This window comes from Burkholderia latens (assembly GCF_902499045.1).
Taxonomy (GTDB): domain Bacteria; phylum Pseudomonadota; class Gammaproteobacteria; order Burkholderiales; family Burkholderiaceae; genus Burkholderia; species Burkholderia latens.
Window position 1 is genome coordinate 1 of record NZ_CABVPL010000026.1, and the last position, 55,850, is coordinate 55,850.

At 67.4% G+C, this 55,850-nt stretch carries 52 protein-coding genes and 1 pseudogene (1 of these 53 running past the window's edge); 18 read left to right on the forward strand and 35 right to left on the reverse strand.

From position 1 onward, the window contains the following. The 3 genes from BSE24067_RS18255 to BSE24067_RS18265 all read left to right on the forward strand — a co-directional run. On the forward strand, positions 1-525 hold a 525-nt coding region (locus BSE24067_RS18255; protein WP_174904817.1), incomplete at its 5' end, for a hypothetical protein. Next, positions 497-763 (forward strand): PAAR domain-containing protein, encoded by a 267-nt coding sequence (locus BSE24067_RS18260; RefSeq protein ID WP_151064520.1) that lies wholly within the window; start codon positions 497-499, stop codon positions 761-763. The genes BSE24067_RS18255 and BSE24067_RS18260, both read left to right, overlap by 29 nt. A 20-nt stretch (positions 764-783) precedes the next feature. Continuing rightward, positions 784-4,233 (forward strand): DUF6531 domain-containing protein, encoded by a 3,450-nt coding sequence (locus BSE24067_RS18265; protein ID WP_151064519.1) that lies wholly within the window; start codon positions 784-786, stop codon positions 4,231-4,233. Positions 4,234-4,347: 114 nt separating this feature from the next. Here BSE24067_RS18265 and BSE24067_RS18270 read toward each other — a convergent pair whose 3' ends face one another. From BSE24067_RS18270 to BSE24067_RS18305, 8 genes are read right to left on the reverse strand one after another with little or no spacing between them, the layout of a single operon-like run. Further along, entirely contained in the window at positions 4,348-5,703 is a 1,356-nt protein-coding gene (locus BSE24067_RS18270) for a GlcNAc-transferase family protein (protein ID WP_151064518.1), read from the reverse strand. Positions 5,704-5,741: 38 nt separating this feature from the next. Continuing rightward, a complete protein-coding gene (locus BSE24067_RS18275) occupies positions 5,742-6,776 on the reverse strand; it encodes a fimbrial protein (RefSeq protein ID WP_170297459.1) in 1,035 nt (344 codons plus the stop codon). A 38-nt stretch (positions 6,777-6,814) separates the two neighbouring features. Continuing rightward, the gene (locus BSE24067_RS18280; RefSeq protein ID WP_151064517.1) at positions 6,815-7,873 is read right to left on the reverse strand and encodes a type VI secretion system protein TssA; all 1,059 of its coding nucleotides are present in this window, start codon (positions 7,871-7,873) and stop codon (positions 6,815-6,817) included. Continuing rightward, on the reverse strand, positions 7,870-8,931 hold the full coding sequence (tssG, locus tag BSE24067_RS18285; protein ID WP_151064516.1) for a type VI secretion system baseplate subunit TssG: 1,062 nt from the start codon (positions 8,929-8,931) through the stop codon (positions 7,870-7,872). Before tssG ends, BSE24067_RS18280 begins: the two co-directional genes overlap by 4 nt. 3 nt (positions 8,932-8,934) lie before the next feature. After that, positions 8,935-10,815: a type VI secretion system baseplate subunit TssF gene (tssF, locus tag BSE24067_RS18290; protein WP_151064515.1), complete on the reverse strand. Its 1,881-nt coding sequence runs from the start codon at positions 10,813-10,815 to the stop codon at positions 8,935-8,937. A gap of 1 nt (position 10,816) precedes the next feature. Beyond that, positions 10,817-11,338, reverse strand: coding sequence for a type VI secretion system baseplate subunit TssE (tssE, locus tag BSE24067_RS18295; protein WP_151064514.1), 522 nt, complete (start codon positions 11,336-11,338; stop codon positions 10,817-10,819). Beyond that, positions 11,322-12,182 carry a type VI secretion system accessory protein TagJ gene (locus BSE24067_RS18300; RefSeq protein WP_151064513.1) on the reverse strand — a complete coding sequence of 287 codons (861 nt, stop codon included), beginning with the start codon at positions 12,180-12,182 and terminating at the stop codon, positions 11,322-11,324. The genes tssE and BSE24067_RS18300 overlap by 17 nt, the downstream gene beginning before the upstream one ends. Beyond that, the gene (locus BSE24067_RS18305; protein ID WP_151064512.1) at positions 12,163-13,185 is read right to left on the reverse strand and encodes a TagK domain-containing protein; all 1,023 of its coding nucleotides are present in this window, start codon (positions 13,183-13,185) and stop codon (positions 12,163-12,165) included. Before BSE24067_RS18305 ends, BSE24067_RS18300 begins: the two co-directional genes overlap by 20 nt. Positions 13,186-13,705: 520 nt before the next feature. Here BSE24067_RS18305 and tssH point away from each other — a divergent pair. After that, positions 13,706-16,381: a type VI secretion system ATPase TssH gene (gene tssH / locus BSE24067_RS18310; RefSeq protein WP_151064511.1), complete on the forward strand. Its 2,676-nt coding sequence runs from the start codon at positions 13,706-13,708 to the stop codon at positions 16,379-16,381. Positions 16,382-16,456: 75 nt separating this feature from the next. Here the strand turns inward: tssH and slmA are convergent, their stop codons facing one another. Genes slmA through argB form a run of 3 tightly spaced genes read right to left on the reverse strand, consistent with a single transcriptional unit; the run spans position 16,457 to position 18,770 of the window. Beyond that, on the reverse strand, positions 16,457-17,116 hold the full coding sequence (slmA, locus tag BSE24067_RS18315; RefSeq protein WP_151064510.1) for a nucleoid occlusion factor SlmA: 660 nt from the start codon (positions 17,114-17,116) through the stop codon (positions 16,457-16,459). Next, the gene (locus tag BSE24067_RS18320; RefSeq protein ID WP_151064509.1) at positions 17,083-17,874 is read right to left on the reverse strand and encodes a pyrimidine 5'-nucleotidase; all 792 of its coding nucleotides are present in this window, start codon (positions 17,872-17,874) and stop codon (positions 17,083-17,085) included. Before BSE24067_RS18320 ends, slmA begins: the two co-directional genes overlap by 34 nt. Beyond that, entirely contained in the window at positions 17,871-18,770 is a 900-nt protein-coding gene (argB, locus tag BSE24067_RS18325) for an acetylglutamate kinase (protein WP_006490510.1), read from the reverse strand. Before argB ends, BSE24067_RS18320 begins: the two co-directional genes overlap by 4 nt. Before the next feature lie 294 nt (positions 18,771-19,064). Here argB and BSE24067_RS18330 point away from each other — a divergent pair, with 294 nt between their 5' ends. The 3 genes from BSE24067_RS18330 to BSE24067_RS18340 all read left to right on the forward strand — a co-directional run bounded on the left by BSE24067_RS18330 (position 19,065) and on the right by BSE24067_RS18340 (position 21,340). Beyond that, on the forward strand, positions 19,065-19,289 hold the full coding sequence (locus tag BSE24067_RS18330) for a cysteine-rich CWC family protein (RefSeq protein ID WP_151064508.1): 225 nt from the start codon (positions 19,065-19,067) through the stop codon (positions 19,287-19,289). Positions 19,290-19,401: 112 nt separating this feature from the next. Beyond that, on the forward strand, positions 19,402-20,784 hold the full coding sequence (locus BSE24067_RS18335; protein WP_174904818.1) for an ATP-binding protein: 1,383 nt from the start codon (positions 19,402-19,404) through the stop codon (positions 20,782-20,784). A 13-nt stretch (positions 20,785-20,797) separates the two neighbouring features. Beyond that, positions 20,798-21,340, forward strand: a complete 543-nt coding sequence (locus BSE24067_RS18340; RefSeq protein WP_006755258.1) for a response regulator transcription factor — start codon at positions 20,798-20,800, stop codon at positions 21,338-21,340. A 90-nt stretch (positions 21,341-21,430) separates the two neighbouring features. Here the strand turns inward: BSE24067_RS18340 and hslU are convergent, their stop codons facing one another. The 9 genes from hslU to lpxL all read right to left on the reverse strand — a co-directional run bounded on the left by hslU (position 21,431) and on the right by lpxL (position 30,831). Next, positions 21,431-22,774 (reverse strand): ATP-dependent protease ATPase subunit HslU, encoded by a 1,344-nt coding sequence (gene hslU / locus BSE24067_RS18345; protein ID WP_151068626.1) that lies wholly within the window; start codon positions 22,772-22,774, stop codon positions 21,431-21,433. A gap of 10 nt (positions 22,775-22,784) precedes the next feature. Further along, positions 22,785-23,321, reverse strand: coding sequence for an ATP-dependent protease subunit HslV (hslV, locus tag BSE24067_RS18350; RefSeq protein WP_151068625.1), 537 nt, complete (start codon positions 23,319-23,321; stop codon positions 22,785-22,787). A gap of 238 nt (positions 23,322-23,559) precedes the next feature. Next, positions 23,560-23,976 carry an RNA polymerase-binding protein DksA gene (dksA, locus tag BSE24067_RS18355; RefSeq protein ID WP_009690247.1) on the reverse strand — a complete coding sequence of 139 codons (417 nt, stop codon included), beginning with the start codon at positions 23,974-23,976 and terminating at the stop codon, positions 23,560-23,562. Positions 23,977-24,463: 487 nt separating this feature from the next. After that, positions 24,464-25,540 carry a CobW family GTP-binding protein gene (locus tag BSE24067_RS18360; RefSeq protein WP_151068624.1) on the reverse strand — a complete coding sequence of 359 codons (1,077 nt, stop codon included), beginning with the start codon at positions 25,538-25,540 and terminating at the stop codon, positions 24,464-24,466. Between the two features lie 229 nt (positions 25,541-25,769). Further along, the gene (locus tag BSE24067_RS18365; RefSeq protein WP_151068623.1) at positions 25,770-26,984 is read right to left on the reverse strand and encodes a class I SAM-dependent rRNA methyltransferase; all 1,215 of its coding nucleotides are present in this window, start codon (positions 26,982-26,984) and stop codon (positions 25,770-25,772) included. 76 nt (positions 26,985-27,060) lie between these two features. Beyond that, the gene (gene xerC, locus BSE24067_RS18370) at positions 27,061-27,981 is read right to left on the reverse strand and encodes a tyrosine recombinase XerC (protein WP_151068622.1); all 921 of its coding nucleotides are present in this window, start codon (positions 27,979-27,981) and stop codon (positions 27,061-27,063) included. Between the two features lie 10 nt (positions 27,982-27,991). Continuing rightward, positions 27,992-28,717 (reverse strand): DUF484 family protein, encoded by a 726-nt coding sequence (locus BSE24067_RS18375; RefSeq protein ID WP_174904819.1) that lies wholly within the window; start codon positions 28,715-28,717, stop codon positions 27,992-27,994. A gap of 39 nt (positions 28,718-28,756) precedes the next feature. Next, positions 28,757-29,626 carry a diaminopimelate epimerase gene (gene dapF, locus BSE24067_RS18380; RefSeq protein ID WP_151067628.1) on the reverse strand — a complete coding sequence of 290 codons (870 nt, stop codon included), beginning with the start codon at positions 29,624-29,626 and terminating at the stop codon, positions 28,757-28,759. Positions 29,627-29,946: 320 nt separating this feature from the next. Beyond that, entirely contained in the window at positions 29,947-30,831 is an 885-nt protein-coding gene (lpxL, locus tag BSE24067_RS18385) for a lauroyl acyltransferase LpxL (RefSeq protein WP_151067630.1), read from the reverse strand. 265 nt (positions 30,832-31,096) lie between these two features. On the opposite strand from lpxL, the gene metK reads away from it, so the two are divergent. Continuing rightward, on the forward strand, positions 31,097-32,284 hold the full coding sequence (gene metK / locus BSE24067_RS18390) for a methionine adenosyltransferase (RefSeq protein WP_151067631.1): 1,188 nt from the start codon (positions 31,097-31,099) through the stop codon (positions 32,282-32,284). Positions 32,285-32,397: 113 nt separating this feature from the next. On the opposite strand, the gene BSE24067_RS18395 is transcribed toward metK, so the two are convergent. After that, entirely contained in the window at positions 32,398-32,739 is a 342-nt protein-coding gene (locus tag BSE24067_RS18395) for a hypothetical protein (protein ID WP_151067633.1), read from the reverse strand. Positions 32,740-33,092: 353 nt separating this feature from the next. Here BSE24067_RS18395 and BSE24067_RS18400 point away from each other — a divergent pair, with 353 nt between their 5' ends. Continuing rightward, on the forward strand, positions 33,093-33,866 hold the full coding sequence (locus BSE24067_RS18400; protein ID WP_151067635.1) for a phytanoyl-CoA dioxygenase family protein: 774 nt from the start codon (positions 33,093-33,095) through the stop codon (positions 33,864-33,866). 156 nt (positions 33,867-34,022) lie between these two features. Here the strand turns inward: BSE24067_RS18400 and BSE24067_RS18405 are convergent, their stop codons facing one another. Further along, positions 34,023-34,229, reverse strand: coding sequence for a DUF3185 family protein (locus BSE24067_RS18405; protein ID WP_124614369.1), 207 nt, complete (start codon positions 34,227-34,229; stop codon positions 34,023-34,025). Between the two features lie 183 nt (positions 34,230-34,412). On the opposite strand from BSE24067_RS18405, the gene mgrA reads away from it, so the two are divergent. Next, entirely contained in the window at positions 34,413-35,456 is a 1,044-nt protein-coding gene (gene mgrA / locus BSE24067_RS18410) for an L-glyceraldehyde 3-phosphate reductase (RefSeq protein ID WP_151067637.1), read from the forward strand. A 118-nt stretch (positions 35,457-35,574) separates the two neighbouring features. On the opposite strand, the gene BSE24067_RS18415 is transcribed toward mgrA, so the two are convergent. The 3 genes and pseudogenes from BSE24067_RS18415 to BSE24067_RS32575 all read right to left on the reverse strand — a co-directional run. Then, entirely contained in the window at positions 35,575-35,760 is a 186-nt protein-coding gene (locus BSE24067_RS18415; protein WP_006482800.1) for a hypothetical protein, read from the reverse strand. 304 nt (positions 35,761-36,064) lie between these two features. Next, a complete protein-coding gene (locus BSE24067_RS18420) occupies positions 36,065-36,946 on the reverse strand; it encodes a DMT family transporter (protein WP_151067639.1) in 882 nt (293 codons plus the stop codon). A gap of 404 nt (positions 36,947-37,350) precedes the next feature. Further along, positions 37,351-37,642: pseudogene (locus tag BSE24067_RS32575) on the reverse strand (MFS transporter); the annotation flags it as partial. Positions 37,643-37,913: 271 nt separating this feature from the next. Here BSE24067_RS32575 and BSE24067_RS18425 point away from each other — a divergent pair. Together BSE24067_RS18425 and BSE24067_RS18430 are read left to right on the forward strand one after the other, a co-directional pair. Beyond that, the gene (locus tag BSE24067_RS18425) at positions 37,914-38,126 is read left to right on the forward strand and encodes a hypothetical protein (protein ID WP_040142485.1); all 213 of its coding nucleotides are present in this window, start codon (positions 37,914-37,916) and stop codon (positions 38,124-38,126) included. A 58-nt stretch (positions 38,127-38,184) separates the two neighbouring features. After that, positions 38,185-39,207: a serine/threonine protein kinase gene (locus tag BSE24067_RS18430; protein WP_420883490.1), complete on the forward strand. Its 1,023-nt coding sequence runs from the start codon at positions 38,185-38,187 to the stop codon at positions 39,205-39,207. A gap of 82 nt (positions 39,208-39,289) precedes the next feature. On the opposite strand, the gene BSE24067_RS18435 is transcribed toward BSE24067_RS18430, so the two are convergent. Continuing rightward, positions 39,290-40,732: a coniferyl aldehyde dehydrogenase gene (locus BSE24067_RS18435; protein ID WP_151067645.1), complete on the reverse strand. Its 1,443-nt coding sequence runs from the start codon at positions 40,730-40,732 to the stop codon at positions 39,290-39,292. A 720-nt stretch (positions 40,733-41,452) separates the two neighbouring features. Here BSE24067_RS18435 and BSE24067_RS18440 point away from each other — a divergent pair. Continuing rightward, positions 41,453-43,093, forward strand: a complete 1,641-nt coding sequence (locus BSE24067_RS18440; RefSeq protein ID WP_151067647.1) for a GMC family oxidoreductase — start codon at positions 41,453-41,455, stop codon at positions 43,091-43,093. A gap of 77 nt (positions 43,094-43,170) precedes the next feature. On the opposite strand, the gene BSE24067_RS18445 is transcribed toward BSE24067_RS18440, so the two are convergent. The 9 genes from BSE24067_RS18445 to fliF all read right to left on the reverse strand — a co-directional run bounded on the left by BSE24067_RS18445 (position 43,171) and on the right by fliF (position 52,503). Further along, positions 43,171-43,686 carry a hypothetical protein gene (locus BSE24067_RS18445; protein WP_151067649.1) on the reverse strand — a complete coding sequence of 172 codons (516 nt, stop codon included), beginning with the start codon at positions 43,684-43,686 and terminating at the stop codon, positions 43,171-43,173. Then, entirely contained in the window at positions 43,683-44,525 is an 843-nt protein-coding gene (locus tag BSE24067_RS18450) for a DUF6402 family protein (protein WP_244130472.1), read from the reverse strand. The genes BSE24067_RS18445 and BSE24067_RS18450 overlap by 4 nt, the downstream gene beginning before the upstream one ends. Then, positions 44,510-44,884 carry a hypothetical protein gene (locus BSE24067_RS32580; RefSeq protein WP_244130473.1) on the reverse strand — a complete coding sequence of 125 codons (375 nt, stop codon included), beginning with the start codon at positions 44,882-44,884 and terminating at the stop codon, positions 44,510-44,512. Before BSE24067_RS32580 ends, BSE24067_RS18450 begins: the two co-directional genes overlap by 16 nt. 781 nt (positions 44,885-45,665) lie before the next feature. Continuing rightward, positions 45,666-47,048 (reverse strand): flagellar hook-length control protein FliK, encoded by a 1,383-nt coding sequence (locus tag BSE24067_RS18455; protein WP_174904820.1) that lies wholly within the window; start codon positions 47,046-47,048, stop codon positions 45,666-45,668. 31 nt (positions 47,049-47,079) lie between these two features. Continuing rightward, a complete protein-coding gene (fliJ, locus tag BSE24067_RS18460) occupies positions 47,080-47,538 on the reverse strand; it encodes a flagellar export protein FliJ (RefSeq protein WP_151068606.1) in 459 nt (152 codons plus the stop codon). A 5-nt stretch (positions 47,539-47,543) separates the two neighbouring features. Next, positions 47,544-49,085, reverse strand: coding sequence for a flagellar protein export ATPase FliI (gene fliI, locus BSE24067_RS18465; RefSeq protein ID WP_151068607.1), 1,542 nt, complete (start codon positions 49,083-49,085; stop codon positions 47,544-47,546). Then, complete coding sequence (fliH, locus tag BSE24067_RS18470; RefSeq protein WP_151068608.1) at positions 49,079-49,762, reverse strand: flagellar assembly protein FliH; 684 nt, start codon at positions 49,760-49,762, stop codon at positions 49,079-49,081. Before fliH ends, fliI begins: the two co-directional genes overlap by 7 nt. Then, entirely contained in the window at positions 49,755-50,750 is a 996-nt protein-coding gene (gene fliG / locus BSE24067_RS18475) for a flagellar motor switch protein FliG (protein WP_151068609.1), read from the reverse strand. The genes fliH and fliG overlap by 8 nt, the downstream gene beginning before the upstream one ends. Beyond that, positions 50,740-52,503, reverse strand: a complete 1,764-nt coding sequence (gene fliF / locus BSE24067_RS18480) for a flagellar basal-body MS-ring/collar protein FliF (RefSeq protein ID WP_151068610.1) — start codon at positions 52,501-52,503, stop codon at positions 50,740-50,742. The genes fliG and fliF overlap by 11 nt, the downstream gene beginning before the upstream one ends. A gap of 248 nt (positions 52,504-52,751) precedes the next feature. Between fliF and fliE the strand changes: the two genes are divergently transcribed. From fliE to BSE24067_RS18505, 5 genes are all read left to right on the forward strand, one after another. Continuing rightward, entirely contained in the window at positions 52,752-53,096 is a 345-nt protein-coding gene (gene fliE, locus BSE24067_RS18485) for a flagellar hook-basal body complex protein FliE (RefSeq protein ID WP_151068611.1), read from the forward strand. A gap of 282 nt (positions 53,097-53,378) precedes the next feature. After that, entirely contained in the window at positions 53,379-53,813 is a 435-nt protein-coding gene (fliS, locus tag BSE24067_RS18490; RefSeq protein ID WP_151068612.1) for a flagellar export chaperone FliS, read from the forward strand. Further along, positions 53,810-54,142, forward strand: coding sequence for a flagellar protein FliT (locus BSE24067_RS18495; RefSeq protein ID WP_151068613.1), 333 nt, complete (start codon positions 53,810-53,812; stop codon positions 54,140-54,142). The genes fliS and BSE24067_RS18495 overlap by 4 nt, the downstream gene beginning before the upstream one ends. Before the next feature lie 75 nt (positions 54,143-54,217). Beyond that, positions 54,218-55,597, forward strand: a complete 1,380-nt coding sequence (gene fliK / locus BSE24067_RS18500) for a flagellar hook-length control protein FliK (RefSeq protein ID WP_174904821.1) — start codon at positions 54,218-54,220, stop codon at positions 55,595-55,597. After that, positions 55,594-55,850, forward strand: the 5' portion of a protein-coding gene (locus BSE24067_RS18505; RefSeq protein ID WP_151067162.1) for an EscU/YscU/HrcU family type III secretion system export apparatus switch protein. 64 nt of this gene lie beyond the right edge of the window; only the first 257 of its 321 coding nucleotides appear in the window; the start codon lies at positions 55,594-55,596; the stop codon falls past the right edge of the window. Before fliK ends, BSE24067_RS18505 begins: the two co-directional genes overlap by 4 nt.

The following is a 55,850-nucleotide window of genomic DNA, read 5'->3' on the forward strand; positions in this document are numbered from 1 at the left end:
GCCAAGCGAGACGCCGCCACCAAGCGAGACGCCGCCGCCAAGCGAGACGCCACCGCCGAGCGAGACGCCACCGCCGAGCGAAACGCCACCGCCGAGCGAGACGCCACCGCCGAGCGAGACGCCGCCGCCAAGCGAAACGCCGCCGCCAAGCGAGACGCCGCCGCCAAGCGAGACGCCACCGCCGAGCGAAACGCCACCGCCAAGCGAGACGCCGCCGCCAAGCGAGACGCCGCCGCCGAGCGAGACGCCGCCGCCAAGCGAGACGCCGCCGCCGAGCGAGACGCCGCCGCCGAGCGAAACGCCACCGCCAAGCGAGACGCCGCCGCCAAGCGAAACGCCGCCGCCAAGCGAGACGCCGCCGCCGAGCGAAACGCCGCCGCCGAGCGAAGAGCCACCCGAATCGGAATTTTGATTTCGTGGCTAAACCGTGTGTCGCCGCACCCTGCACGGGGGCGGCGACACCAAAGTGATGGGTTTTACGGGGAGAGAAATCACCATGAGCAATCCAGCAGCCAGGGTCGGTGACGCGATAGGCCATGGCGGAGCGATCGTGACCGGTTCGGGCGACGTGTTCACCAACGGAATATCGGCCGCCTATGTCGGTAGCGCCGCGGTTTGCGGCCTTCATTGTTCGGCCCAAGCGGTTGCGACCGGTTCGGGGTCCGTCTTCATCAACGGCTCGCCGGCGGCTTTCGTTGCATGCTCGACGTCCTGCGGCGCGCCGGTCGCGTCGGGGTCGGGCGACGTGTACATCGGCGGGTAACGACAGGTCAGGGAGTTCAAATGAGTGGAATTGGAGGGTTGGGCGGCGTGCTTGCCGGATTGCAGGGCACGGTGCTGGAGTCGCTCGACATCGCGCCGCGCCTCGATCGTCATCGCGGACAGCCGGGCGATTTGGCCGGCCGCCACGGGGTGGAGCGGGCGTTGTCCGGCCTCCTTTGCGAGTCGGTCGACATGGTTTCGGGCAACAAGATTTGCCTGCCGCGAAACGAAGTCGACTTCAGGTTGCCCGGCCGTTTGCCGATCGAATGGGCAAGGTTCTATTCGAGTGCGCTGTCCGCTGACGGCATGCTCGGGATCGGCTGGCGTACTGCCTGGGACGTCACGCTGCGACGCCGCGACGACAACCGGCTCGACTACATCGATGAGCAGGGGCGCATCGTGTCGCTGCCGATGCCCGAACGCGGCTACCAGATCATCGTTTCGTCCGAACAGCTTCATGTGGCCCGCCTGTCGGACGACCGGATCGTTGTCGCCGATCTGACGCCGCGCTACACCGTCTTCGGGGAATTCGACGAACACGGCGTCGCACGCGTCAAGTATGTCGAGGATCTGGGACGCCGCCGGGTGGGTTGCATCTGGGACGGCGGCCGCCTGCTCCGCATGCGCGACACCTGCGGGCATGAACTGCGGATGCACTACGGGCGCGACGAGTCACGCTTGACCGGCATCGAATGCGTCGATGGCGGGCCGACCGGCTTTCTCGTTCGGTACGCCTACGACGCGCACGGCCGGCTGGCCGAGGTGCGCAACCGGCTCGGTGATGTCGTGCGCGGCTTCGCCTACGACGACAGCGGCCGCATGGTCGAGGAAATCGGTCCGCTTCGGCAGACCATGCGTTACACGTGGCAGACGATCGGCGGTGCGTCGCGCGTCGTCGAGCGCTCGACATGCCGCGGCGCGCGCGAGCACTGCACGTACGAACTGGCCGAACGCAGCACGCAAGCGGCCGACGTGTTCGGCCATACAGCACACTGGCGATACGATGCACGGGGTCGCGTGCTCGCGTATATCGACTTCGACGGACGGCGGTATGCGTTCCAGTACGACGACGCGGGCTGGCCGTGCGAACTGACGTTGCCGGGCGAGCGGCAGGTGCGCGTCGTCAACGACAACCTGGGCCGGCCGGCCCGTGAGGAGGCGCCGCTGAGCGGCGAACGCGCGACGGTCTACGCGTTCGCGAGCCGTAAGCCGCTGAGCATTCGCCTGCAGGACGGCCGGACGTGGCTCTGGCAGCGCGACGATGAATTGCGGCCGACCCAGTTCCAGTCGCCGTCCGATGGCGTGACTCAGACCACGTATTCGGAACAGGACGGCGTCCAGGTTCGAACCGACACGCATGAGCAACGCGGCGCCGTCGTGCGCGAATACGACGGGCGCGGACTCTTGTTGAAGCGGACCGACGCCGCGGGGCGCACGGTGAGCTGTCGGCGCGACGGTAACGGACATGTCGTGGCCGTCACGGACCCGCTCGGCGCCGTGACGAAGATCGAGCCGGATCTGCTCGGGCGGCCGTTGATCGTCACGCTGCCGGACGGCCGGCAGGAGCGGCGGATCTGGAACGCCGCGGGGCAGTTGACCACGTCGACCGGCGTTGACGGGCAGGCGCGGCACTGGCATCGCGACCAGTACGGATGCGTGGTGAGCGCGGTGGATGAAGAAGGGAACGTCACCACGCACGAATTCGACGCACATGGCCGCAGAATTCGCACCGTCGCCGGCAACGGCGGGATTCAGCGCCTGACCTGGGACCCGGTCGAGCGGTTGACGTCGATCGTCGACGCGGACGGCGTGACGCGCTCGTTCAGCTATGCCGCATCGGGCGATCTGCAGCAGATCACGTCGACGTCGGACGGCCAGACGCGCATCGAAACTTTCGCGAACGATGCGCTCGGCCGGATGGTCGGCCGCGACACCGAACATGCCCGCTATCGTTACACGTATGTGCGCGACGGCCAGCTGGGGATGATCCACTGCCTGCCGACCGAGGCGGGGGCGGCGATCGGCGTCGAGCCCGACACGCTCCGCTTCGAATACGATTCGGCGGGGCGTCTGACGGCGGAACACGACATGCACGGCGCGCTGCGCTACGCGTATGACGACGCCGGGCGGCTCGCTGCCGTGACGCTGCCGGACGGGCACATCGTGAAATCGGAGCGCGACGACGCGGGCATGGTCACGCTCATGGGGCTGGGCCACGGCGACGAGATGCGCGGCATCGCCGCGCTCGGTTACGAGGCGGCCACGCGGCAGTTATTGCGCTCCCAAGGGGAACTGTATCTGCGTTCCGTTTATGCAGGCGCGTCGCTCGAGCGCTGGTTTGCGATGACGGTGATCCGAACGTCGGACAACGAGATGTTGCCGGGCAGCGCCGAATTCTGGCGGGAGTTTCATTACAGTCCCGCCGGCAATCTCGTGCAGGTCGACGACCGGTTCAACGGCCGGACCTATTACGACTACGATCGTCGCGGCTGCCTGCTGCGTGTCGTCTCGGACGAGCTCGGCATCGAATATTTCATGTGGGATGCGGCGGGCAACTTGCTCGAGACGCCGCGCACCGGATGGCAACCCGCCGTTTATCCCGATCATCGACTACGCGAGTGTCGCGGCTATCGCTACGAATACGATGCGTGGGGGCAGGTTGTCGCCAAGCGCGGTGCGGCGGACGAACAGACGTTCACGTGGGACGCGGACGGCCGGTTGATGAGCGTACGGAGCCGGCGCGGCGAGGTGCGTTACCGCTACGATGCGCTGGGGCGCCGCGTCGGTAAATCGGTCGGACAATCGCACGCGGGCGGGGTGTTGCGCCCGGACGAGAACGCCGAGGTCACGCGCTTTGTGTGGCATGGCGAGCGCCTCGTCCAGGAAACGACGGGCGAGAACGTGCGGATTTATCTGTATCAGCCGGCGCGGGACGGTGCCGTCGGTTATGCGCCGCTTGCCTGTGTGGACAGGCGGCGCAGGGACGACGGCACCTTTTCCGAGATGCACGTGTATTACTACCAGACCGATCTCGCCGGCACGGCGGTCGCGCTGACCGACGAGGCGGGCAAGCTCGTGTGGAGCGGCCGTTACAAGGCATGGGGACAGGTGGTACCGTGGACTCAACTGGCCACGCCGGTGCGGCAGCCGTTGCGGTTTGCGGGGCAGTACCTGGACGACGAGACCGGGCTTCACTTGAATGGCCGGCGCTACTACGATCCCGATGCGGGCCGTTATCTCGGCCCGGACCGTTCCGCACCGGCGGGCGTGAGCCCGTACCGTTATGTGTCGAGCCCGTTGAGCGTCGCGAACCCGAACGGCTGCGCCGTTTCGCTGAGCCGGCCGAAGGCGGACGTTGACGGCGCATCGTGTGCGGACCGGCCGATTGATCTGTCGACACGGTTCACCGGCGGTATCGACGAGTGCGACGTCATGGCGGGTGGCGAATGGCTCGTGTGGCTGGACCGTTGAGGCGGGACGGCTTACGAAATGGGGGGCTGCTTGCCCCCCGACTTATTTCAGTGAAGCCGGCGGCGTTGCCGCCGCGCCGGCCGGTATCGCGGCCACGCGTTGCGCCGAAGTCGATTAGATCGAGCGTTGGAGTGCGCGCAGCAGCGTCCCGTCGCGGTCGAATAGTTCGATCGTGTAATGGTCGGGGACTTGTTCGAATCCGGTGGCGAAGTACAGATGCGTGTCGAACCATTCACGCTTGATGTGCTTGTGAAACTGGCCGGCATCGAGCATTTCGCCGTGGTGAATCACCGTCCCGTCCTGCGCATGGGCCTTCATGCGGAAATGATCGAGCTGCGGCAGGATATCCGTGAACCGGGCCCGATGCGCCCAGACGCGGAAGTCGTGCGCGCGCAGCAGCGTGGCCTTGTATTCTTCGTCGGATGTGCACACCGGTGTATCGGGCACTGGCGGTAAACCATCGAGCGTTTCCCGCCGCACGCCGCGGTGGGCGAAGCTGATGCCCGCATAGGCTTCGTATTGTGCGAGCGTGCGCTCGGCCCCGAGACCGTACGGCCCGAAATCGATACCGTCGGACGACGCGCCGTCCACGCCGAGCAGTGCGCGGTTGCGCTCCAGGGAACGGTCGTTGCGTACGTGCCAGTTCTCCGCGACGAGGCCGCTCGCTTGCGCCTCCGGCGTGTGATCGTCCCATATCTTGACTCGGCTGGCGCGCGTGTATTCGTGCCACGCGAGCACGCGATGCGGGATGTAGATATCGTAGCCGTGCGTGAAGGCGCGAACGGCGATCGAGATTTCCTCGCCGAGAAAGAAGTAGTTCGGATCATGCCGCACATCGACGGCGAAATGCCCGTCCGCAAAAGCGAAGTGAGCGCTGTAGAACGCGCCGGGGACGGGCGCTTCCAACGCCTGCCAGTTATCGAGCCAGCCTGAACGAAGCGAGAGCACACCTTCCGGCATGAAGCGCTGGAAATACAGGCCGGTCGGCGTATGCGCGAGCGTGTCGCGCTGCGCGCCGGGCTGGAAGCCTGGCAGGTAGGTGGTAAGGAGCGGCTTCGCGCTGCGCGGGCGCAGCGACTCGAGCATCGCGATGGCCCGATCGTCCCATGCGTCGACGAAGTAGTGGTGAGAATCGAGTTGCAGCGTGTAGCGCTCGTCGCGGTACCGTTGCTGGATCTGATTGCGCGCCCAGCACGCGCCCTGCGACTGCTGATGGGGCACGTCGATCAGCTCGACTGTGGCGTCTCGATAGGACAGCGTATGAATCGGAAACGCGCCATCGTGGCGCGCGTGCCAACGCGAGAAGCCGTGCGCGAAAAAGGCGCCGATGGTCTCGTCCAGTGCATGCTGCCAGCACACGACGATGCGGAGCTGGTCGGGTCGGGTGGCGCGCTCGATCAGGTCGAGCAGCGTCGGGATCAACTGCGGATCGCGATAGCTGGCGATCTGGACGAAAATGGTGCGTTCCATGGTGGCGATAGGTCGGTTTCGTGAATCCGTTCGGGAAGTTAGAGGATGTTCAGCGTGATGACGGAGGTCGCGTCGATCTTGCCCGTGGTGGGCAGTTGATTACCGACGCGCAGCACTGTGGCTTCGAGATCGAAGCCCGACTCCATCGCACCGCCCGGCTTCTGGACGAGCATGCTGTTCGCGTCGCCGGGTTTGAGCAGCGTGCCGGTCGTCTTGTCGCGCAGGCGGATCGCGAGGTGCTGGGCGCCAGTGTTCTGGATCAGCGCCGGGTTCTCCGAGTCCCTGGGCGCGCTCAGCGTGGCGGTGATCGACGCCGGGGGCGTCGGGCCCGAGCAGAGCACCCGGAAGTTCACGGGGCGCGTCGGGCCGGTCGTCTGCGAAACGTCATAGGGGCCGAACTGACCGAAGTCGACGTTCAGCGTGCTGCTGTCGACGCGGCAGCTCGGCAACACCCGGAGCGACACGTTGCCGGAGTAGATGTTGGTGACGGCCACACCAGGATTGCCGTCGCCATAGGTTCGCGCGACATGGCCAAAGCTTGTCGTCGAAAAGCTCGGGATATCGTTACTGGTCTTGACCAGATCGATCCTGTATCTTGCGCCGTTGCCGTAGTTGACCGGCTGCGTGCCCGGGGTGGACGGATCTTCCGTCCAGTTGTTCGTGTAAGGCACGACGCTGGTGCTGCCGCTCGCGCGAACGTAGTTGAGCCGAAACCCGACGCCTGGCACGTTGGTATCGTAAATCTTGCCGCCGAGCGACGAAAGCGGGGGAGGCGTCATGAAGTCCACGTTGATCTTGCCGGTCGGCGGATCGCAGGCGATGAAAATCATCTCGGGCGTGGGGGCGGACTCACCGCTGACGAGCGGGCTGCCGATCGGCAGATCGGGGTCGACGTCGACGACCCCGGCCGGAAAGCTGATGTTGAACGTCGTCAATATCTGGTTCGGCATGGGCCGGGTTGCGGCCCACCTCGCCGACTCCTCCTGGGTAATCGGCCGACACGCCGCCAGCACGGCCGGCGACGCGGCGAGCAGACACGCGGCAGCGAGGATAACTCGGTTTTTTTTCATCATTTGACCATGCGCTGAAGACGATGAGGGGGGCGGGGCGCTCAGACGTCGATGGCGTCCCACTGCGCGAGAAGCTCGGCCGGGATGACGTTCGCCAGCTCCGAAAAGCGCTTGCCGACCATTCGTTCGGATTGCCGGAGCAGCACGACGACAGGGCTGCTCGGCTCGTTTTGCTCGAACCACAGACGCGTTTCCTGAATCGCCGCGAGCGCGCTCCAGCGATCCATCGGGCGCGGGTCGCGCGTGGTCCTGGCCGCGGCCGCGGTTTCGGGCGGTGCCGGTTCGGCGGGCGTGCATACAGTCGTGTCCGGCGCCGAATCCGGCTCGGCCGGCGCGTCGGACGAACTTGCGGCTGCCGGTGCCCGGCCCATGTCGAGGGCCGTCTGCGCGAAAGGCTGCAGCAGTTTCACGATGCCATCGAGGTCCGGCGCATCCGCCTGCAGCGTGTCGCGTGTGCGCGCAACGATCTCGGTGACGGCGCGCTGCGCATCCGCCAGCGCAACGATCGCGGCGTCGCGCCTGTTCCACAGTTCGCTGAGCAGCCGGCTTGCCGATTCCGGCGCGAGCGCGTCCTTCGCGCGCGGGACCGCGAACGCTTTCTCGATGTCGCGCAGCTGCAGTTGCAGGCCGGCGGTCTTCGGCAGCCGGATGTCGCGGGCATCAGCCAGCGCCGCGTCGGCGTCGGCGAGCGCGGCGATCGCGTTCGAGTAGACGAGCGGATCGCGCTCGCCATCGAGCATCGGCGTCGGATGCAACGCCTCGCCGTAGCGCTCGAGCATCTGCAGCAGCACCGCGACGCCGTCGCGCAGCCCTTCGGCGCCGCTTTGACGGATCCGGCAGCGGATCAGGATCGTGAGCAGACGCAGGTCCTTCGTGCGCAGCAGCAGCGCGCGGCAATCGCGCTCGGCTTCTGCCCAGTTTGCCTGCTGCGGCGCATCGACGAAGTCGCCGTATTGCGCGTCGGCACGCGGCGCGACGGCTGCTTGCAGCATCACGAACGCCGGATCGTATTCGAGGTCGGGGCCGCAAGGATCGTCGGCCGACACGGGTTCGAGAAGGTCGATATAACGCGCGAGCGCGTCGTGTGCGGGAGCATTCATGCTGGATTCTCCAGTTGATCGCAGTATTTCTCCGGCTCGAACACCATGCCGACGACCGGCTTGTCGTCCAGCGATTGGCCCAGCCAGGTCGAATAGCCAAGCCGATGCGAGGTGTCGGCTCGCGCGGGCGGCGCGGCGCGCGGTTTGACGAGCAGCTTGATTTCCCAGTCGTATTCGAGACCGACGAACGCGCGAACCCAGTCGACCAGCGTCGGCAGATCGTCGCCATGCGGCGTCAGACGCAGGTATTGGTCGAGATCGAGCGGCCCGATCACGAGACGGAACTTGTGCTGGCAATCGGGGATCATGTCGCCGAGCAGCGCACCCTCGCCCATGATCGTCGACGGTGCGGGCGCGCCGAGCAGGCAGCGCTCCGGGCCGGCGATCTGGATCCAGTGCGGCACGAATTCGTCGACGGCCACAGGTACGCCGAAGTAATGGGACAGCGTCGCGGCCAAGCCGTCCGGATTGCGCGCCTCGCGCACCAGATGCGCCGAGGCCGCATAGCGCGCATGCGGCGGCGGGTGCGTGCGCGCGGCTTCGGCCGGGTCGGTGCCCATCAGGCTGCCGATATAGAACGAGAAGGTCTCTTGCGACGGGCGGTCGAGCGAGACGGTCGCCTGCGCCGACGCCCACGCCCGGTAGAACAGCGTGAGCGCACGGTGATGAAACAGGTTCGCGAATGCAATGAGCGTCTTGTCCTGATGGCTCTCCGCACGGCTATACGCAAGCTCCGTCATGTGCAGCGGCAGCGGGCCTTGCGGCCCCCACAGTCCGAGCCCGAACAGCCGGACGTCGAGGCGGCCGCCCTGCACGTCGAGCGCCGCGACTTCGCGCGGCGCGAACGCCATCGAAGGTTGCTGGCCGACGCGGAAAGGCTCCTGCCTCGGCAGGCGTGCGGTGCCGGGAAGCGGCTGACCTGCATCGCGCGCGCTGATCGCGCGCAGCAGGCTCAGGAAGCCCGCCTGCCACGGCGTGCGCTCGTCGAACCACACGCGCAGCGAGTCGGGGTGCAACGGCGAGCCGTCGTCGACCGGCACCGAGTCGAATATATCCATCGGCTATACCGCTCCCCGTCCGCCCATGCGCGGCTTCCAGCGTGTCACGACACCGCGCTGCATCGAGCGCAGCTCCGTCTCGGTAAACACATTGATCGATACGTGCCGCGCCAGGTACTGCTCGAGCACGAGGCCGAACAGATAGGGGCTCACGCCGGAGAAGCCGGTCTCGTCGACGGTCAGCTCGCAACGTACGCCGCGCCCGTAGACGAGCAACCCGTGGCCCGGCAGGCGTCGAACGACCGGTTCGGTGCGTGCGCCGACGAGGCTTTCGATCTGCGTGCGCTGTTCGTGCTCGCTCGTCCCGACGAACAGCCGCAGCATGTTGCGCAGCGCCTGGCCGCCGTCGCGATGATCGAGCTCCGCGAGCGGCATGTAGTTGAAGCTCAACTGGCGAATCAGCCGCCACGCGGTCTCGCTGGTCGCGTACGGTTCGCGCGGCGTGCTCGGCGGATGCACGAGACTCACGCCTTCGATCGGCACCGAGTCCTGCATCGTGAGGTCGCTGAACCCGTTGCGCGGAATCAGGCGCGGCAGGTCGCGATTGGTGAGCCACGCGTCGACGGACAGATAGCGGATCGCGTCGTCGTAAGGCGCTTCGGCCTGGTCGACGAGCGACAGGAATACCTCGGTGCCGACGTACTCGCTGCGCGTGCCGTATTTGCGTGCGTTGGCCGACATCGTGCGCGGCTCGCGCAGGATCGAAAAGTAGCGCCCGTAATTGCCGATGTCGCTGTGCAGCGTCTGGTACAGCGGATTGAACGTCACTTCGGTCGACGTTTCGGCTTTCTGGCCGAACACCCGCGATACCGAGAAGACTTCATAGTCGAGCGGACGGCTGCGATCCGGGATCAGATGGAACGCGGTCAGCGCCCGGTTGATCTCGATGCGGTCGGTGCGGCGCGGAAACAGGTTGATGATCGGCGTGCAGAACAACTGGAAGCTCGTCGCATCGACATGGGCCGTCAGCTCGTCGGGCAGCCGGTCGAGCAGCAGCACGATTTCCGCTTCGTTGCCGTCGATCTTCGAAAGACCGGCCTGCAACTGCGTCAGCGCGAAGAAATAGAAGCGCTGCCGGCACGTGAAGTACTCATGCAGCAGATTGTGCCCATGGAACGTATTCCACATTTGCGGCAACAGGCTCTGGTCGGGGCGCAGGCCCTCGAAATCGACCGGATTCTTCGGGACGACCGTGCAGTCGTCGCGGGTGGCGCCGTGTGCGCGCACGACCGACGCGATGCCGCCGGCATGGACCAGTTCGAACAGATGCGACGCTATCCGCTCGTCGCCGCCGATGTAGAGCGACAGCCGGTCGAGGCCGGTGATCTGCGAGAACTTGATTTCGCCGACCGTGCGCAGCCGCAACCGGAGCGCGCCGCGCAGCCGCATGTGCGGCATCAGCGTGCGCTGCAGATCGGGAAGGTCCGGTGGCACGGCGGTCAGCTTCGCGTCGACGATCTCGATCGGCCAAAGCGTGATTTCGTGACCGCTGCGGAACTCGCAGGCGGTCCGTTCGCCCGGCGGGATCGACGAGCGCAATACGCTGTGCCGCGGCACCGTGAAACCTCTGCTGAAGTTGCCTTCCCGCAGGCTGGGGCGCAGCTTCGCCACGGCCATCGACGGCGTCGGCGCAACGTAGTTCGGATACACGACCTCGAGCAGGCGTTGCGTGAAGCGCGGGAATTCGGCGTCGAGCTTGAGCTGGGTACGGGCCGACATGAAGCAGAACGCCTCGATCATCCGCTCCACGTAAGGATCGGCCGTTTCGATGCCGTGCATGCCGAGCCGACGGGCGATTTTCGGGTGCTGCGCGGCGAACTCTGCCGACAGCTCGCGCATGTAGGTCAGTTCGCGATTGTAGTGGTCGAGAAATCTGGGATCCATATCAATGTTCGATGCGAGCGCCCGGATCGAGCGTCACCTTGTTCGATTCGATATCGAAGGTGCTTTGGATCAGGAACTCGAGGGGGTACGGCGACCATTGCATCAGCCCGCGAATCTCGAACGTCAGCTTGTTGTAACTGGCGGCTTCGCGCCCCGCGACGGGCCGGATCGCGATCGAATCGGGGAGCAGGCGCGGTTCGAAACGGACGATCGCGGTCTTGACGAGTGTCTCGATCGTTTCCCAATTCCGGTCGCTCAGATAGCTTCCCGACAACGGCGGCACGCCGTAATTGACGACGGACGCGGCGGCCTGCGGGTAGCGTGCGGAGTCGAGCTCGCCGTCGAGGTTGGTCGCGTTGAGCAGCAGCGCGAGATCGCGCTGGATGATCCGGCGCATGCCTTCGCCGTTCGGCGCATACGCGCGCGCGACTTCGTGGCGAGCGTGCGGCGCGTCGTCCTGCAGCCGGTCGAGCAAGGACGGCAGGTACGCAGGCCGGTGCTGATCGTCAGGATGACGTGCCATCTGCGTCTTCATCCGTGAAGCGGCAGCCGCCGATATCCAGCAGGCCCCAGTCGCCGCGGTTGGTCGTCCAGGTTTTTTGTCCGAGGGCGATCACGTTGGTTTCGCCAATGTCCTGCCAGCGGGTTTCGCGTGCGAGCCGGACGGCGGCGGGGCCGTGTTCCGAGCCCGGGTAGCGAGTCGGCACATAGCCCCTGAGAACCGTGGCATCGCGCAGGATCAGCGTGGCGGGCCGCCATACGAGATCGGTGAGCGTGCCGATCGGGGTGAGCGTGACCGACTTGATGCGGGCGAACGGAATCCACCGGTAGCCGCCTGCCACGGCCATTTCGCAAACGGGGCCGAGCCGCGTGTCGCTGTCGGTCAGCCACGCGAAGTCACCCATTTCGGCGCTTTCGCCACGACTGGCCGGCGCCGCGTCGAGCGCGGCCTCGCGCAATGCGTCGGCGCCCGCAACGTCGCCGGCGCCGAGCCGGACATTCGCCTGCAGCAACTGGTCGATCCACGCGGGCATGGCTTCGTCGACGAAGCCCGGCGTGCGCGTGCCGGCGAATACCTCCGTGCGAAACATCTCGCTTTCGATGAGGCCGCGATGCAACTGAGCGCGTGCGGTGCCTTCGGGCTCGAGCGTCGCCCAGGTTTGCAACTGCCTGAGCGCGCGCTCCCAGTCGCCGTCGATGCAAAGCAGCTGGAACAACAGCCAGCGTTCCGACGGATCGGACGGCCGCTGACGCACCGCTTCGATGGTTTGCGCTTTCAGCGCGTCGAGCGACTCGGTCTGCAGCAGGTTCTGCACCGCCGGGTGGCCTGTGGCTGGCGTGGCGGTATCAGGGGTGTTCATCGTCATGTTGTTCGGTCGTTGAAGTGTCGGTGAAGGTGGTCAGCATCGGGAAGTGGCTGTCGACGCTGATCAGGTGATGCTCGCGACGCGCGAGCAGCGCCGCCGCCGGAAAGTGCGGACGCCGCCGTTGCGCGGGCGCGAGCAGTTGCAGGACGTCGTGGCGCGCATCGTCGACGAAAAACTGTTCGGACAGAAACGGGTTCATGTCGCCGAGCACAAGATCGATTTGCGCGCGCGTGTCGAGCAGATCGTTCAACAGCGAGCCGGTGCGATAGCGCTCGGTATCGAGGAATGGATCAGGCGGCAGCGGGACGGCGATCTGCGCCGGTTCTATTTCCTTCAAAGCGAGTGTGGCGGAGCGGCCGCGATGGATCAGCGCCTGCCGGTATTCGGCAAGCAGCGCGTCGAGCGGATCGTCGCTGTCGAGGTCGGGCGAGACCGGTGCGACCGCGCCGAGCGGCTCTTCGTCCAGCACGGTGAGCGGCGTGTCGCCGTTCGATTGCGTGCCCGCCAGCGCCGTCAGATCGGCGAAGCCGGCCGGTTCGCTGCGCGGCAGCGCATTGCCCAGCGCGATCAGGTCGACGGGCGCCGGCGCGCCGTCCTGCTCGACCGCGGACGACGGCAGGCCGACGGTCAACTCGTCGACACCGACCGTGACCGTCGCGCCGAACGGAACCTCGCATGCGCGATGCCGCGGCACGAGGATGGCGCCGACGCGGCACGCGAGCGTTTCGCATTGGTTCTCCACCTTGATGCGGTCATCGGCGTCGATGAAGAAGACGACGTGCTCGGCGTGCGGATTTGCGTCATCCGGCGACGAAGCGAACACGCCGGACGACGTCCAGTACGCACAGCGGTCCGTGCCGATCGCGTGCTGCACCGGCGCGCCCGGCGCGCGGCCGCCCCGCCGGACGAGCTTCGCGAACGGCGGCGCGGCCGAATCGGCAGGTGCGGGGGCAGCCGGCGTGCAGCCGGGCGCGAAAGCCGCGTTATTGCTGATTTTCGACATAACGGTTGGCCAGTAAAAAGCGACGGTTTCAGCGGTGCAGCGGCATCGCGCACCTGCCGGATTAATTAGAGATAAAGATCGAGCTCGTGACGGATTAATTCGAGATAATTGCCGGGTGCCGGTCAGGCAAAAAGCGTGATCGATGGTTTAAACGGGAATACTATCGTGTGACCGTTTTGAGGTATATCGGAATTGTTCTAAATATACGGAGAACGGTTTCGTGCAACGCCGCGAAGAGGGCGTGCGCGTACGGTCGCGCCGGTGTCGTCGCACGTATGGTCGCGGCCGTTCGAGCCGTTCCGGACGGCGTTAGAGGCAGCTCGGGCAGTACTTCGGGGACCAGACGATGCAGTCAGGTTTTCTTGTCGTAGCGCGATAAAAATAATACTTGTCCGATTGATTCTTGAGTGGTGTGAGGGGTAACGTTGGCGGTTTTTATTTGGTATTCACGGCGATGGGCGGGCATCGCGGCACTCGCGTTGCCCGAATTTTCGGCGCCCTCTATTTCCAGATCGATCTCATGACAATTTCAAGGCAGGCCTTATTCGGCAAACTCGGGCATTCGCTATTCCGAAGCGTCGAATCCGCCACGACTTTCTGCAAGCTGCGCGGCAACCCCTACGTCGAACTGGTGCATTGGCTGCACCAGCTGCTGCAGGCGCCCGACGGCGACCTCCAGCGGATCATCCGGCACTGCGATGTCGATACCGACGCGCTCGATCGGGACGTGCTGCGCGCGCTGGCCGCGCTGCCGGCCGGCGCGAGTTCCATCAGCGATTTCTCGCACCACGTCGAAACAGCCGTCGAGCGCGCATGGGTGCTGGCTTCGCTGGATTTCGGCGACCGCCGGATCCGCGGCGCATGGCTCGTCGCCGCGCTCGTCAGGACGCCCGAACTGCGTCGTGTGCTGCTGTCGATCTCCCCGGCGTTCGGCAAGATCCCGGTCGAGAATCTGGGCGAGATGCTGCCCGCATGGATCGACGGCTCGCCGGAAGCGGCGGATGCGCCGTATGACGGGACCGATTTCGGCGGCGCGGTGCCCGGCGAGGCGGCCGGCGCGCTTTCGCCCGCGGCGGCCGGCGGCTCGCCGCTCGAGCAGTACTGCAGCGATCTGACCGCGCGCGCGCGCGCCGGCGACATCGATCCGGTCGTCGGCCGCGAGCTCGAGATCCGCACGATGATCGATGTGCTGTTGCGCCGGCGTCAAAACAATCCGTTGCTGACAGGCGAGGCGGGCGTCGGCAAGACGGCCGTGGTCGAAGGGCTCGCGCGCGCGATCGTCGACGGCGACGTGCCGCCGAAGCTGGCCGACGTGCGTCTGCTGAGTCTCGACGTCGGCGCATTGCTCGCCGGCGCGAGCATGAAAGGCGAGTTCGAGGCGCGCCTCAAGGGCGTGCTCGAGGCGGCGACGAAGTCGGCGGTGCCGGTCATTCTGTTCGTCGACGAGATTCACACGCTGATCGGTGCGGGCGGCCAGGCCGGCACGGGCGACGCGGCAAACCTGCTGAAGCCGGCGCTCGCGCGCGGCACGCTGCGGACGATCGGCGCGACGACCTGGGCCGAGTACAAGCGCCATATCGAAAAGGATCCGGCGCTGACGCGGCGTTTCCAGGTGCTCCAGGTGCCGGAGCCCGAGGAGCCGGCGGCGATCGACATGGTGCGCGGGCTCGCGCGCACCTTCTCGCGGCATCACGGTGTCGTCGTGCTCGACGAGGCGATTCGCGCGGCGGTCACGCTGTCGCATCGGTACATCCCGTCGCGGCAACTGCCGGACAAGGCGATCAGTCTGCTCGACACCGCCTGCGCGCGCGTGGCGCTGTCGCAGCACGCGCCGCCGCGCGAACTGCAGAACGTGCGCCAGCGTCTGCAGGCGGCGCAGGTCGAACGCGACCTGCTCGACCAGGAGCGAAGCATCGGCTTGGGCGACACGGACGCGCTGGCCCGCACGCAGGCGCGCATCGTCGAGCTGGAGCGCGAGGCCGCGAACGTCGACGCACGGTGGCGCGCGCAGGCCGAGGCCGCGCAAGCGCTGCTGAGCGCGCGGGAGGCGGTGCGCGACGCCGCGGACAGCGTGCCGGCCGACCGGCTGCAGGCGCTCGAGCGTGCGCTCGCGGAGTGCCAGGGCGAGGCGGCGTTCGTTTTCCCCGAGGTGAACGAGGCGATCGTCGCGGCGATCGTGTCCGACTGGACCGGCATTCCGGTGCGCCGGATGGTGACCGACGAGGTTGCCGCGGTGCGCACGCTGCCCGATACGCTCGCCGCGCGCGTGATCGGTCAGCCGGACGCGCTGCAACAGATCGGCGAGCGCGTGCAGACCGCGCGCGCGGGGCTGACGGATCCGAAGAAACCGCTGGGCGTGTTCATGCTGGCCGGCCCGTCCGGCGTGGGCAAGACCGAGACGGCGCTGGCGCTGGCCGAAGCGCTGTACGGCGGTGAGCAGAACCTGATCACGATCAACATGAGCGAGTATCAGGAAGCCCACACGGTGTCCGGGCTGAAGGGCGCGCCGCCCGGCTACGTCGGCTACGGCGAGGGCGGCGTCCTGACCGAGGCGGTGCGGCGCCGGCCGTACTCGGTGGTGCTGCTCGACGAGATCGAGAAGGCGCATCCCGATGTGCACGAAATGTTCTTCCAGGTGTTCGACAAGGGCTACATGGAAGACGGCGACGGGCGCTACATCGATTTCCGCAACACCACGATCCTGTTGACGAGCAACACGGGCTCCGAGCTGATCGCGAGCCTGTGTTCCGACGAGGCGCTTGCGCCGCGCGCGGACGCGCTGTGCGCGGCGCTCGGGCCTGCGTTGCTGAAAACGTTCCCGGCCGCGTTCCTCGGCCGAGTGACCGTGGTGCCGTACAGGCCGCTCGCACAGGCGGCGCTCGCGCAAATCGTGCGGCTGCACCTGGATCGTGTCGTGACGCGCATGGCCGACGGACACGGCGTGGCGTTCGCCTATGCGCCGGCCGTGCTCGACTACATCGTCGAGCGCTGTCTCGTCCAGGAAACGGGCGCGCGCCTGTTGATCGGCTTCATCGAGCAGCACGTGCTGCCGCGGCTCGCCGCGCAGTGGCTCGATGCGTTGGCGTCGCAGCGCACGCTCGTCCGCGTCGACCTCGACGTGGTCGACGCGGGTGCGGTGCCCTCGGAGGCCTTCATGTTCCGCGCATCCTACGCGCACGCGCACGCGGATGGCTGATGCCGGTGCGGCCTGATGCGACGCGCACGCACGATGCGGCGGCTCGCGCCGCGTATCGTGCGTGCGCGTCGCCGCCTATTGCAGGATCAGCCGCAGTTGCGCATCCGCGTATTCGGTCGGTGATTTGCCGAAACCGCTTTTCGCGAATCGGTGCCAGCGACCGAGCACGTAGCTGACGACGAGGCTGGCGCGCATCGCCGGGTCGTAATCGCTCGGCAGCGGCGCCGTTGCGGCCGGTCCGTCGCTCGCGCCGAGCCGCGCGAGCCGCAGCGATTGCCTGAGCGATGCCTCGATTCGCTCGAGCATTTGCTCGACGCGCTCGGCGAGGCGCTCGTCTTCGCCGACCAGCGCCTCGCCGGTCAGCACGCGCGTCATGCCCGGGTTCTTCGCGGCGAAATTGAGCATCGTCAGCGCGATCGTGCGTGCCTGCAGCACGCCGTTCGGCTCCTTCGCGACGATCTGGTTGACGAGCCCGAACAGCGCCTGCTCGATGAACTCGATCAGCCCTTCGTACATCTTCGCCTTGCTGGAGAAGTGCCGGTACAGCGCGGCTTCCGACACGTCGAGCCGCGCCGCGAGCGCGGCCGTCGTGATTTTCTCGGGCTTCGGCGCCTCGAGCATCGCGGCGAGCGTCTGCAGGATCATCACGCGCCGCTCGCCCGGCTTCGGGCGGGAGCGGGACGGCGTGGCCCGGTCTTCCGTTACGGCTTGGTCCTGCGGGTAAGTCGGCTGCATTTTTGTCGCCCCGATCGTGTGCCCAGTCGCAGCGATTTTAACGAACGAATGCGCTGGTCGACATAATGCGGCCGGCCGATGTTCGGCAGATGGCCCGGCAGGTGGCCGGTGATCCAGACCGTGCCGATGCCGAGCCGCTTGTAGCGCTTCAGATGGCTGCGCGTATCTTCGACGAGGATCGCGTCGGCGAGCCGCGCGTGCGCGGCGCGCAGCGTCCGGCGCAGCATCGTGTGGTCGGGCTTCGCGCGCCACGTGCGGCGGTCGCGCATGTGCTCGATCGCGATCACGCGCTCGAACAGCCGCTCGATGTGCAGCTCGCGCAATACCGCGCGCGCATAGTTTTCCGGCGCGTTGGTCAGCACGAACTTGCGGCCCGGCAGCGACGCGACGATGCGCGCGAGGCCGCGCTCGGCGCGCAGCATCGCGGGCAGGTCGGAAAACGTGTGGACGACGCGCAGGAAGTCGTGCGGATCGATCGGATGATGGCGCGCGAGACCGAGGAGCGCGGCGCCGTAGCGCTGCGTGTAGCCGGTGCGCAGACGGTCGGCTTCGGCGCGCCCGATCTGCAGCGCATCGATGATGTACTGCGTCATCGCGCGGTTGATCTCCGGAAAGATCGCGTGCGATGCGTGGTGAAGCGTGTTGTCGAGATCGAACAGCCAGACGGGTGCGCCGGCGCGCGGCCGGCTACGGGAGATGCGCCGGCGTCGCAATGACGCCGGCAGGTCGGGGCGGGAGGGCTGGCGGCGCGCGCTCAATGCGAGCGGATCATCGTGCCGAACGGCTGCTCGGTCAGGATTTCGAGCAGCACCGAATGTTCGATGCGGCCGTCGACGATGTGCACCGATTTCACGCCGCTCTTCGCCGCGTCGAGCGCCGACGAGATCTTCGGCAGCATGCCGCCCGAGATCGTGCCGTCCTCGAACAGCGCGTCGATCTCGCGCGCGGACAGGTCGGTCAGCAGGTTGCCGTCCTTGTCCATCACGCCGGGGATGTTGGTCATCATCAGCAGCTTCTCGGCGTTCAGCACCGTGGCGAGCTTGCCCGCGACCAGATCCGCGTTGATGTTGTACGACAGGCCGTCTTCGCCGAAGCCGATCGGCGAGATCACCGGGATGAACGCGTCGTCCTGCAGCGCCTTCACGACCGCCGGGTTGATCGCCTCAACCTCGCCGACCTGGCCGATGTCGATGTACTGGCCCGGGTTGTCGCGATCCGGCATCAGCAGCTTGCGCGCGTGGATCAGGCCGCCGTCCTTGCCCGTCAGGCCCACCGCGTGGCCGCCGAAGTGGTTGATCAGCATCACGATGTCCTGCTGCACTTCGCCGCCCAGCACCCACTCGACGACTTCCATCGTCTCTTCGTCGGTCACGCGCATGCCCTGGATGAAGGTGCCGGCCTTGCCGATCTTCTTCAGTGCGTGATCGATCTGCGGACCGCCGCCGTGGACGATCACCGGGTTGATGCCGACCAGTTTCAGCAGGATCACGTCGCGCGCGAAACCCTGCTTGAGCCGCTCTTCCGTCATCGCGTTGCCGCCGTATTTGATCACCACGGTCTTGCCGTGGTAGCGGCGGATGTACGGCAGCGCCTCGGCGAGGATTTCTGCTTTCAGCGTGGGGGCGATCTGCGAGAGGTCGATGGGCTCGGACATGGCGGCGGCTCTGGCTGGGAACGGTTGAAACAGGGCGAATTGTACAGGAGTGGCGCAGCGCAGCATCGGTTTTTGGACCGGCCGGACGGCGGGCTCCGCGCGCCGTGCGCCTTGCGCGGCGGCCCGCCGGCGATGGCGTCGCACCTCGCGCGGACGATGCGGGCGCAGCGCGCGCTGCGCACCGCACGGCGCGTTCGCGGCACCCATTGGCCGGACGGCCGGCGTGCAAAATCCGTGCGCCGCGCTATGCTAGTCGCGTAGGGTGACGTCCACGCCCGCCTTCGCGCTCGAGCCATGACCGATTCCGCCGCCGACGCCCATTCGACCCCGCACCGCGCGCGTTGCCCGCACTGCGGGCGCGGCTTTGACTGCGGCGCCGGCACGCAGCCATTCGACTGTTGGTGTGCGTCGATGCCGGCCTTGCCCGGCGGCCCGCCGCCGGCGGCCGGCGAGCGCTGCCTTTGCCCGGAGTGCCTGGCCGACGAACTCGCGCAGCGCCTGGCCGGCGCGGCCGGCTGACGGTGCAGGCCCGTGCCGCCGGGCGCGGCGCAGCCGCGCCCCGTTGCCCGTTCTTCCGGTCCGATCCGGCCCCCGGTGGAGGCGCCGGGCGCTAAACGGGTAAACTGCCCGGATGCAAAGAATCACCACCACCGGCCGCGTCAACCTCAGCCACCTGTTCTGGCTGCGCAATCTCGCGATCATCGGCCAGCTCGTCACGATCGGCGTCGTGCAGACGTATTTCGGCGTGCACCTGCCGTTGCCGGCGATGCTGATGGTCATCGCGCTCGAAATCGTCTTCAATGCGCTGACCTGGGTGCGCGTGCTGCGCGCGCGGCCCGAGACCAATTTCGAGCTGCTCGGCCAGCTGTGGGTCGACCTCGGCGCGCTGTCGGCGCTGCTGTTCCTGTCGGGCGGCACGACCAACCCGTTCGTGTCGCTGTACCTGCCGTCGCTCGCGATCGCCGCGGCCGTGCTGCCGTGGCACCTGATGATCTGGCTCGCGGCGTTCGCCGTCGCCTGCTACGCGGCGCTCGGCTTCGACTCGGTGCCGCTCAACATGGACAACCCGGCGAACCTGTTCGACTACTACCGCACCGGGATGTGGGTGAACTTCATGGTCAGCGTCGGGCTGATCGCGTGGTTCGTCGCGCGCATGTCGAACGCGCTGCGCCAGCGCGATGCGGCGCTCGGCGAAGCGCAGGCGCATCTGCTGCGCGACGAGCGGGCGGTCGCGCTCGGCGTGCAGGCCGCGACCGTCGCGCACGAGATGGGCACGCCGCTGTCGACGATCGCGATGCTCACGGAAGAGCTGCGCGACGCGGCACGCGCCGATCCGGGGCTCGCGCGCTACGAGGCCGACCTGAAGGTGCTGGAAGAGCAGATGACGCTCTGCACGTCGGCGCTCGCGCGTCTGCGCAGCCGCGCGAGCGCGCCGGCGAGCCGCCAGCCGGTGGACGACTGGCTCGACACGTTCGTCGAGCACTGGCGCCTGCGGCATCCGCACGTGCAGTTCGAGCTGCTGGGCGCGCGCCCGTCGGGCGTCGCGCTCGACGATACGGTGGCGGCCGGCCAGATCCTGACGATCCTGCTCGACAACGCCGCGCGCGCGAGCCCGCACCGCGTGACGCTGGCCGCGAAGCTCGCGCACGGCGAGCGAGGGGGTGACCAGATCGAATTCGAAGTATGCGACGATGGCCCAGGCATTCCGGCCGCGTTGCGCGAATCGCTCGGCGCGATGCCGGTCGACAGTACGCAGGGCGGGCACGGGGTCGGCCTGTACCTCGCGTTCAGTGCGGCCGTGCGGCTGGGCGGCGAGATCGAGCTGTCCGATGTCACGCCGCGTGCGGCGGCCGGCGGTGCGAACGGTCACGCCGCCGCGGCGGCGCAGCGAGCGACCGAACGGGCAGCCGCGCCGGACACCCGCGCGGCAGGCGCGCCCGGCCGCGGCACACGCGCGGTGCTGCGCCTGCCGGTGGTGCGCATGACGGCGCCGGCCGCCTCAACCAACACGTAGACGGAGAAACCACATGAGCGAGAACAATTTCCTGGTGATCGACGACAACGAGGTGTTCGCGGGCACGCTCGCGCGCGGCCTCGAGCGCCGCGGCTACGCGGTCCAGCAGGCGCACGACAAGGAAGCGGCGCTGCGGCTTGCGGCAGGCGGCAAGTTCCAGTTCATCACCGTCGACCTGCATCTCGGCGAGGATTCGGGGCTGAGCCTGATCGCGCCGCTGTGCGACCTGCAGCCCGACGCGCGGATTCTCGTGCTGACCGGCTACGCGAGCATCGCGACCGCCGTGCAGGCCGTGAAAGAAGGCGCCGACAACTATCTCGCGAAGCCCGCGAACGTCGAGTCGATCCTCGCCGCGCTGCAGACCAACGCGAGCGAAGTGCAGGCCGACGAGGCGCTCGAGAATCCGGTCGTGCTGTCGGTGGACCGGCTCGAATGGGAGCACATCCAGCGCGTGCTCGCGGAAAACAACAACAACATCTCGGCAACGGCGCGCGCACTGAACATGCACCGCCGCACGCTGCAGCGCAAGCTCGCGAAGAAGCCGGTTCGCCAGTAAGCGGCGCCGGCCGCGGCCGTCGCCCGCACCAACAAAAACGGGCGGCCCCCGGCGAAGGGGCCGCCCGTCCGTGATCCGACGCCGCGCGCGTTACAGCACGTAGCGCGACAGGTCCTCGTCCTGCGACACTTCGCCGAGCGCACGGTCGACATACGGCGCGTCGATCGTCACGCGCTCGCCGGCGTGGTTGCCGGCCGAGAACGACACTTCCTCGAGCAGCTTCTCGATCACCGTGTACAACCGGCGCGCACCGATGTTCTCCGTCTTTTCGTTGACCGCGTAGGCGATCTCGGCGAGGCGGCGGATGCCGTCTTCCGCGAATTCGAGCTGCACGTCTTCGGTGGCCAGCAGCGCCTGATACTGCTTGACGAGGCTCGCGTCGGTCGCGACGAGGATCGCTTCGAAGTCGTTGACCGACAGCGAGTCGAGCTCGACACGGATCGGGAAGCGGCCCTGCAGTTCCGGAATCAGGTCGCTCGGCTTCGCGAGGTGGAATGCGCCGCTCGCGATGAACAGGATGTGATCGGTCTTCACCATCCCGTACTTCGTGTTGACGGTCGTGCCCTCGACGAGCGGCAGCAGGTCGCGCTGCACGCCCTGGCGCGACACTTCGCCGCCGCTGCCTTCGTTGTTGCGCGACGTGATCTTGTCGATCTCGTCGAGGAACACGATGCCGTTCTGCTCGACGTTCTGCACGGCCTTCGTCTTCACTTCCTCTTCGTTCAGCATCTTCGCCGCTTCCTCGTCGGTCAGCAGCTTCAGCGCTTCCTTGATCTTCACCTTGCGGCGCTGCTTCTTGCCGCTGCCGAGGTTCGAGAACATCGAGCGGATCTGCTCGGTCATTTCCTCCATTCCCGGCGGCGCCATGATGTCCATGCCGACCGACGGCTGCTCGAGGTCGAGCTCGACTTCCTTGTCGTCGAGCTGGCCTTCGCGCAGGCGCTTGCGGAACGTCTGGCGCGTCGCGTTGTTGTCGTCGTTCGCGTGCTCGGCGTTGCCGCCGAAGCCGACCGCGCGCGGCTGCGGCAGCAGGATGTCGAGGATCCGGTCTTCGGCCTGGTCGGTCGCCTTGCTGCGCACCTTGCGCATCTCGGCTTCGCGCGTCTGCTTGACCGAGATCTCGATCAGGTCGCGCACGATGCTGTCGACGTCGCGGCCGACGTAGCCGACCTCGGTGAACTTGGTCGCTTCGATCTTGATGAACGGCGCGTCGGCGAGCTTCGCGAGGCGGCGTGCGATTTCGGTCTTGCCGACGCCCGTCGGCCCGATCATCAGGATGTTCTTCGGCGTGATTTCCTGGCGCAGCGGCTCCGCGACCTGCTGGCGGCGCCAGCGGTTGCGCAGCGCGACCGCGACGGCCTTCTTCGCGTTGGCCTGGCCGATGATGTGCTTGTCGAGTTCCGAGACGATCTCGGCAGGGGTCATGGTGCTCATGGGGCGGTCCTTACTCGATCGTTTCGATGATGCGGTTGTGGTTCGTGTAGATGCACATGTCGCCGGCGATCTCGAGCGATTTCTCGACGATTTCGCGCGGCGACAGCTCGGTGTTCTCCGCGAGCGCGCGGGCCGCGGCCTGCGCGTATGCACCGCCCGAGCCGATTGCGCAGATCCCGCCTTCCGGGTCGAGCACGTCGCCGTTGCCGGTGATCACGAGCGTGGTGCTGGCATCGGCCGTGATCAGCATCGCCTCGAGGCGGCGCAGCATCCGGTCGGTGCGCCAGTCCTTTGCGAGCTCGACGGCCGCGCGGGTCAGGTTGCCCTGGTGCTTCTCGAGCTTCGCCTCGAAGCGATCGAGCAGCGAGAACGCATCGGCGGTGCCGCCCGCGAATCCGACCAGTACCTGGTTGTTGTAGATCCGCCGCACTTTCCGCGCGCCACCCTTCATGACGATGTTGCCGAGCGTTACCTGGCCGTCGCCGCCGAGCGCGACCTTGTCGCCGCGGCGGACCGAAACGATGGTCGTGCCGTGAAATTGCTCCATCTGCGTTCCTTGAGAAAATCGGGGAAGAGTCGGGCGGCGCGACGCGCCGCCGCGTGAATCCGGAGCGCGCCGGGGAGCGGCCCGGCGCGCGTCCGTTTCATTTTAGGGCGGGCGCCGGGATATCAAGAGGGCGATGCAAATCGGCCGGCGGGCCGGGGACCGGCGCCGGAAAAACAAAAAGCGCGCGGCAGGCCGCGCGCTTTCGGGAAGCAGCGTGTCGGAGCGGAATGCCGCTCGATCAGTCGCCGAACAGCTTCTGGCGCAGCTCGCGGCGCTCCTGCGCCTCGAGCGACAGCGTGGCCGTCGGACGCGCGAGCAGGCGCGGGATGCCGATCGGTTCGCCGGTTTCCTCGCACCAGCCGTAATCGCCGGACTCGATGCGGGCGAGCGACTGCTGAACCTTCTTGAGGAGCTTGCGTTCGCGATCGCGCGTGCGCAGCTCGAGCGCGTGCTCTTCCTCGATCGTCGCGCGGTCGGCGGGATCGGGGACGATCACGGTCTCGCGCAGGTTCTCGGTCGTCTGGCCTGCATTCTTGAGGATGTCCGCCTGCAACTGTTCGAGCCGATTTTTGAAGAAGGCGAGCTGATCCTCATTCATGTAATCCTTGTCGCTCATCTTCAGGATTTCGGCTTCGGTCAAGAGTTTCTTCGTCATCTGCTTGCTTCTTCAATGTGCGGCAAATCAGTAGATATTGCCCGCACTTTGGGATTACCCGCAACTGCACTTGCAATCACTTGCGATTTGCCGCTGCGGGGCCGAAAGCCTCTGGAAAACCGGTTCTCAAATACCAGGATAGGCCTGGCGCGGATCCGCGCGCGGCGAACCGGTGCTGCGCGGCAGATCGCATCGGCCGCGGCCGGTGGCGGATGGGCGATCCGGCGCGGTTGCGATGCCCGGGTAATGGTTCTGCAAGAACCGGGCCTGTTATTGCCGTACTCCAGCGGGCACGTATTGTAACTGAATCGCAAGCGGGCGCCGTATCGGGTCGATCCCCGTCGGCTGCGCCAATATCTAGAAAATATAACGCGCAAATCGCGAAAAAGCGATGACGGCGAAACCCTGCCCGGCAACGGCGCCGCCCACGGGCCAGCGGCCGCCCGCGCAGGCGGCCGCGCCGGCGGCGCATGCGCCGCCCGAACGCTCAGGCGAGGCAGGCGTCGAGTCCGTCGGTGATCAGGTCCTGCGGCAGGTCGACGCCGATGAACACCATCTTGTTGGTCTTCTTCTCGGCCGGCAGCCACTTCGCGGCCAGATCGCTGCCCATCATCTGGTGCACGCCCTGGAACACGACCTTGCGGTCCACGCCCTTCATGTACAGCACGCCCTTGTAGCGCAGCATCCGTTCCCCATAGATCTGCAGAATGCCACCGAGGAAGTCTTCCAGCTTGTTCGGGTCGAACGGACGGTCGTTGCGGTACACGAACGACTTGATCTTGTCGTCGTGGTGCGCGTGATGGTGGTGATGGCCGTGGTCGTGATCGTGCGCGCATTGGCCATGATCGTGGTCGCAATTGGCGTGATCGTGATCATGGTCGTGATCGTGGTGGGCATGCGCGTGGTCGTCCTCGGCGAGGAAGTCGGGATCGATCTCGAGCTTCGCGTTCAGGTTGAAGCCGCGCAGATCAAAGATTTCCTTGATGTCCGCTTCGCCGAAGTTCACGACCTTGATCGTCGCCTTCGGGTTCATGTGCAGCAGCCGATGCTTGAGCGCGGCGACGGCCTGGTCGTCCACCAGGTCCGACTTCGTGATGAACAGGCGATCGGCGAAGCCGACCTGGCGCTGCACCACCTCGTGTTCGTCGAGCTGCGCGTTCGCATGCTTCGCGTCGACCAGCGTGATGATCGCGTCGAGCAGGAAGTCGTCGGCGATCTCGCTGTCGATGAAGAAGGTCTGCGCGACGGGGCCGGGGTTCGCGAGGCCGGTCGTTTCGATCACGATGCGGTCGAAGTCGAGCTTGCCTTCGCGCTTCTTCGCGGCCAGATCGCCGAGCGCGCGCGCGAGGTCGCCGCGGATCGTGCAGCAGATGCAGCCGTTGCTCATCTGGATGATCTGCTCGTTCGTGTCCTGGACGAGGATCTCGTTGTCGATGTTCTCCTCGCCGAATTCGTTCTCGATCACGGCGATCTTCATGCCGTGCTGTTCGTTCAGAATGCGCTTGAGCAGCGTCGTCTTGCCGCTGCCGAGGAAGCCGGTGAGGATGGTGACGGGAGTGGCCATGTCGGTCGCCTGTGGTTCGTGAATTGGGGTCAAAACCAGGATGTGTGCGTCGCGCCGTCGGCTCGCGAGGACTCGCGGGCCGGGGCGCACAACCATCCATTGAAACATACCTGTCAAGCCCGTGCCCGTCGTTCGGACGACAGGGGCGAGCGCGGGTCCGCCGCGCGCAACGCGCTTCGATCGGGCCAATGGCGCCGGCGGACGCGGGTGTGCGTCTAGATCGGGGCGGTCAGACGATTTGCAACAGCAGGCCCTTCAGATATTCGCCTTCCGGGAACGCGGCCAGCAGCGGATGATCGACGCCCGCGCCGAGGCGCTTCAGGATCCGTGCGTCGACCTTCGCGTCGGCGGCCGCGCCCGCGACGATCTTCTGGAACAGGTCCATGTCGATCGCGCCCGAGCACGAGTACGTGAACAGCAGGCCGCCCGGACGCAGCAGCTTGAAGCCGCTCAGGTTGATGTCCTTGTATGCGCGGGCCGCGCGATCGACGCTGTCGCGCGTCGGCGCGAACTTCGGCGGATCGAGCACGATCAGGTCGAAACGCTCGCCTTCGTCGACGAGGCGGCGCAGCGTCTTGAACGCGTCCGCGTCGAGCCAGGTCGCGCGTTCGGCGTCGAAGCCGTTTGCGACGACGTTCTGTTGCGCGAGCGCGAGCGCGTCGCCCGACGAGTCGATCGACACCACGCGCTTCGCGCCGCCCTTGAGCGCCGCGAGCGAGAAGCCGCCCGTGTAGCAGAAGCAGTTGAGCACGTCGCGGCCGTCGGCGTATTGGGCGACGAGCGCGCGGTTGTCGCGCTGGTCGACGTAGAAGCCGGTCTTGTGGCCGTTCGGCACGTCGACGTGATAACGCACGCCGTTTTCGTTCGCGATCAGCGTCGCGGGCGGTGCGTCGCCCGCGAGCACGCCGGTCGTCTGCTCGAGTCCTTCCTTGTCGCGGATCGACACGTCCGAGCGTTCGTACACGTTCGGGCAGCCGGTCGCGCCGGTCAGCGCCGCGACGATCGCGTCCTTCCACGCTTCGACGCCCGCGGCCATGAACTGGCATACGAGCTGGCCGCGCGGCGCGGCGCCCGGTTCGGCCGTGTCCGCGATGTAGTAGTCGACGATCAGCCCCGGCAGCCCGTCGGCTTCGCCGAACACGAGCCGCACCGCACCCGTGCCGTGCACCATCGTCGTCCGGTGCGCGACCGCGCGCTGCACGCGGCGCTTGAAGAACGCATGATCGATCGGCTCGTTCTCGTCGAAGCTCCACACGCGCACGCGGATCTGCGATTGCGGGCTGTATGCGCCGCGCGCGAGGAAGCGGCCGTCGTGCGCGCGCACGACCACGGTCGCGCCGGGCGCGGGCTTGCCGTCGACGCGATCGATCGCATTGGCGTAGACCCACGGATGCCGGCGCAGCAGCGATTTGTCCTTGGACGGTTTCAGTGTGACGGTTTGCATGATCGGATCGAGTGAGCCGCGGGCGGCGCCGAACGTGGCCGGCCGCCGCGCGCGGCGGGGGAATGCGGGACGCGCGTCAGTCGCGCTTCTTCGCGCGCGGATGCGCGCTGTCGTAAATCTTCGCGAGATGCTGGAAGTCGAGCGACGTGTAGATCTGCGTCGCGGCGACGCTCGCGTGGCCGAGCAGTTCCTGCACCGCGCGCAGGTCGCCGCTCGACTGCAGCACGTGCGTCGCGAACGAATGGCGCAGCACGTGCGGATGGACGTTGGCGGGAATGCCCGCGGCAAGCGCCGCGCGCTTCACGCGCTCGCGCACGACGCCCGGCGCCATCCGGTTGCCGCGCACCGACACGAACAGCGGATGCGGATCGTGCTTCACGAATTCGCCGCGCACCGCGAGCCACGCGTTCAGCGCGTCGATCGCCTTGCGGCCGACCGGCACCTTGCGCTCCTTGTTGCCCTTGCCGCGCACCGTGACTTCGGCTTCCGCGAGGTCGAGCCAGCCGGCGGAGCGGTAGCCGTCGGCCTGCGTGTACGTGACGTCTAGCCCGACCAGTTCGGCGAGGCGCAGCCCCGACGAATAGAACAGCTCGAGGATCGCGTGATCGCGGATGCCTTCGGTCGTTGCGGGCAGCGGCGTATCCATGAGTGCGACCGCATCGTCGACGGACAGCGCTTTGGGCAGCGATTTCTCGCGTTTGGGCCCGCGTACCCCGGCGGCGGGATTCGCGGGCATCTCGATGCGCTGCGCGAGCCAGCGATAGAACGCGCGCCACGCGGAAAGCCGGTGCGAGATCGACCGCGCGGACAGCCCGGCCGCGTGCGCGCGCACGACCGCGCCGCGCATGTCGGCGGCCGTCAGTGCTTCGAGCGGACGGCCGGCGGCGAGCTTCTTCAGTTCGTCGAGCTCGTGCGTGTACGCGCGCAGCGTGTGCTCCGACAGCTGCCTGACGTGCTTCAGGTTCGACAGGTAGGCGGCGATCGGATCGTCGGTCATGGGTGCGACGTCAGTGCGGCAGCAGGCGCGTGAGCGCGGCGCTCGCGAGCGTCGCGATCTGTGCGAGGAAATCGGTCGCCATGCCGTCGTGGAAGCGGCGCGGATCGGGCGAGCCGAGCACGAGCAGTCCGAACGCGGGCGCATCGTTGCCGGCGAGCGGCGGGCGCAGCGCGAGCAGCGCAACGGACGCGGCCGCGCCGTCGCCGGCCGGCGCGGCTTCGGCGCCTTCCGCTGCGGTTGCGGCCGGCGCCGCGACCGCGGGGGCGAGCCACTGGGCCGCTTCGAAGCCGGTGTTCGCGCCGCAATACGGCGTCGACAGCCCGTTCGTGAACAGCCGCACTTCCTCGCCGACCTGGCGCGCGAAATCGGCCTGCGAATACGTGTCGGCGACGTCCCATACGCGCAATGCCGTCTGCGGCACGTCGAACACGTCGGCGATGCCTTCGGCGATCGTGCGCGGCAGCGCGTACGGGTCGCGTTCCGCGATCACCCGCGCGGTCCAGCGGCTGAACTTCGCGGACAGGCTGTCGTTCTCGTGGCCGTAGCGCACGAGCTCGGCGAGCCGGCGCTCGAGATGCTTGTTCTTGTCGCGCAGCATCTCCATCTGCCGCTCCTGCAGCGAGATCGCGGCCTTGCCGTGCGGATTCGCGAGACGGATCGTCGCGAGCAGTTCCGCGTGTTGCGCGAAGAATTCGGGATTGGCGAGCAGGTAGTCGGCGACTTCGCGATCGTTCATGTGGCTGGAGCGTTCTTCGGTTATCAGGACGTTGAAGGGTCAGACGTTCAGGTCGATCTCGCCTTCGAATACGGTCGCGGCGGGCCCGGCCATCGTCAGCGCGGCGGTTTCGTCGCGCGCGCCGTCCCAGCCGATCGTCAGCGTACCGCCGTGCGTGTGCACGATCACCGGCGAATCGAGCAGGCCGCGCCGGATGCCGGCCGCCACCGCGGCGCATGCGCCGGTGCCGCACGCGAGCGTCTCGCCCGCGCCGCGTTCGTACACGCGCAGCTTCACCTCGTTGCGCGACACGATCTGCATGAAGCCGGCGTTCACGCGCTGCGGGAAGCGCGCGTGGCGCTCGATCAGCGGGCCTTCGACGAGCACCGGGTACGCTTCGGCGTCGTCGACCACCTGCACAGCGTGCGGGTTGCCCATCGACACGGTCGAAATCCAGCGCGTCTGGCCGCCGACGTCGAGCGGCCACAGCGTGTCGCGCCCTTCCGTGCGGCCGTCGAGCCCCGCCGCGTCGAACGGCACCTGCGCCGGCGCGAACATGGGCGCGCCCATGTCGACGACGACTTCGCCGTTGTCCTGCATCGTCAGCGTGATCAGGCCCTTCATCACCTGCACGCGCACGCTGCGCTTGTCGGTCAGCCCGCGGTCGCTGACGAATTTCACGAAGCAGCGTGCGCCGTTGCCGCAGTGTTCGACCTCGCCGCCGTCGCAATTGAAGATCCGGTATTTGAAATCCGCGCCGTCGACGGTCGGCTTTTCGACGAGCAGCAACTGGTCGGCGCCGATGCCGAAGTGTCGGTTGGCGAGCGCGCGCACCTGCGCGTCGGTGAGCGGCGGCAACGCGCGCGAATAGCCGTCGAGCACGACGAAGTCGTTGCCCGCGCCGTGCATCTTGGTGAACGAGAGTTTCACTGGGTCCGGAATTCCATGGCGAACAAGGCGGTCGGCTCGACGAACGCGGTGTGTCGCCCTCGCGGGCGGCGCCGTTCGTCGTGCTGATCTCAACCGCAAATGATACATGCAGCCGACAGGGGCGTCCCGCGCGGGCGGGGCGATGTGGCCGCTCAGCGTGGCGCACGGCGATGTGCACGGGGGGACCGCCGGAGTGGCGGCGGGCGTTGCTCAGGGTGCGGCCGGCCTGCATTTCGGACCGGTCGACGGACGTCGCGGACCGGCGGTTCGCATGGGCGGGAGCGCAGGCGCGCGTATAACGGCGCGCTCGCGGGTGCTGCTCAGTAGAGGCTCGGTTCGCCGGGCGGGCGCGTCTTGAAGCGCTTGTGGACCCAGTAATACTGCTCGGGCATCAGCGGAATCTGTTCCTCGAGGAATTCGTTCATCCGCCGCGCGTCCAGATCGTCGTCGCCGGTCGGGTAGTCGTCCCACGGCTTGAACACCTTCAGCCGATAACCCTTGTAGTTCGGCAGCACCTCGCCGATGAACGGCACGACCTGCGCGCGGCCCGTCTTCGCGAGCCGGCCGACGGCCGTCAGCGTGCACGCCGGCACGCCGAAGAACGGGACGAATGTCGAATTGCGCAGACCATAGTCCATGTCCGCGCCGAGCATCACCGGCTTGCGGTCGCGCAGCCAGCGCAGCACGACGCGCGCGCTGTCCGCGCGGCCGACCATCTCGGCATCGAAGCGCCCGCGTGCCTTCTTCGCTGCTTCCTCGAGCACCGCATTCGAGAACGGCTGGTACAGCGATCCGCAGCGGCGCTGCAGCGACCGGTTCAACCAGATCGATCCGGCCTCGATGCCGACGAAGTGCAGGCCGAGAAACAGCGTCGGAGGCAGATCGGGATCGGTGAGATCGACCGCGCTGTCGACCTGGATCAGCTTCGCGAGCTTGCGCTCGGAGCCGAACCACTGGACGCTGCGCTCCACGTAGCTGCGGATCGCATGGCGGAAATGCAGGCCCGCCACTTCCTCGCGCCGCTCGTCGCTCCAGTCGGGGAAGCAGAGTTTCAGATTGATATGTACGATGCGTTTTCGCCGGCTGGGAATCTGATACAGCAGCCAGCCGAGGCCATCGCCGAACCGCGCGGTCAGACCGTACGGCAGCAGGGCGAGCAGCTTCAGCAAGCCGATGGCGAGGTGCGTGCCGAGGCGGCCTAGCATGCGGAATCTCCGTGGGGCCGGCTGGCCGGCACGTTGCGAACAGGGGGGGGGAACAGCGGACGATGCAGCACGGGCGGCGCTCTGTGACAATTCACGAAAGCCGCTATAATACGGGCTTCGCCGAGTTAACTGACAACTTGCGGGGCGAAGCCGGCTGGCGCGAAGCGCGCTGCCCGGTCCTGGTAATCCGCTAAAGCGTCGCCGCTTCAGGCCCAACGAAGCTGGCTACGTGAAACCAACCGTAACCACACAGGAGCCTGAAAAAGTGGCAAACGATTATCTCTTCACGTCCGAATCCGTCTCCGAAGGCCATCCGGACAAGGTCGCGGACCAGATCTCGGACGCGATTCTCGACGCCATCCTCGAGCAGGACAAATATTCGCGCGTTGCGGCCGAAACGCTGTGCAACACGGGTCTCGTCGTGCTGGCCGGCGAAATCACCACGACGGCCAACATCGACTACATCCAGATCGCGCGCGACACCATCAAGCGCATCGGCTACGACAACACCGACTACGGCATCGACTACAAGGGTTGCGCGGTGCTCGTCGCGTACGACAAGCAGTCGCCGGACATCGCGCAAGGCGTCGACCGCGCGCATGACGACAACCTCGATCAAGGCGCGGGCGACCAGGGCCTGATGTTCGGTTACGCATGCGACGAAACGCCGGAACTGATGCCGCTGCCGATCTACCTGTCGCACCGTCTCGTCGAGCGCCAGGCGAGCCTGCGCCGCGACGGCCGCCTGCAGTGGCTGCGTCCGGACGCGAAGTCGCAGGTCACCGTCCGCTACGTCGACGGCAAGCCCCATTCGATCGACACCGTCGTGCTGTCCACGCAGCATGCACCGGACATCGAACTGCCGGCGCTGCGCGAAGCCGTGATCGAGGAAATCATCAAGCCGACGCTGCCGGCCGAGCTGATCAAGGGCGACATCAAGTTCCTGGTGAACCCGACCGGCCGGTTCGTGATCGGCGGCCCGCAGGGCGACTGCGGCCTGACGGGCCGCAAGATCATCGTCGATACGTACGGCGGCGCCGCGCCGCACGGCGGGGGCGCGTTCTCGGGCAAGGATCCGTCGAAGGTCGACCGTTCGGCAGCGTATGCGGGCCGCTACGTCGCGAAGAACATCGTCGCCGCAGGCCTCGCATCGCGCGCGCTGATCCAGGTGTCGTACGCGATCGGCGTCGCCGAGCCGACCTCGGTGATGGTGAACACGTTCGGCACGGGCCGCGTGTCGGATGCGGTGATCACGAAGCTCGTGCGCGAGCATTTCGACCTGCGTCCGAAGGGCATCATCAAGATGCTCGACCTGCTGCGCCCGATCTACGAGAAGACGGCCGCTTACGGTCACTTCGGCCGCGAAGAGCCGGAATTCTCGTGGGAAGCGACCGACAAGGCGCTCGCGCTGGCCGAAGCGGCAGGCGTGGAGCCCACGGCACGCGTCGCGTAAGCGTCGTCCGCCTGAAATGAAAAACCCCGGCATGCCGGGGTTTTTTTACGCGTCTCGCGTCGCGAGATGCCGACGATCACGACGGCGGTGGGGGGCGACCCGCCGGGGAAGCCTCAACGCGCGCCGAACCCGAACCACCCGTTGCTCGCCGCGAGGCGGCGCGGGCGGTTGACGCGGCGCTGCGGGCCGAGCGTGCGGCGCAGCGCGAGCGCGCGCAGCGACGACGGCTTCTGCAGCAGCGAGCGCAGCCCGGCGCGGCGGGCGAACGCCTGCGCGCTCATCATCGAGAAGAACGCGTGGAACCACGCGCGGATGCCGTCCAGCCGGCTGTGCGCATGCGTGTGCTCGGCGAGCGCCTGCGTGCGCGCGCGGTGATGGCGCAGCGGGCGGGCGGGAGCGGACGGCACGACGCGCTGGGCTGCGCGGCTGAGACGGGAAGTCAGACGGAATGGCATGTGAACGATGCTTCGCTTGTATGGATGGCGCCCTTGAAGAACGCACTGGTATGAACGGCCTCGGATGACGCAACGAATCTTACCGAATGTCGTTGCGCGCCGCGCCCGCCAGAATTGACAGGCCGGGACAGGCTACAGGGGATTCATGACGCGCAAAAGTCGCGATAAACCCTCGTGCCGCAAGCGAGTGGCCGCATACCGCCTGTCGCTGAGGCTCGCGCGGCGCCGCACAGTTCCCTTGCGCCAGATCAAATTCGCGATTGGCATGCCCCTGCGCACGACAATGGTGCTGTTCGCGGTATCGGGCGCCGATTTACAATCGTCACATTCACACAATAAACGCCTGGCATCCCATGTCGTCTCCATTGCAGTCGGAATCGATCCGCGCGCAAGTCGCGGAATTGCGCGAACGCGGTTTCGTCGTCGCGCGCGGCCTCGTCGGCGAAGCGCAGTGCGCGACGCTCAAGCAGATCGCGGAGCGCCAGTTGCAGGAAGCGGCGGAGCCGATCGAGTTCGAGGCGGATTTGCGCTATCCGGGCGCGCCCGAATCGAAGCATGCGCCGGGCGGCCATACGGTGCGGCGGCTGCTGGACGCGTATACGCGCGATCCTGCGTTTGCCGAGCGCGCGATCGCACCCGAAATCGGTGCGTGGATGCGCGAATACTTCGGCGAACAGCCGGTGCTGTCGCGCGCGCATCACAACTGCATGATGACGAAGCACCCGGCGTACGGCAGCCTGACGGGCTGGCATCGCGACTTCCGCTACTGGTCGTTCGAACGCCCGGACATGGTGTCGGTGTGGCTCGCGCTCGGCCCGGAAACGAACGAGAACGGTGCGCTGTGGCTGGTGCCGGGCTCGCACACGGCCGAATTCGGGCCCGAAGCGTTCGACGACGCGAAGTTCTTCCGCAGCGATCTGCCGGAGAACCGCAAGATGATCGATGCGGCGACCTGCCCGCCGCTGCACACGGGCGACGTCGTGTTCTTCCACTGCAACACGCTGCATTCGGCCGGGCAGAACCGCTCGGATCAGGTGAAATTCTCTCTGGTCTACACGTATCACGGCGTCAGCAACCGGCCGGTGCCGGGCACGCGTTCGGCATCGAAGCCGGAAGTGCAGTTCTAGCAGCGGTTCCTGCGGCGCGGCCGTATCGGTTGCGCGATGCGGCATTGCCGCCGGACGGACGGATGAAGAGAAACGGGCGGCCTCGGCCGCCCGTTGCGTCTTGCGCGCCCGCATCGCGCGCTGCAGGCACGCGTCGTGCGGCGCGCGGCTGCGCGATCAGCGCTTGTTGGCCGGCATCGCGAGGCCGATCAGCCCGATCAGCAACGCGACGGCGCCGCCGGCGATCAGCAGGATCGTCTTCGTGGCGGGCGAGCCGGTGAAGAAGCGCGACACGTTGTCGTTGATCGAATGGAACGACTGGCCGCCGAAATACAGCAGCACGACGCCGCCGACGAGCAGTGCAACCGAGATGACCCGGGACATACCAACCTCGCTGTAACGGTGATTCGAGACGCCGCAGTGTAGGCGACGCGCGCGGTCGCGTCCATGGCCGTGCGCGGTTGCGCGACGTTCGCTACCATAGCCGTCGTACGTTTCCTCGCCGCCGGCGCGCGATGTTCGCGTGCGGCGCGCGTCCCCTCCCCGACGTCCTGACGGAACCGATCCATGGCCTACGAAGCAGCTACCGAACGTTACGCCGACATGCAATACCGCACCTGCGGCAAATCCGGGCTCAAACTGCCCGCGCTGTCGCTCGGCCTGTGGCACAACTTCGGCGACTCGACGCCGATCGACACGCAGCGCGACATCCTGCGCACCGCGTTCGATCTCGGCATCAATCACTTCGACCTCGCGAACAACTACGGGCCGCCGTACGGTAGCGCCGAAATCAATTTCGGCCGGTTGCTGAAGGAGGATTTCCGGCCGTACCGCGACGAACTGCTGATCTCGACGAAGGCGGGCTGGGACATGTGGCCCGGGCCGTACGGCAGCGGCGGCGGCTCGCGCAAGTACGTGCTCGCGAGCCTCGATCAGAGCCTGCAGCGGATGGGCCTCGACTACGTCGACATCTTCTATTCGCACCGCTTCGACGCGCACACGCCGCTCGAGGAAACGGCCGGCGCGCTCGCGTCGGCGGTGCAGCAGGGCAAGGCGCTGTATATCGGGATCTCGTCGTATTCGGCCGCGAAGACGCGCGAGATGGCCGAGTTGCTCGCGCAATACAAGGTGCCGCTGCTGATTCACCAGCCGTCGTACAACATGCTGAACCGCTGGATCGAGCACGAGCTGCTGGATACGCTCGACGAGATCGGCACGGGCAGCATCGCGTTCACGCCGCTCGCGCAGGGGCTGTTGACGTCGAAATACCTGAACGGCGTGCCGGCCGATGCGCGCGTGAACAAGCCGGGCGGCGGTTCGCTGAAGCAGGATCACCTGAGCGCGGACAACCTCGAGCATGTGCGCAAGCTCAACGGTATCGCCGAGCGCCGCGGGCAGAGCCTCGCGCAGATGGCGCTCGCGTGGGTGTTGCGCGGTGGCCGCGTGACGTCCGCATTGATCGGCGCGAGCCGGGCGGAGCAGGTGCGCGAAAACGTCGGCGCGCTGAAGAACCTCGAATTCTCGGCCGACGAGCTCGCGGAGATCGATCGCCACGCGACCGAAGGCGGCATCAATCTGTGGGAAAAGCCGTCCACCGATCAGGCGATCTGATCGGCAGCCACGACGGCGATACGGTATGCGAACTGTCGGATACCGTATCGCGGCGCGCACATGCAAGCCGTCACGCCGCTGCGATGCAACGACGTGGCCGGCACGCGCCGACGCCGCGCTAGATCAGCGCAGGCAGCCCTTCGACGAGCAGCACCGCGACACCGACGCCGAGAATGACGCCGAGCACGCGCAGCAGGTTGTGGCGGAATTGGGTGGCGCACGGCACCGCGCCGAGGAACAGCGCTCCGGCCAGCGCCATCGGAATCAACAGGATGAAGTCGCCGATCGTGAAGTAGGTCGTCATGCGTGTCTCCGTAGTCGGCCGGAGCACGCGCACGCGCGCTCTCCAGCCCCATGCCGGGCATTTCTAGTATCGCGCCGCCCCGTTTGCGAGCGGGGCGGACGATTCGAGTATAGGCAACGCCGCGGCGTTTTTCGCTATCCGAACCATTAAAAAGTCTGCGGAAAACCCGAGGAAATTCGCATTTTTCGCGCGAACACCACGAATGCCTTGCGCGAGTCTTTCCGGTTGCTTTCGTTTTGCGCAGAATCGTCGTACGTGACCGATGAGAGCCGCCGCACCCGCGCGAGCGCGGCGGCCTGTCCGGTTACGTGCGCTCGGGCTGCGCGCGAACGGCCGGCGTGCGGAACACGAGCGCGAGCCCTGCGACGATCGCGGCCATGCCGGCGAGCGCGAGCGGCTCGGGCCGGTTGCCGAGCCAGACGGCGTCCATCAGCGTGGTGACGACGGGCACGAGATAGAACAGGCTCGTCACGTTGACGAGATCGCCGCGCTGCATCAATCGATAGAACAGCAACTGCGCGATCACCGAGATCACGATGCCGAGCCACAGCAGCGGCACGACGAATGCCCAGCCGGCGTCGAGCGAAATCGGCCGGAACGGCAGGATCGCGACGCACAGCGCGAGGCCGATCGCGTTCTGCAGCGGCAGCACGTCGGCAGGCGCCGTGCGCACGTGCTTCTGCAGCATCGAACCGACGGTCAGTGCGGCGAGCGCCGTGAGCGCGCACGCGACGCCTGCGATCGGCAATCCTGCGCCGCCTACGCCGCGGCACACGATGAGCGCGAGACCGGCCAGCGACAGCCCGAGCCCCACGACGCGCATCGGCTGCCAGCGCCGCTCGACGATCGCGAGCGTGACGATCGGCTGCACGCCGAGGATCGTCGCGAGCACGCCCGGCGCGATCCCGCGCTCGAGCGCGAGCAGATAGAAGATCGAATAGCCGCCCATCATCAACAGCCCGGTCAGTGCGGCCATGCGGCGCTCGCCGCGCGGCGGCAGCCAGCGTCCGCGCATGACGGCCAGCACGAGCAGCACGAGCGACGCGAGCGCGAAGCGGGCCGTGAGAAAGACGAACGCGGACGCGTGACGCAGCCCGAGTTCGGCGAAGATCGCGCCGCTACTCCACAGCAGGACGAAGAGCGACGTGATGCCATGCGCGGCGAGCGCGCGTTTGAACGAAACCATGTGAATCCACCTGTCGAACGGGTCGAAACGTTCCACGTCGCGCGCAGCGGTGCACCGTGCGTGAGCACGCACGAACGGCCGCAAACGGGCGACGGGAAAACGGAAAGCGAAGCCGGCTGGTCAGCCGGCGCGTGCCGCCGGCGGGGGCGGCGCGGCGCCGACGAGCGGCGGTGCGACAGGAGGAGGGAGGACCGACGGATGCGCGCACGCCTGCGGCCGCGTGTCGAACTGCGGCCGGGATTTTGCGAGAGCGGACGTGTGCGGATGCATCGTGTGTCGAAATGCGCTTGAACGCGGATGAGCGTCAAAGGTACCGCAACGCATCATCCCGCGCAACAACGGGCGACGAGTCGCGCCCCGCGACATCGCGCGGCGCCGCTGCGTTCGCGACGGCGCAGCCATGCGGCGGCCGTCGCGAACGATAGCGCGAGGCTGCTCTGCGCGGGACTGACGCCGAACGTGCGGGAGAATTGCGGCGGCAGCGGCACGGAGCAGAGCAGCGAGAAGGCCGCGTAGCCGGCGAGCAGCCAGCCGCGCGACGCTCGCGCGTCAGTCGCTGCGCGAGCCGCGTTCGAGAGAGGGCGCGGAGGCGTCGCGGCGCGCGGCCGTGGGCGGGGTTCCGTCGGGAACCGCAACGCGACATCTTCCGACTGCTGAGACAAAGGCCGGACGATACGCGCCTTGCGCGATTCGCATACGCATCGCGCGGCCGGCCGAATTCGGCGGACAGTCACGTTCGACAGGGTATGATGGGGGTAACGGCGCGTGCAAGCGCACGCGCGACGCAGTGGTTGATTGGAGACATTCGACGAATTCGCGGCACTTCGCCTGCTTCTTCTTCTTTTCGCGCTTCGATAAACCGTGAACAATGGGATTACGCGCAACACCCCGGCGAGGGCGGCGCGGATCGTGCATTTGCCGGCTCGCCAGCGAGCCGGGTTTCAAGTTTCAAGAGTGGGGAACCATCATGCATGTCGGGTCGATTGTTTGCACTACCCATATCGCAGTGCCGAAGGGCGCGCGCGGCATCGTTCAGCGCGTTCTGGGCGACATGGCCATGGTGACCTGGTACGCGGGCGTGCCGGGCGCGTCGAAGGAACTCAACACCGAGCCGTTCTTTCTCGAGGATCTGATCGATACCGGCGAATCCGTGCTGCCGGCCGGCGCCGCGATCCACTGAGCGCGCGCGCCGTACCGAGCGCTCGTGTTTCGGCGCGGCTGACGGCACAATGCGGGGCATGAAAGACGCTACTTCCGCCCCCGCCACACCCGCCGGCCCGCCGTTCGCCGGCCTCACGCCCGAGTGCGTGCTCGACGCGCTCGACAGCGTGCTGATGCCGGCCGGCCTGCGCACCGACGGGCGCCTGCTCGCGCTCAACAGCTACGAAAACCGCGTGTATCAGGTCGGCATCGAGGACGGTCCGCCCGTCGTCGCGAAGTTCTACCGGCCCGCACGCTGGTCGGATGAAGCCATCCTCGAAGAGCACGCGTTCGTTGCCGAACTCGCCGCGCGCGAGATTCCCGCGGTCCCCGCGCGCGTCATCGATGGCCGCACGCTGCACGCATTCGACGGCTTCCGCTTCTCGGTGTTCGAGCGGCGCGGCGGCCGCGCACCCGATCTCGACCGCAGCGACACGCTCGAATGGCTCGGCCGCTTCATCGGCCGCATCCATGCGGTCGGTGCGACGCAGCCGTATGTCGCACGTCCCGTGCTCGACATCCGCACGTTCGGCTACGAACCGCGCGACTACCTGCTCGCGCACGATTTCATTCCCGACGACGTACGGGCTGCGTACGAAACGGCGGTCGCGCTCGCGCTCGAAGGCGTCGAAGCCGCGTTCGAGCGGGCGGGCGAGGTTCGCCTGCTGCGCACGCACGGCGACTGCCATCCGAGCAACGTGCTGTGGACCGACGCAGGCCCGCATTTCGTCGATTTCGACGACAGCCGGATGGCGCCCGCGGTCCAGGATCTGTGGCTGCTGCTGCCCGGCGATCGTGAAGGCGCGTCGCGCGCGCTCGCAGACCTGCTCGCCGGTTACGAGGACTTCTGCGAATTCGAGCCGCGCGAACTGCATCTCGTCGAAGCGCTGCGCACGCTGCGCTTGATCCACTACGCAGCATGGCTCGCGCGCCGTTGGGACGATCCGGCGTTTCCGGCCGCGTTCCCGTGGTTCAACACGCATCGCTACTGGGAAGCCCGTGTGCTCGAACTGCGCGAGCAGATCGGCGCGATGCAGGAAGGGCCGCTCTGGCCCGTGTGACGTGTGACCGCGCACGCGCGAGCATCGCCGCGCGGCATCGTCCGGCGGGCCGCCGCGCGTGGTGCGCAGCAGCCCGCGTCGCTCAGAACTTCAGCATCATCCTGATCACGGCGGCGAAGCGCTTGCCGTACGGCGGCGCGATGAGCCCGCGTGTGTTCACGCGTGCCTGCGTGAGCACGGGCTTCATCTTCGAGAACGTGACGAAGCCGTCGTAGCCGTGATACGCGCCCATCCCGCTCGCGCCGACGCCGCCGAACGGCAGGCTGCCGCACGCGATGTGCAGCAGCGCGTCGTTGACCGTCACGCCGCCCGAGATCGTTTCGCGCATCACGCGATCGATCGTGCCGGCATCCTCGTCGAACAGGTACAGCGCGAGCGGCCGCGGGCGCGCGTTCACGTAGGCGATCGCCTCGTCGAGCCGCTCGTACGGCACGAGCGGCAGCAGCGGCCCGAAGATTTCCTCCTGCATCAGTTGCGACGCGGCCGGCACGTGCGTGACCGCGCACGGCACGAACCGGCGCGATGCGGGGTCGGACTGCGCATCCGACAGCGGATGCAGTTGCGCGCCGGCCGCCTGCGCGTCGCTCGCGAGCTGCTGTAGCCGCGCGTAGTGGCGCGGCGACACGATCGTCGTGTAGTCGCCGTTGGCCGACAGGTCGGGATACAGCTTCGCGAAGCGCGCCCGCGCGCGCTCGATGAACGCGCCTTCCATCCCGCGCGGCAGCAGCACGTAGTCGGGCGCGATGCAGGTCTGCCCGGCGTTCAGCGTCTTGCCGCCGATGATCGCGTCGACGGCGGCATCGAAGCGCGCATTCGGTCCGATGATTGCCGGCGATTTGCCGCCGAGCTCGAGCGTCACGGGCGTGAGGTTATCGGCGGCGGCGCGCATCACGTGGCGGCCGACGTGCGTCGAGCCGGTGAACAGCAGGTGATCGAACGGCAGCGCGCTGAATGCGGCGCCGACTTCCGCATCGCCGTTCACGACCGCGACATGGTCGCGCGCGAACGTCTTCGCGATCAGCTGCTCGAACAGCGCGGACGTGCGCGGCGTCAGTTCGGACATCTTGATGATCGCGCGGTTGCCGGCCGCGAGCGCGCAGATCAGCGGACCGGCCGCGAGCAGCACCGGATAGTTCCACGGCACGACGATCCCGACCACGCCGAGCGGCTGCGGCAGCACCTTCGCGCGCGCCGGCCGCAGCCATTTGTTCATCGGCTTGCGCATCGGCTTCATCCAGCGCTTGCCGTGCTTCAACGCATCGTCGATCTCTTCCTTCGCCATCCAGATTTCCGACAGCAGCACTTCCTGCTTCGCGCGATGGCCGAAATCGGCGCTGATCGCATCGGCGAGCGCGTCCGCGTGATCGAGCAGCATCGCGCGCAGCGCACGCAAGTGCTTCGCGCGGGTTTCCCACTCGGGGTAAGGCGCGCGCAGGTACGCGGCGCGCTGGTCGCGCAGCAGCGAAGTCAGCGCATCGACCGACGGCAGCGCTTGCGGGGCCAGTTCGGGCAGATCGTTCTTCATGTCGTGTCCTCCAGTTGGGCGTGGCACGTCGGCCAGCAGTCAGGCCGCACGTGCGCGCTCGGCGAGCGTGGCGGGGCGAGTTGGGAAGGGGCGCATCGCGCGGCGCGGGGCCGGATCCGATGCGCGGCCGAAAAGCGGGCGAAGCATGCGGCGAGCGTCGCATCCGCGCGACGGTGCGTGCAGGTCGAAACGGGATCGCACGGGACGCGTGTGCGGCCCGAAGCCACTTCCGAATGGTGAGCGATCGCGCGTTGCACGTCGTTGCCGACGCATCGAAGCCGCGCAACCGAACGCACGCGGCGACGGACGAACGAGCTGTGCGCGCGGCATCTGCGGCAGACCGTCCAAACGGTCGGCGACATCGTGCGTCGTTCGATTTCGGCCGGTCGCGCAGAGGGGGCGGCGCGTGAGCGCCGGCGCTTGCGTTTGAAATGAAATGCGGGCCGCGCGCGGCGCGTCCGGACTCGCCGGTCGGCACGCGGCCTGCAGAACGTCGCGCTGCATCGTCGTCTCCCTGGTTTTGCGACGGCGCGGCTTCTGACGGCCGATGGATCGCGTCGCATCAATCGATACATCTTAAATTTAGTTCACGCGGCCGTTTAGAGGAATCGCTCTTGAATCGGCGCGCCGCGCGCGCGACGGCCATTCCTACAATGCCCGAACATTACAAGCGGAAGCCGGCCGCGCCGGGCACCGTCCATGACACGAAGGAGACGTGACATGCAATACGACTACATCATCGTTGGCGGAGGGTCGGGCGGATCGAGCGTCGCCAGCCGCCTCGCGGATGCGTGCCCTGATGCAACGATCGCGCTGATCGAAGCCGGCTCGCATACGGAGCGCAACCTGCTCGTGAACATGCCGGTCGGGATCGCGGCGCTGGTGCCGTTCAAGCTCGGCACGAACTACGGTTACGAGACGGTGCCGCAACCGGGCCTCGGCGGCCGCCGAGGCTACCAGCCGCGTGGCCGCGGAATGGGCGGCTCGAGCGCGATCAACGCGATGATCTACACGCGCGGCCATCCGGGCGACTACGACGAGTGGGCGCAACTCGGCGCGACGGGCTGGGGCTGGCAGGACGTGCTGCCGTATTTCCGCCGTGCGGAAGGCAACGAGCGCGGCGCCGATGCGTGGCACGGCGCGGACGGGCCGCTGACGGTGTCCGATCTGCGCTTTCGCAATCCGTTCTCCGAACGATTCATCCAGGCCGCGCATGCCGCCGGCTATCCGCTGAACCAAGACTTCAACGGTGCGACGCAGGAAGGCGTCGGCTTCTATCAGGTCACGCATCGCGACGGCTCGCGCTGCAGCGTTGCGCGCGCATACATCTACGGCCGCAATCGGCCGAACCTGCACGTGATCACCGATGCGACGGTGCTGCGCGTGGGCTTCGACGGCAAGCGCGCGGCCGGTGTCGTGGTGTCGCGCGACGGCCGCGTCGAGACGCTCGGCGCGCGTGCGGAAGTGATCCTGTCGGCCGGTGCGTTCAATTCGCCGCAACTGCTGATGTGCTCGGGGATCGGCCCGGCCGAACAACTGCGCCGGCACGGCATCGCGGTCGTGCACGACGCGCCCGACGTCGGCTCGAACCTGATCGACCACATCGATTTCATCATCAACACGCGCGTGAATTCGTCGGAGCTGGTCGGCATTTGCCTGCGCGGAATCGCGAAGATGACGCCGGCGCTCGCGCGCTATTTCTCGAGCCGCACGGGGATGATGACGAGCAACGTCGCGGAGGCCGGCGGCTTCATCAAGAGCGATCCGTCGCTCGATCGTCCGGACCTGCAGCTGCACTTCTGCACCGCGCTCGTCGACGACCACAACCGCAAGATGCACTGGGGCTTCGGCTATTCGCTGCACGTGTGCGCGTTGCGGCCGTTCAGCCGCGGCACGGTTGCACTCGCGAGCGGCGACGCGCGCGACGCGCCGCTGATCGATCCGCGCTTCTTCAGCGACACGCGCGATCTCGACCTGCTGGTGCGCGGCGCGCACGCGATGCGGCGGATCCTGTCGCAGGCGCCGCTCGCGTCGCAGGGCGGCCGGGAGCTGTATACGCGGCCCGACCAGAGCGAGGAAGAGCTGCGCGCGACGATCGTCGCGCATGCGGACACGATCTATCACCCGGTGGGCACGTGCCGGATGGGCTCGGATGCGCGCGCGGTCGTCGATCCGCAGTTGCGCGTGCGGGGCGTCGAAGGGTTGCGCGTGGTGGATGCGTCGGTGATGCCGACGTTGATCGGCGGGAACACGAATGCGCCGTCGGTGATGATCGGCGAACGGGCGGCGGATTTCATCGTCGCGGCACGCCAGGGCGGCGTGCCGCGCGGCGAGGCGGCTGCGGCGGTGCATGGCCGCTGAGCGGTGGGCAGCGGGCGGCGCGGCGATGCCGGGCCGATTTCTCGCCGAGATTCTGTGCCAACGCGGATGGTGACCTACTACGGCAATTGCGTCATCGCTCGATCAAGAAAGGTTGGTGGCAAACTGATTCCGCCGAGTTCTTGCTCCTCGGCGTACATCAGTGCGCGTTCTTTCCAATAAAGGCTCACCGGCAGGCCAGACGTGTCCCGATACGTTCGTTCGGCAAGGAGACGCTTTCCCTCCTTGTCGTACAGTCTAAGAACGATCGTATTCCGAAAATAGCAGTATCGAGCTAGATAACTTCCGTCCGGAGAGTGTTCGCTGTCTCGCGCGTCAGGCTCGCAACCCGCACGCCGTTGCGCGTCCTTCCAGTAACCCCACACAGACCCAAGGGCGACGACGACGGCAACTGACGTGAGGGTACGTCGAATTAAAATCTTGACCTCCTGCCGAATGGCGCCGCCCCAGTCGCCTGGATTGGACAGGATCGAGTGCAGCAATCGAACGAGAGAAGCGAGTGTGACGATGGGTAAGGTTGCAACCAGAAGGATTGCCATTAGGGCAATGCCGGCTTCGTTGACGATTGTGCTCATGCGAATCGAAGTTGAATGGGTTGCCGCAACGCTATATAGCGGTAATCGGAAAATATGACAAAGTCGCCGCCTCGCTGGTGGTGCAGCTGCCATTGCTGAAATGAGCTATTTCGAACGGGATAGTAGACGTTCTCTCGAACCCGGATGTCGCCAACGGCAACGGGGTAGTCTATCCAAGGAATTCCGGCAATCCCGGCGCCTCCAGCGGCCGGCACAATAACCACACCGTGACGATTCCAGTGTCCGAGGTACTGAGATTGCTGGTTTGCTTCCGTAGTGAATGTGTAATTGTCTTTGATATAAACGATGATGGAAGTGATCGTAACAAGGCTGGCATTGTGGTTGAATTTTGCATAACCGATTGCCGCGTAAAAGTTGAAGGAGCCAAGCGCGCCAGTCAGGTCATCGGGTATTCCGCTCCCGCGCACTTGTTGAGAAATGAACGTTTCAATTTTTTGGCTGAGCGAGCTTTCCACTCCGGCGCGCTGGAACTGGAAGCGCTTGTGCAATTCGTTCAAATCTCCTTTGCAAAGATCGAGGGCGTCAATTTCTCGATATGACGCCCTGAGTGAGAACAGTGCTTTGCTAATCGATTCTAGTGACTTCGGGGTGCGTAAATATTCGATCCGTTGTAGCGCTTCATACTGCACCTTTGCTCGCTTGTATTTCAGTACCCAATCAAGTTTCACTGTTTTCGTGTCATGCATGTCAGATGGGTATGGCTTGCCATCCTGATTGATGTTTGCCACCTCATCATGATTATTTCGTGAATAATTCAGCGCGCCAGAGAACCATCGCTCCATCAATCTTGCCGATATCGGCATCAGCAGTTTGCGCATGGCACCGGGAATTTCCTGGATATCGAACGGCGGTACGGCTCCCTTCTTTTTTCGACTGGAGCAGGTTCAGGGGCTTTCGGCGGTTCGGGCGTGTTCAGCCAGGTCTTGAAGCGCGAGAATGCGTCGGCCATTCGTGCAATGTCATCGACCATCTTGTCCAGCGGATCGAGCTTCGGTGTGCTGGATACAGCCTTGGGCAGGGCAGTCTTCGGTTCCGGTTTTTTGGGCAGCGGAGGGGGCGCCAGATCCATCGATAGCGCGAGATGGGGAACAATCCTGCAGCCGTCCACACCGCCGTGAAGTCTCCATTGCCAAATCAACTTGCTTGCTGCGTAATATGCGATTTTGTCATTCGCCATTAATTGTCGAAATATCGAAGATCATTTGCGAGGCGGTTTTCGAATATGGGCCTTTAAGCTTTGGCCTGATAACCTATTAAAAATCCTGAGTAATCACCATGCTCCCTGCGCGAATGCCCCGTGCGGGGAAGTAGCGAATCGCAAGTCTCTCGGAACGGTCGAATGCTGGTCCGCCGCGTTCGATGGGCGCGCCGGTGATGGCGAAAATATGGGTTGATGCCCCCTACGTGTTCTTCATCCTGATTTCCCTTCTCGGCAGACAAGTCAAGATTGTTACGCGTAAATTTGCGTGAACGAGAAAGGAGAAGCAATCAGACGAATTCGAAAATGCCATTAATAGCCGAAATTGGGCCGGGCAATCGCATGAAACGTGTAAATGGTTGAAAAGGGCTTCAGCTTGCTTGTGAGCGAGCCCGAATCCATCTGTAGGAATGGCTTTGCCGTGCGGGAAGCCTGGGCGGCGGGGAATATGTGCTGGCGGTCAAGGAGAATCAGTCGGCGTTACCGGGCCGAACCCGCCATGCGCTTGATGCGCTTGATGCGATTGAGCGCGTGCCGCAGGTCTATCAAGACTACACGACAGAACATCAGGAGATCGACAAGGACCACGGACGATTCGAAACGCGCCGATGTGTCGCCAAGCTGGGAGCCGGGCCCACAGATCGGCGGTGTCAGGCACTCGGTTATTGTCGCGAGCCAAGCGTCGGCGGTGGTTGGGCCAACCGAAGCTGAGCCGACCGCTCTGGCGGCCGGCGCAAGCTCGTGATTGGCGGGACGCGCCCTAGGCAAACGTATCGACGAGCCCCGCGCGGCTCGCGGTCGCGCCGGCCGCTGCGGATTGCGCAACGTCGGCCGGTGCATCGACGCTTGACGATCCGGCGCGCGCACGCCGCGACGGCTGGCCGCCGGCGAAACCCTGTTGCGGGTTCTGCTGCTGCGATGCGAAGCCGCCGTCGCTGACGGTCGCGCTGCCGAGACCGAGCCCGCCCGCTTCCATCGCTTCACGTAGTTTCGGCAGCGCGGCTTCCACCGCGTCGCGCACCTGCGCGTGCTGCGACACGAACAGCGCATGCGCGTGATTGTCCGCGACGCGCAGCACGACCTGCAGCGGGCCGAGATCCGGCGGGTTCAGCGTCAGCTCGGCGCTTTGCTGGTGCGCATTCGACAGGAACACGACCTTCTGGCTCAGCGCGTCCGTCCAGTCGGCGCTGCCGACATGCGGGGCCAGCACGTGCGCATTGGCCGCTGCGATCGAGCTGGCGGCCGGCGATGCCTGCACGTTCGCCTGCGCGGCTGCCGCGGCCGCGGCCGTTGCAGCGGCCGACACCGATGCGTCGGCGGCCGGGCTCGCCGCTTCTTCGGCGGCCGCGAACGCATGCTGCGCAGCCGGCTGGCCGGCGGCACCGGCCTGCAGTGCCTGGGTGGCGGCCTGCGCTGGCGGCTGCTGCGTCGCGAGCGCGCCTTTCGCGTCCGCGAGCGTGCGGTCGAAGGCCGGGGCCTTCTGCGTCAGCGGTGCGGCGGCGGCCGATGCGGACGGTGCCGATGCCGGTGCCGCCGCGGCGCCGGCCGCGCTGGTCGCGGGCATCGCGATCGCGCCCGAGCCGCCGGTCAGCTTCGCCAGCGCCGCCTGCAGCGTATCGCGGCTCGATGCCGGCGCGGCCGGTTCGGCAGCGGCATCCTTGGCTGCATGATTCGTCAGCGCGGCGGTCGCGTCCGGCTGGCCCGACACGGCGGTCGTTTGCGCGGCCGTGGCCGCGGCGGTATTCGCGTCGGCCGGCGCCGCGTCGGCCGCGCGCGCCTGCAGTTGCGCCTGCACGGCGGCCGCGGCGGCAAGCGCGGCCGCATCAGGGTTGGGCGTCGCGTTCGCGTCGTCGATCGACTTGTCGTCGTCGCTGGATTTGCCGTTGCCGGACGGCTTCGTGCCGCTGGTCGGCGCAGAAGACGCCTGCTTCGACGCAGCGTCCGGCTTGTCGGCGTTCGCCGTGTCGTGACGCGTGCCGACGCTTTGCTTCAGCGTCTGCGCGAACGGCACGGCGGCCGGGCCGGTTGCGGCATCGCTGCCGGTGGATGCGGCGGAGGCGGTCGACCCGGCGCTGCGGGTCGCGGCGTTGAGTGCGGTGCCGACGGTGTCGAGCAGCGCGCCGAGCAGGGGCAGGGGAGGCATGACGATTCTCTCGTTCGAAAGCGGTGAGCGGTTACGCCGAGCGGGCCGCATCGGCCCTCATGCGCAGGATTTTCGCGGCGTGTTCGTCGGCGTCGCGCTGTTCGCGTTTCGCGGTGCGCTGCGCTTCCTGCGCGACGCCGCGCGCCTGCAGGATTTCGTATGAACCGACGGTGCGTTTCTTCTGTTGCCAGTTCGGGCGCGCCTCGTCGATACGGACTTCGGCCGCGGCCAGCACGTTGCGCTGCTGTGCGATCGCCGCGTCGAGCGTATCGATGAACGCCTGAAAGTTGCGCCAGTTGCCGGCCGGCATTCCGTGCTGCGCGGACTGCGCGAAGCGCGCGTGATATTCGTCGCGATAGCGCAGCAGCGCGTCGAGCTGTTCGGCGGCCGCCGTGCGGTCGCGCTGCGCGGTGCCGAGCTGCTTCGCCGCGGTGTCGAGATCTTCCTGCGCGCGGTCGAGCAGCAGTTGAAGGGGAAAGCCGTGTGCCATCGGAATCAGCCTCCGTGTCCGTCGAACAGCGCATCGAGCGCGGCGAGGCTCGATGCGAACGGCGCGCATTCGCGAAAGCCCTGCTGCAGGAACGATTCGATGCGCGGGTAGAGCGCGATCGCGCGGTCGAGCTGCGCGTCGCGGCCGGGCGCGTACGCGCCGACCGCGATCAGGTCGCGGTTGCGCTGGTAGCGCGACAGCATCTGCTTGAACTGCCGCACCTGGTCGAGATGCGTTTCGTCGATCAGCGCGGTCATCGCGCGGCTGATCGACGCCTCGATGTCGATCGCCGGATAGTGGCCGGCCTCGGCGAGCGCGCGCGACAGCACGATATGGCCGTCGAGGATCGCGCGCGCCGAATCGGCGATCGGATCCTGCTGGTCGTCGCCTTCGGTCAGCACCGTGTAGAACGCGGTGATCGAGCCGCCGCCTTCGGGCCCGTTGCCGGTGCGTTCGACGAGCGCGGGCAGCTTTGCGAACACCGATGGCGGATATCCCTTGGTCGCCGGCGGCTCGCCGATCGCGAGCGCGATCTCGCGCTGCGCCATCGCGTAGCGCGTCAGCGAATCCATCAGCAGCAGCACGTGCTTGCCCTGGTCGCGGAAATACTCGGCGAGCGACGTCGCGTACGCGGCGCCCTGCATCCGCAACAGCGGCGACACGTCGGCCGGCGCGGCGACGACGACCGAGCGCGCGAGCCCGTCCTCGCCGAGGATCTGCTCGATGAATTCCTTCACTTCGCGGCCGCGTTCGCCGATCAGCCCGATCACGATCACTTCCGCGCTGGTGTATCGCGCCATCGTGCCGAGCAGCACCGACTTGCCGACGCCGGAACCGGCGAACAGGCCCATGCGCTGCCCGCGGCCGACGGTGAGCAGCCCGTTGATCGCGCGCACGCCGACGTCGAGCACATGGTGGATCGGCTCGCGATCGAGCGGATTGATCGACGGTGCGGACAGCGGCGCGTCGGCCTTCGACGCGAGCGGGCCGAGACCGTCGAGCGGGCGGCCCGACGCATCGACGACGCGCCCGAGCATCTCCCAGCCGACCGGCAGCCGCTTTGCGCCCGTGCTTGCTGCGGCGAGCGGATCGGCGGCCGGCGCGCTTTCCAGCGGCCACACGCGCGCGCCGGGCAACACGCCCGCGACGTCGGTGGTCGGCATCAGGAACAGACGATCGCCGGAGAACCCGACGACTTCCGCTTCGGCACGCGGCAGCGTGCTGCCGGGCGGCAGTTCGATCGTGCATTCGGCGCCGACCGACAGGCGCAGCCCGATCGCCTCGAGCACGAGCCCCGCGGCGCGCGTGAGGCGCCCGCACGGGCGCAGCGGCAGCGCGCGCTGGCTGCGCACGGCGAGCTGGTTCAGGTGCGTGCGCCAGTGCGCGAGATGCGGATTGTGCGGCGCGCGCCGCGTATCGGCCGGCGCGCTGGCCGGATGCGGCTCGGCGGCGTGCGCGCCTTCGGGCCCGAACGACGCGAGCGCGAGCTCACGCTCGAGCGGCGTCATGCCGCCGTGCGTGAGCGACTCGGGCGTGCGCGTCACCACGTGCTCACCTTGCCGATCGCGGCGGCGACACGTTGCCAGCGGGTAGGCAGCGTCGCGTCGACCTCGCCCGTCGCCGCGTGCGCGCGGCAGCCGCCGCGCTCGATCGATGCATCGGTGCGCACGGTCCAGCCGAGCGTGTCGAGATCGTCCTGAAGATACGCTTCGACGACGGGCAGGTCGGCCGGATTCACTGCGAGATGCGGCGCGCCGGACAATGCCGGCTCGGCGGCGAGCACGTCGCGCACGGCCGCGACGAGCGCGGCGGGGTCGTGCTTCACGTGCTGGCGCACGACCTGCTGCGCGATGTCGAGCGCGAGCTGCGCGAGGTCGGACGCGAGATCGTGCTCGGCGCTCGCCACGGCTTCGCGAAACGATGCGGCGAGCGCGGCCAGTTGCGCGGCCTGTTCACGGGCTTCGGCCTGGCCGGCCGCGAAGCCCTGCTCGCGGCCCTGTTCGAAGCCGGCCTGATAACCGCGCGCCTGGCCTTCGACGTGGCCGGCCGCATGGCCTTCGGCATGCGCGGCGTCGCGCACGCGCTGCAGTTCCTCGGCGAGCGCGGCGGCCGCCGCTGCCGCGTCGTCGGGCGGCGGCGGAGGAGGGGGCGGATCGAACGACGCCATCTCCCACCGCTGGTACGCGGTGAGGGTGCCGGCGCGGTCGCGCGCGGAATCAGACATACGCGTCTTCCGCCTTGCCGCCGATCACGATCTGACCGCTCTCGGCGAGGTTGCGCACGATCTGCAGGATCCGGCGCTGCTGCGTCTCGACTTCGGACACGCGCACCGGGCCGCGCGCGTCGAGATCCTCGGCGAGCAGCTCGGCCGCGCGCTGCGACATGTTCGCGAGGAACTTCTGGCGCAGCGCGGGCGGTGCGCCCTTCAGCGCGATGATCAGCGTTTCCGATTCGACTTCCTTCAGCACCATCTGGATCGCGCGATCCTCGAGGTCGAGCAGGTTCTCGAACACGAACATCTGGTCGACGATCTTCTGCGCGAGGTCGGCGTCGTACTGGCGCACGCTTTCGAGCACGCCTTCTTCATGATGGCTCGTCATGAAGTTCAGGATCTCGGCCGCGGTGCGGATGCCGCCCATCGGGCTGCGCTTCAGGTTGTCGCTGCCGGACAGCAGGCCGGTCAGCACGTCGTCGAGCTCGCGCAGCGCGGCCGGCTGAATGCCGTCGAGCGTCGCGATCCGCAGCAGCACGTCGTTGCGCAGCCGCTCGGTGAAGCACGACGCGATCTCGGACGCCTGGTCGCGGTCGAGGTGCACGAGGATCGTCGCGATGATCTGCGGATGCTCGTTCTTGATCAGTTCGGCGACGGCGGCCGAGTCCATCCACTTCAGGCCCTCGATGCCGCTCGTGTCGCTGCCCTGCAGGATCCGGTCGATCAGCACGCCGGCCTTGTCCTCGCCGAGCGCCTTGGTCAGCACCGAGCGGATGTACTCGCTCGAATCGAGCGACAGCGCGGTGTGCTGCTCCGCTTCCTTCGCGAACTCCTGCAGCACGTCCTCGACCTGCTCGCGCGTGACGTTCTTCAGCGCGGCCATCGCGGCGCCGATCTTCTGCACCTCGCGCGGCGCGAGGAACTTGAATACTTCAGCGGCCTCTTCCTCGCCGATCGACATCAGCAGCAGCGCGCTCTTGGTCAGGCCTTCAGCGTTCATCGGACACCCAGTTCTTCACGACGGTGGCGACGATCTTCGGATCCTGGCGGGCGATCGTGCGCGCATAGTCGAGGTTGCGTTCGTAGCGGTTCTTTTCGTTCTCGAAGCCGAGCAGCAGCGAATCCGGCTCGTCTGCCTGCTCCGGCGCGGGCAGGCCGTCGAGCGCGATGATTTCCTCCGGCGCGGCAAGGGCCGGCGCGGCCGGCTCGGGCGGCGGGAACGCGCGGCGCATCGCCGGGCGCACGAACATGAAATAGAGCGCCGCCGCGGCCGCCGCGATGCCGAGCCACTTCGCCGCTTCCTTCGCCATCGCGATCATGTCGGGCTGGCGCCACCACGGCAGGTCGGCGTACGGATCGGCCGCGGTCGAGAACGCGCTGTTCACGACGTTCACCGAGTCGCCGCGCTTCTCGTCGTAGCCCATCGCGTCCTTCACGAGCTGCTCGATCTGCGCGAGCTTCGCGGGCGGCAGCGGCTGCATCGTCACGTGGCCCTTCGCGTCGGCGACCGGCTGGTAGTTGACGACGACCGCGACCGACAGCCGCTTCACGTTGCCCATCGGCTGCTCGACGTGGCGGATCGTCTTGTCGAGCTCGTAGTTGGTCGTCTGGTCCTTGCGGTCGCTGACCGGCGTCGACTGCGGCCCGCTCTGGCCGTTGCCGGCGACGATCGGCGCGGATGCCGGCTGCGGCGGCGTGTTCGACAGCGCGCCCGGCACGCCCGACGCGCCGCCCTGCGCGAGCTCGGTCGCGGTGCTGGTCTGCTGGCTGCGGATCGCGGCCTGCTGCGGCGTGCCGTTCGGGCCGTAGCTTTCCGACGTCTGCTCGAGCTTCGAGAAATCGATGTCCGCGCTGACCTGCGAGCGCGCGTTGCCGGCGCCGAAGATCGGCGCGAGGATCGCGTCGATGCGCTTCTGCGTGTTGCGCTCGACCTGCTGCACGTACTTGAGCTGGCTCGCGTCGAGGCCGGATGCCGACGCCGTCTGCGTCAGCAGGTTGCCGTCCTGGTCGACGATCGTCACGTTCTTCGCCGGCATGTCGGGCACGCCGGACGACACCATCCGCGTGATGGCCTGCACCTGGCCCTCGTCGAGCACGCGGCCCGGGTAGAGGTCGACGAACACCGACGCGCTCGGCGCTTCCTTGTCGCGCACGAACACCGACGGCTTCGGGATCGCGAGATGCACGCGCGCGCCGCGCACCGCGTTGATCGATTCGATCGTGCGCTGCAGCTCGCCTTCGAGCGCGCGCTGGTAGTTGATCTGCTCGGCGAACTGGCTGATGCCGAATTTCTGGTTGTCCATCAGCTCGAAGCCGACCGAGCCGCCCTTCGGCAGCCCCATCGCGGCGAGCTTCAGGCGCGTCTCGTGCACCTGGTTCGACGGCACGAGGATCGCGCCGCCGGCATCGGCGAACTTGTAGGGAACGTTTGCCTGCTGGAGCGCGGCAATGATCGCGCCGCCGTCGCGGTCCGACAGGTTGCTGTACAGCACGCGGTAGTCGGGCGCGCGGCTCCACAGCACGAGCGCGGTGATCGCGGCGATCGCGAACGCGACGGCGATCACGAACGGCAGCTTCGGGTTGCCCTTCATCCGCGAGATGCCGGGAATCCGTTCCGCGAAGCCGCCGAACCCGAAGTCCGCGCCGGCGCCGCCTGCGCCCGGCAACGCGGCGGCCGCGGTGGCGCCTGGCACCGGGCTGGCGAGGCCCGTGCGAGCGTCGGGGTTGATCAGCGAGTTGGCCTGCGAATCCATGCGTGGAGTTTCTCCGGAGCGGGACGACTGAGCCGCTCGGACGAGCGGACGGACAATGACACGATGCGATTATCGGGACCCGCGCGCGACTCCGATCGACCGAAAAGAGCGGGGTTTCCCCCGTACTTTCACGGCTTTGGCGTGCGCCGCGCTGCTATCCTTTTTCGCGATCCGGCATGGTGCGCATCGTGCGGCGCCGGCGCACACGCCCGGTACGCCGGGTCACTTCTCTTATGTCTGGGGACAGCATGGCTGCGAACGTCAGCGGAATCGGTTCGGTGTTGCAACAGATGCAGGCAATGGCCGCGCAGGCGAGCGGCGGCGTCGCGAGCCCGACGGCCGCGCTCGCCGGCTCGGGCGCGGCGGCCGCCGGCACGTTCGCGAGCGCGATGAAGGCGTCGCTCGACAAGATCAGCGGCGACCAGCAGCACGCGCTCGGCGAGGCGCAGGCGTTCGAGGTCGGTGCGGCGAACGTGTCGCTGAACGACGTGATGGTCGACATGCAGAAGGCCAACATCGGTTTCCAGTTCGGGCTGCAGGTTCGCAACAAGTTGGTGAGCGCTTACAACGACATCATGCAGATGTCGGTTTGATGCGACGGGCGACCGGCGGCGGGCATCCTGGACGGGCGACCGGCGGCGGGCATGCCGGGATGGCCAGCCGGCGACCGGCCTTCGCAGCCGGCGAGCCGCCGACATGGACATCCCGTAGCGACGGCTTTCCGCTGACGGCCCCCGGAACCCGCCGCGGCGCGACCGGACCGGCAATCCACCCGCCTAAAGCTTTCCAATTCCCTTCCGATAACTCCGGAACAAGGCCGCGCCGTGCGATGCAGGGCGGCGGCCGCATAGCAAACGCATCACAAGGAGAAGCGCATGTTTTCCCCAGGACACGCTGGAGCCAATGCGTACGCGCGTGTCGGCGTCGAGACCGGGGTGATGGGCGCGTCGCCGCACCGGCTGATCGCGATGCTGTACCAGGGCGCGCGGCAGGCCGTCGCGCTCGCGCGCATGCACTTGCAGCAAGGCAACGTGGCCGCTCGCGGCGAAGCGATCGGCAAGGCGATCGGGATCGTCGAGAGCGGGCTGCAGGCGTCGCTGAACCGCGACGCGGGCGGCGAGATCGCGGGGCGGCTCGACGCGCTGTACGCGTATATCGGCCGGCGTCTGCTCGAAGCCAACCTGCATGCGAGCGACGCGATGCTGGTCGAGGTCGACGGGCTGCTCGCCACGCTCGAGGAAGCGTGGACGGGCATCGCGCCGGAAGTCGCCCGGATGGCCGCGCAACAGGCGGCGGACGCGGTGCGATGAATCTGAAGGCCGAATACTTCGCCCGCTACGAGGCGCTCGCGGCCGTGTCGGGCCGGATGCTGTCCGCCGCGCGCGGGGCCGACTGGAACGCGCTGCCGGCGTTGCAGGCCGAATTCCTGCGGCTCGTCGACGGGTTGAAGGAGGCCGATCCGGGTGTCGCGCTCGACGAATCGGATCTCGGCCGCAAGCTGGCGCTGATCCGCCGGATCCTCGCCGACGACGCGGCGATCCGCGACCTCGCGAGCCCGGAAGTCGCGCGGCTGTCCGCGCTGTTCGAGGCGCGGCGTTCGACCCAGGTATTGACCGATCTGTACCGCGCGCGCGGGTAGTGCCCGGTTGCCGGGGCGGCGATTGCCGCGTGCCCGGATTCGCAACGAAGTGACTGAGGTGAGCAGGCTCCGATCATGACCGGTATCGACTCCGTTGCGGCTGCCGTGCTGGCGAGCCGCCTGGACAGCCTGCTGACCGGCACCGTGACGGCGCCTGCCGGCGGCGGCGTGACCGCGCAGGTCGGCACGCCGGGCGCCGGCGCGTCGTCGCCGTCGTCCACGGGTGCGCCGCCGGCCGCGGCGCCGGCTTCCGCACAGACCGCGCTGTCCGATGTCGCGCTCGTGCTCGACGCGATCTCGCGCTCGGGCGGCGTCGCGACGCCCGCGATCGCGGGACGCGCGCCGTTGCTCGCCGATCCGTCCGTGCTGCTGAGCGCGGCGCCGGCCGTGCCGCCGGACCCGGCGCGCGCTGCCGGTCCACACGCATCTTCATCTGCTGCCTCAGCTGGCTCACCGGCCGCCAACGTGGCGGCCGCCCGGGCCGCGGCGGCCGCGTCTCCCGCGCCACCCATTGCGGCGTTGCGCGCCGCGCTCGCGCAGGCCGTCGGCGAAAGCGGTCTGTTCTACGAATCTCATCTCGCGCAGTGGCTGGCCGGCCAACGTCCGCTTGCCGCGCTGATGCGCGAACCGCAGGCGCGGCTCGCGACCGTGCCGGTGCAGGCCGCGGCGGACGCCGCACAACACGCGACACCCGACGAGCTCGACGAACTGCTCGCGCAGCGCCTGCCGTTGCCGGTGGCTGCCGCGCGAACCGCCGTGCCGTCCGGCGCACCCGCGGCGCCCGGTGCGGCTCATCCGCTCGCGCAGACCCAGCAAACCCCGCAGAACGCGCAGGCGGCAGCGCGGCCAGGCGCGGCGTCGAGCCCGGCCGACATACTCGACCTGCCCGGCGATCATCCCGGCACGCACTGGACGCCCGCGCGTGCCGAACTGGCCGCCGCGTCGGCCGATCCGCAGGCGCAGGCGTCGGCTCCCGTGCATCCGGCCGCCGTGCCGCTGGTTCGCCAGCAACTCGACGCGCTCGCGACCGACCAGTTCCGCTGGACGGGCGAAGCGTGGCCAGGCGCGCGCCTCGACTGGACGATCGAGCCGGACGATCCGGGCGGCCACGCGTCGCGCGGCGGCGACGACGCCGGCGACGGCATCGCGTGGCGCACGCGGCTCACGCTGACGCTGCCGTCGCTCGGCACGGTCGACGCGGAACTGGTATTGAACGGCAAGCAGCTCGTCGCGCGCCTGCGCGCGAATTCGGCCGGCGCCGACCGCCTCACGCGCCACGAAGCCGCGCTGCGGCAGCGGTTGGAGGGCTCCGGCCTGCAGCTCGGCGGGCTGTCGATCCGCGCGGTCGGCGACGAGCCGGACGCCTTCGACCCGCTCGTCGCACAGGCCGCGGCGCTCGCGTATGCGCGCGGCGCAGCCGGCGGGATGCCGGGCGACGACGAGGGGCCGCGATGAGCATGGCGTCCCGCAAGCGCGCGGCTGCGCTCGTCTACGATCCGAAGGGCGGCGATACCGCGCCGCGCGTGGTCGCGAAGGGCTACGGCTTGCTTGCGGACATGATCGTCGCCCGTGCGCGCGATGCGGGGCTGTACGTGCATACGGCGCCGGAGATGGTGTCGCTGCTTATGCAGGTCGACCTCGACGACCGGATTCCGCCGCAGCTGTATCAGGCCGTCGCCGATCTCCTCGCGTGGCTGTACGCGCTCGA

Bases quoted from the DNA above. Each gene is read 5' to 3' on its own strand.
- fliG (WP_151068609.1), bottom strand. From the start codon at position 50,750: ATGAACGCTGAAGGCCTGACCAAGAGCGCGCTGCTGCTGATGTCGATC.
- fliH (WP_151068608.1), bottom strand. From the start codon at position 49,762: ATGTCTGATTCCGCGCGCGACCGCGCCGGCACCCTCACCGCGTACCAG.
- BSE24067_RS18405 (WP_124614369.1), bottom strand. From the start codon at position 34,229: ATGTCCCGGGTCATCTCGGTTGCACTGCTCGTCGGCGGCGTCGTGCTG.
- dksA (WP_009690247.1), bottom strand. From the start codon at position 23,976: ATGACGAAGAAACTCTTGACCGAAGCCGAAATCCTGAAGATGAGCGAC.
- hslV (WP_151068625.1), bottom strand. From the start codon at position 23,321: ATGGAGCAATTTCACGGCACGACCATCGTTTCGGTCCGCCGCGGCGAC.
- xerC (WP_151068622.1), bottom strand. From the start codon at position 27,981: ATGACCGACGATCCGATCGCCGCCTACCTGTCGAACCTGAAGCACGTC.
- fliJ (WP_151068606.1), bottom strand. From the start codon at position 47,538: ATGGCACACGGCTTTCCCCTTCAACTGCTGCTCGACCGCGCGCAGGAA.
- BSE24067_RS18445 (WP_151067649.1), bottom strand. From the start codon at position 43,686: ATGAGCACAATCGTCAACGAAGCCGGCATTGCCCTAATGGCAATCCTT.
- BSE24067_RS18300 (WP_151064513.1), bottom strand. From the start codon at position 12,182: ATGACGATGAACACCCCTGATACCGCCACGCCAGCCACAGGCCACCCG.
- fliE (WP_151068611.1), top strand. From the start codon at position 52,752: ATGGCTGCGAACGTCAGCGGAATCGGTTCGGTGTTGCAACAGATGCAG.
- argB (WP_006490510.1), bottom strand. From the start codon at position 18,770: ATGTCCGAGCCCATCGACCTCTCGCAGATCGCCCCCACGCTGAAAGCA.
- BSE24067_RS18340 (WP_006755258.1), top strand. From the start codon at position 20,798: ATGAGCGAGAACAATTTCCTGGTGATCGACGACAACGAGGTGTTCGCG.
- tssG (WP_151064516.1), bottom strand. From the start codon at position 8,931: ATGGATATATTCGACTCGGTGCCGGTCGACGACGGCTCGCCGTTGCAC.
- tssF (WP_151064515.1), bottom strand. From the start codon at position 10,815: ATGGATCCCAGATTTCTCGACCACTACAATCGCGAACTGACCTACATG.
- BSE24067_RS18305 (WP_151064512.1), bottom strand. From the start codon at position 13,185: ATGTCGAAAATCAGCAATAACGCGGCTTTCGCGCCCGGCTGCACGCCG.
- BSE24067_RS18400 (WP_151067635.1), top strand. From the start codon at position 33,093: ATGTCGTCTCCATTGCAGTCGGAATCGATCCGCGCGCAAGTCGCGGAA.
- BSE24067_RS18270 (WP_151064518.1), bottom strand. From the start codon at position 5,703: ATGGAACGCACCATTTTCGTCCAGATCGCCAGCTATCGCGATCCGCAG.
- BSE24067_RS18430 (WP_420883490.1), top strand. From the start codon at position 38,185: ATGAAAGACGCTACTTCCGCCCCCGCCACACCCGCCGGCCCGCCGTTC.
- hslU (WP_151068626.1), bottom strand. From the start codon at position 22,774: ATGAGCACCATGACCCCTGCCGAGATCGTCTCGGAACTCGACAAGCAC.
- BSE24067_RS18335 (WP_174904818.1), top strand. From the start codon at position 19,402: ATGCAAAGAATCACCACCACCGGCCGCGTCAACCTCAGCCACCTGTTC.
- BSE24067_RS18330 (WP_151064508.1), top strand. From the start codon at position 19,065: ATGACCGATTCCGCCGCCGACGCCCATTCGACCCCGCACCGCGCGCGT.
- fliF (WP_151068610.1), bottom strand. From the start codon at position 52,503: ATGGATTCGCAGGCCAACTCGCTGATCAACCCCGACGCTCGCACGGGC.
- tssE (WP_151064514.1), bottom strand. From the start codon at position 11,338: ATGGCACGTCATCCTGACGATCAGCACCGGCCTGCGTACCTGCCGTCC.
- fliS (WP_151068612.1), top strand. From the start codon at position 53,379: ATGTTTTCCCCAGGACACGCTGGAGCCAATGCGTACGCGCGTGTCGGC.
- BSE24067_RS18440 (WP_151067647.1), top strand. From the start codon at position 41,453: ATGCAATACGACTACATCATCGTTGGCGGAGGGTCGGGCGGATCGAGC.
- BSE24067_RS18420 (WP_151067639.1), bottom strand. From the start codon at position 36,946: ATGGTTTCGTTCAAACGCGCGCTCGCCGCGCATGGCATCACGTCGCTC.
- BSE24067_RS32580 (WP_244130473.1), bottom strand. From the start codon at position 44,884: ATGGCGAATGACAAAATCGCATATTACGCAGCAAGCAAGTTGATTTGG.
- BSE24067_RS18455 (WP_174904820.1), bottom strand. From the start codon at position 47,048: ATGCCTCCCCTGCCCCTGCTCGGCGCGCTGCTCGACACCGTCGGCACC.
- BSE24067_RS18495 (WP_151068613.1), top strand. From the start codon at position 53,810: ATGAATCTGAAGGCCGAATACTTCGCCCGCTACGAGGCGCTCGCGGCC.
- tssH (WP_151064511.1), top strand. From the start codon at position 13,706: ATGACAATTTCAAGGCAGGCCTTATTCGGCAAACTCGGGCATTCGCTA.
- slmA (WP_151064510.1), bottom strand. From the start codon at position 17,116: ATGCAGCCGACTTACCCGCAGGACCAAGCCGTAACGGAAGACCGGGCC.
- BSE24067_RS18265 (WP_151064519.1), top strand. From the start codon at position 784: ATGAGTGGAATTGGAGGGTTGGGCGGCGTGCTTGCCGGATTGCAGGGC.
- fliK (WP_174904821.1), top strand. From the start codon at position 54,218: ATGACCGGTATCGACTCCGTTGCGGCTGCCGTGCTGGCGAGCCGCCTG.
- mgrA (WP_151067637.1), top strand. From the start codon at position 34,413: ATGGCCTACGAAGCAGCTACCGAACGTTACGCCGACATGCAATACCGC.
- BSE24067_RS18260 (WP_151064520.1), top strand. From the start codon at position 497: ATGAGCAATCCAGCAGCCAGGGTCGGTGACGCGATAGGCCATGGCGGA.
- BSE24067_RS18375 (WP_174904819.1), bottom strand. From the start codon at position 28,717: ATGAACGATCGCGAAGTCGCCGACTACCTGCTCGCCAATCCCGAATTC.
- BSE24067_RS18275 (WP_170297459.1), bottom strand. From the start codon at position 6,776: ATGATGAAAAAAAACCGAGTTATCCTCGCTGCCGCGTGTCTGCTCGCC.
- BSE24067_RS18280 (WP_151064517.1), bottom strand. From the start codon at position 7,873: ATGAATGCTCCCGCACACGACGCGCTCGCGCGTTATATCGACCTTCTC.
- BSE24067_RS18435 (WP_151067645.1), bottom strand. From the start codon at position 40,732: ATGAAGAACGATCTGCCCGAACTGGCCCCGCAAGCGCTGCCGTCGGTC.
- lpxL (WP_151067630.1), bottom strand. From the start codon at position 30,831: ATGCTAGGCCGCCTCGGCACGCACCTCGCCATCGGCTTGCTGAAGCTG.
- BSE24067_RS18365 (WP_151068623.1), bottom strand. From the start codon at position 26,984: ATGCAAACCGTCACACTGAAACCGTCCAAGGACAAATCGCTGCTGCGC.
- BSE24067_RS18415 (WP_006482800.1), bottom strand. From the start codon at position 35,760: ATGACGACCTACTTCACGATCGGCGACTTCATCCTGTTGATTCCGATG.
- BSE24067_RS18450 (WP_244130472.1), bottom strand. From the start codon at position 44,525: ATGCGCAAACTGCTGATGCCGATATCGGCAAGATTGATGGAGCGATGG.
- BSE24067_RS18425 (WP_040142485.1), top strand. From the start codon at position 37,914: ATGCATGTCGGGTCGATTGTTTGCACTACCCATATCGCAGTGCCGAAG.
- BSE24067_RS18360 (WP_151068624.1), bottom strand. From the start codon at position 25,540: ATGGCCACTCCCGTCACCATCCTCACCGGCTTCCTCGGCAGCGGCAAG.
- BSE24067_RS18395 (WP_151067633.1), bottom strand. From the start codon at position 32,739: ATGCCATTCCGTCTGACTTCCCGTCTCAGCCGCGCAGCCCAGCGCGTC.